The 57,671-nt window shown below is 36.7% G+C and carries 57 protein-coding genes and 1 tRNA gene (1 of these 58 running past the window's edge); 30 read left to right on the top strand and 28 right to left on the bottom strand.

Features of this window, described 5'->3' with window-relative positions; genetic code table 11:
* Positions 1 to 331: 331 nt before the first annotated feature.
* A complete protein-coding gene (locus PXG98_RS00005) occupies positions 332 to 2,308 on the bottom strand; it encodes a putative porin (protein WP_276388214.1) in 1,977 nt (658 codons plus the stop codon).
* Between the two features lie 392 nt (positions 2,309 to 2,700).
* Here PXG98_RS00005 and PXG98_RS00010 point away from each other — a divergent pair, with 392 nt between their 5' ends.
* From PXG98_RS00010 to PXG98_RS00025, 4 genes are all read left to right on the top strand, one after another.
* On the top strand, positions 2,701 to 3,300 hold the full coding sequence (locus tag PXG98_RS00010; protein ID WP_276388215.1) for a ribonuclease HII: 600 nt from the start codon (positions 2,701 to 2,703) through the stop codon (positions 3,298 to 3,300).
* A gap of 100 nt (positions 3,301 to 3,400) precedes the next feature.
* Positions 3,401 to 5,854, top strand: coding sequence for a ribonuclease HII (locus PXG98_RS00015; RefSeq protein ID WP_276388217.1), 2,454 nt, complete (start codon positions 3,401 to 3,403; stop codon positions 5,852 to 5,854).
* A gap of 198 nt (positions 5,855 to 6,052) precedes the next feature.
* A complete protein-coding gene (locus PXG98_RS00020; RefSeq protein WP_276388218.1) occupies positions 6,053 to 7,396 on the top strand; it encodes an OmpA family protein in 1,344 nt (447 codons plus the stop codon).
* Between the two features lie 3 nt (positions 7,397 to 7,399).
* Positions 7,400 to 8,086, top strand: a complete 687-nt coding sequence (locus PXG98_RS00025) for a TapB family protein (RefSeq protein WP_276388219.1) — start codon at positions 7,400 to 7,402, stop codon at positions 8,084 to 8,086.
* 34 nt (positions 8,087 to 8,120) lie between these two features.
* Here the strand turns inward: PXG98_RS00025 and lipB are convergent, their stop codons facing one another.
* Together lipB and PXG98_RS00035 are read right to left on the bottom strand one after the other, a co-directional pair.
* Positions 8,121 to 8,822 (bottom strand): lipoyl(octanoyl) transferase LipB, encoded by a 702-nt coding sequence (lipB, locus tag PXG98_RS00030; protein ID WP_276388220.1) that lies wholly within the window; start codon positions 8,820 to 8,822, stop codon positions 8,121 to 8,123.
* Between the two features lie 21 nt (positions 8,823 to 8,843).
* Entirely contained in the window at positions 8,844 to 8,999 is a 156-nt protein-coding gene (locus PXG98_RS00035) for a YqaE/Pmp3 family membrane protein (protein ID WP_276388222.1), read from the bottom strand.
* 117 nt (positions 9,000 to 9,116) lie between these two features.
* On the opposite strand from PXG98_RS00035, the gene PXG98_RS00040 reads away from it, so the two are divergent.
* From PXG98_RS00040 to PXG98_RS00060, 5 genes are all read left to right on the top strand, one after another.
* The gene (locus PXG98_RS00040; protein WP_276388224.1) at positions 9,117 to 10,163 is read left to right on the top strand and encodes a helix-turn-helix domain-containing protein; all 1,047 of its coding nucleotides are present in this window, start codon (positions 9,117 to 9,119) and stop codon (positions 10,161 to 10,163) included.
* Positions 10,164 to 10,265: 102 nt separating this feature from the next.
* Entirely contained in the window at positions 10,266 to 10,826 is a 561-nt protein-coding gene (locus PXG98_RS00045) for a thioredoxin family protein (RefSeq protein ID WP_276388225.1), read from the top strand.
* 84 nt (positions 10,827 to 10,910) lie between these two features.
* Positions 10,911 to 12,602: a lysine--tRNA ligase gene (gene lysS / locus PXG98_RS00050; RefSeq protein ID WP_276389246.1), complete on the top strand. Its 1,692-nt coding sequence runs from the start codon at positions 10,911 to 10,913 to the stop codon at positions 12,600 to 12,602.
* A 130-nt stretch (positions 12,603 to 12,732) separates the two neighbouring features.
* Positions 12,733 to 14,133, top strand: a complete 1,401-nt coding sequence (locus PXG98_RS00055) for a PKD domain-containing protein (protein WP_276388226.1) — start codon at positions 12,733 to 12,735, stop codon at positions 14,131 to 14,133.
* Positions 14,134 to 14,221: 88 nt separating this feature from the next.
* A complete protein-coding gene (locus PXG98_RS00060) occupies positions 14,222 to 15,655 on the top strand; it encodes an SLC13 family permease (protein ID WP_276388227.1) in 1,434 nt (477 codons plus the stop codon).
* Positions 15,656 to 15,761: 106 nt separating this feature from the next.
* Here the strand turns inward: PXG98_RS00060 and PXG98_RS00065 are convergent, their stop codons facing one another.
* On the bottom strand, positions 15,762 to 16,391 hold the full coding sequence (locus tag PXG98_RS00065; RefSeq protein ID WP_276388228.1) for a hypothetical protein: 630 nt from the start codon (positions 16,389 to 16,391) through the stop codon (positions 15,762 to 15,764).
* Between the two features lie 567 nt (positions 16,392 to 16,958).
* On the opposite strand from PXG98_RS00065, the gene PXG98_RS00070 reads away from it, so the two are divergent.
* Both PXG98_RS00070 and PXG98_RS00075 read left to right on the top strand, forming a co-directional pair.
* Complete coding sequence (locus PXG98_RS00070) at positions 16,959 to 17,138, top strand: hypothetical protein (protein WP_276388229.1); 180 nt, start codon at positions 16,959 to 16,961, stop codon at positions 17,136 to 17,138.
* Between the two features lie 204 nt (positions 17,139 to 17,342).
* Positions 17,343 to 17,795 (top strand): hypothetical protein, encoded by a 453-nt coding sequence (locus PXG98_RS00075; protein WP_276388231.1) that lies wholly within the window; start codon positions 17,343 to 17,345, stop codon positions 17,793 to 17,795.
* Positions 17,796 to 17,844: 49 nt separating this feature from the next.
* On the opposite strand, the gene hemL is transcribed toward PXG98_RS00075, so the two are convergent.
* Genes hemL through PXG98_RS00095 form a run of 4 tightly spaced genes read right to left on the bottom strand, consistent with a single transcriptional unit; the run spans position 17,845 to position 21,222 of the window.
* Positions 17,845 to 19,146 (bottom strand): glutamate-1-semialdehyde 2,1-aminomutase, encoded by a 1,302-nt coding sequence (gene hemL / locus PXG98_RS00080; protein ID WP_276388232.1) that lies wholly within the window; start codon positions 19,144 to 19,146, stop codon positions 17,845 to 17,847.
* 5 nt (positions 19,147 to 19,151) lie between these two features.
* Positions 19,152 to 19,976 carry a glucosaminidase domain-containing protein gene (locus PXG98_RS00085; protein ID WP_276388233.1) on the bottom strand — a complete coding sequence of 275 codons (825 nt, stop codon included), beginning with the start codon at positions 19,974 to 19,976 and terminating at the stop codon, positions 19,152 to 19,154.
* Positions 19,973 to 20,875, bottom strand: a complete 903-nt coding sequence (locus PXG98_RS00090) for a 1-aminocyclopropane-1-carboxylate deaminase/D-cysteine desulfhydrase (RefSeq protein ID WP_276388234.1) — start codon at positions 20,873 to 20,875, stop codon at positions 19,973 to 19,975. Before PXG98_RS00090 ends, PXG98_RS00085 begins: the two co-directional genes overlap by 4 nt.
* Before the next feature lie 14 nt (positions 20,876 to 20,889).
* A complete protein-coding gene (locus PXG98_RS00095; RefSeq protein WP_276388235.1) occupies positions 20,890 to 21,222 on the bottom strand; it encodes a hypothetical protein in 333 nt (110 codons plus the stop codon).
* Positions 21,223 to 21,398: 176 nt separating this feature from the next.
* On the opposite strand from PXG98_RS00095, the gene PXG98_RS00100 reads away from it, so the two are divergent.
* From PXG98_RS00100 to PXG98_RS00115, 4 genes are all read left to right on the top strand, one after another.
* The gene (locus PXG98_RS00100; RefSeq protein ID WP_276388236.1) at positions 21,399 to 21,557 is read left to right on the top strand and encodes a C1orf53 family protein; all 159 of its coding nucleotides are present in this window, start codon (positions 21,399 to 21,401) and stop codon (positions 21,555 to 21,557) included.
* Positions 21,558 to 21,626: 69 nt separating this feature from the next.
* Complete coding sequence (locus PXG98_RS00105; protein WP_276388237.1) at positions 21,627 to 22,208, top strand: DUF4136 domain-containing protein; 582 nt, start codon at positions 21,627 to 21,629, stop codon at positions 22,206 to 22,208.
* Between the two features lie 60 nt (positions 22,209 to 22,268).
* Positions 22,269 to 24,023: an aromatic amino acid hydroxylase gene (locus tag PXG98_RS00110; RefSeq protein ID WP_276388238.1), complete on the top strand. Its 1,755-nt coding sequence runs from the start codon at positions 22,269 to 22,271 to the stop codon at positions 24,021 to 24,023.
* Positions 24,024 to 24,075: 52 nt separating this feature from the next.
* On the top strand, positions 24,076 to 25,296 hold the full coding sequence (locus tag PXG98_RS00115) for a dienelactone hydrolase family protein (RefSeq protein ID WP_276388239.1): 1,221 nt from the start codon (positions 24,076 to 24,078) through the stop codon (positions 25,294 to 25,296).
* Between the two features lie 16 nt (positions 25,297 to 25,312).
* On the opposite strand, the gene PXG98_RS00120 is transcribed toward PXG98_RS00115, so the two are convergent.
* Genes PXG98_RS00120 through alaS form a run of 4 tightly spaced genes read right to left on the bottom strand, consistent with a single transcriptional unit; the run spans position 25,313 to position 30,177 of the window.
* Complete coding sequence (locus PXG98_RS00120; protein WP_276388240.1) at positions 25,313 to 25,927, bottom strand: DUF4230 domain-containing protein; 615 nt, start codon at positions 25,925 to 25,927, stop codon at positions 25,313 to 25,315.
* A complete protein-coding gene (locus PXG98_RS00125; RefSeq protein WP_276388241.1) occupies positions 25,924 to 26,883 on the bottom strand; it encodes a GSCFA domain-containing protein in 960 nt (319 codons plus the stop codon). Before PXG98_RS00125 ends, PXG98_RS00120 begins: the two co-directional genes overlap by 4 nt.
* Positions 26,884 to 26,896: 13 nt before the next feature.
* Positions 26,897 to 27,556, bottom strand: a complete 660-nt coding sequence (locus PXG98_RS00130; RefSeq protein ID WP_276388243.1) for a hypothetical protein — start codon at positions 27,554 to 27,556, stop codon at positions 26,897 to 26,899.
* Between the two features lie 5 nt (positions 27,557 to 27,561).
* Entirely contained in the window at positions 27,562 to 30,177 is a 2,616-nt protein-coding gene (gene alaS, locus PXG98_RS00135) for an alanine--tRNA ligase (protein WP_276388244.1), read from the bottom strand.
* A 104-nt stretch (positions 30,178 to 30,281) separates the two neighbouring features.
* On the opposite strand from alaS, the gene PXG98_RS00140 reads away from it, so the two are divergent.
* The 5 genes from PXG98_RS00140 to PXG98_RS00160 are packed head-to-tail and all read left to right on the top strand — an operon-like array spanning position 30,282 to position 33,431.
* Positions 30,282 to 31,259 (top strand): M23 family metallopeptidase, encoded by a 978-nt coding sequence (locus PXG98_RS00140; protein WP_276388245.1) that lies wholly within the window; start codon positions 30,282 to 30,284, stop codon positions 31,257 to 31,259.
* A complete protein-coding gene (locus tag PXG98_RS00145; RefSeq protein ID WP_276388246.1) occupies positions 31,259 to 31,588 on the top strand; it encodes a MerR family transcriptional regulator in 330 nt (109 codons plus the stop codon). The genes PXG98_RS00140 and PXG98_RS00145 overlap by 1 nt, the downstream gene beginning before the upstream one ends.
* A gap of 22 nt (positions 31,589 to 31,610) precedes the next feature.
* Positions 31,611 to 32,210, top strand: a complete 600-nt coding sequence (locus PXG98_RS00150; RefSeq protein WP_276388247.1) for a LemA family protein — start codon at positions 31,611 to 31,613, stop codon at positions 32,208 to 32,210.
* Positions 32,211 to 32,218: 8 nt separating this feature from the next.
* On the top strand, positions 32,219 to 32,656 hold the full coding sequence (locus tag PXG98_RS00155) for a TPM domain-containing protein (protein WP_276388248.1): 438 nt from the start codon (positions 32,219 to 32,221) through the stop codon (positions 32,654 to 32,656).
* On the top strand, positions 32,637 to 33,431 hold the full coding sequence (locus tag PXG98_RS00160) for a TPM domain-containing protein (protein ID WP_276388249.1): 795 nt from the start codon (positions 32,637 to 32,639) through the stop codon (positions 33,429 to 33,431). Before PXG98_RS00155 ends, PXG98_RS00160 begins: the two co-directional genes overlap by 20 nt.
* A 16-nt stretch (positions 33,432 to 33,447) precedes the next feature.
* On the opposite strand, the gene der is transcribed toward PXG98_RS00160, so the two are convergent.
* Together der and PXG98_RS00170 are read right to left on the bottom strand one after the other, a co-directional pair.
* On the bottom strand, positions 33,448 to 34,749 hold the full coding sequence (gene der, locus PXG98_RS00165; RefSeq protein WP_276388251.1) for a ribosome biogenesis GTPase Der: 1,302 nt from the start codon (positions 34,747 to 34,749) through the stop codon (positions 33,448 to 33,450).
* Between the two features lie 97 nt (positions 34,750 to 34,846).
* On the bottom strand, positions 34,847 to 35,557 hold the full coding sequence (locus PXG98_RS00170; protein ID WP_276388253.1) for an acetyltransferase: 711 nt from the start codon (positions 35,555 to 35,557) through the stop codon (positions 34,847 to 34,849).
* 208 nt (positions 35,558 to 35,765) lie between these two features.
* Here PXG98_RS00170 and PXG98_RS00175 point away from each other — a divergent pair, with 208 nt between their 5' ends.
* Positions 35,766 to 36,260, top strand: coding sequence for a GTP-binding protein (locus tag PXG98_RS00175; protein ID WP_276388254.1), 495 nt, complete (start codon positions 35,766 to 35,768; stop codon positions 36,258 to 36,260).
* A 4-nt stretch (positions 36,261 to 36,264) separates the two neighbouring features.
* On the opposite strand, the gene era is transcribed toward PXG98_RS00175, so the two are convergent.
* Together era and PXG98_RS00185 are read right to left on the bottom strand one after the other, a co-directional pair.
* The gene (gene era / locus PXG98_RS00180) at positions 36,265 to 37,146 is read right to left on the bottom strand and encodes a GTPase Era (protein WP_276388255.1); all 882 of its coding nucleotides are present in this window, start codon (positions 37,144 to 37,146) and stop codon (positions 36,265 to 36,267) included.
* A complete protein-coding gene (locus PXG98_RS00185; RefSeq protein WP_276388256.1) occupies positions 37,133 to 38,497 on the bottom strand; it encodes an alanine/glycine:cation symporter family protein in 1,365 nt (454 codons plus the stop codon). Before PXG98_RS00185 ends, era begins: the two co-directional genes overlap by 14 nt.
* A 119-nt stretch (positions 38,498 to 38,616) precedes the next feature.
* Between PXG98_RS00185 and PXG98_RS00190 the strand changes: the two genes are divergently transcribed.
* Positions 38,617 to 38,689, top strand: a tRNA-Met gene (locus tag PXG98_RS00190).
* A gap of 199 nt (positions 38,690 to 38,888) precedes the next feature.
* Here PXG98_RS00190 and PXG98_RS00195 read toward each other — a convergent pair.
* Positions 38,889 to 39,947: a DUF4238 domain-containing protein gene (locus tag PXG98_RS00195; protein ID WP_276388258.1), complete on the bottom strand. Its 1,059-nt coding sequence runs from the start codon at positions 39,945 to 39,947 to the stop codon at positions 38,889 to 38,891.
* A gap of 797 nt (positions 39,948 to 40,744) precedes the next feature.
* Between PXG98_RS00195 and PXG98_RS00200 the strand changes: the two genes are divergently transcribed.
* From PXG98_RS00200 to PXG98_RS00225, 6 genes are all read left to right on the top strand, one after another.
* A complete protein-coding gene (locus PXG98_RS00200; protein ID WP_118505067.1) occupies positions 40,745 to 41,089 on the top strand; it encodes a single-stranded DNA-binding protein in 345 nt (114 codons plus the stop codon).
* A 74-nt stretch (positions 41,090 to 41,163) separates the two neighbouring features.
* Complete coding sequence (locus tag PXG98_RS00205) at positions 41,164 to 41,613, top strand: JAB domain-containing protein (protein ID WP_276388261.1); 450 nt, start codon at positions 41,164 to 41,166, stop codon at positions 41,611 to 41,613.
* An 11-nt stretch (positions 41,614 to 41,624) separates the two neighbouring features.
* Complete coding sequence (locus PXG98_RS00210; protein ID WP_215932700.1) at positions 41,625 to 41,822, top strand: hypothetical protein; 198 nt, start codon at positions 41,625 to 41,627, stop codon at positions 41,820 to 41,822.
* A gap of 443 nt (positions 41,823 to 42,265) precedes the next feature.
* Positions 42,266 to 42,646 carry a BfmA/BtgA family mobilization protein gene (locus tag PXG98_RS00215; protein WP_276388263.1) on the top strand — a complete coding sequence of 127 codons (381 nt, stop codon included), beginning with the start codon at positions 42,266 to 42,268 and terminating at the stop codon, positions 42,644 to 42,646.
* 11 nt (positions 42,647 to 42,657) lie between these two features.
* Positions 42,658 to 43,689, top strand: a complete 1,032-nt coding sequence (gene mobB, locus PXG98_RS00220) for a MobB family relaxase (RefSeq protein WP_276388264.1) — start codon at positions 42,658 to 42,660, stop codon at positions 43,687 to 43,689.
* A gap of 5 nt (positions 43,690 to 43,694) precedes the next feature.
* Positions 43,695 to 45,275, top strand: a complete 1,581-nt coding sequence (locus PXG98_RS00225) for a type IV secretory system conjugative DNA transfer family protein (RefSeq protein WP_276388265.1) — start codon at positions 43,695 to 43,697, stop codon at positions 45,273 to 45,275.
* On the opposite strand, the gene PXG98_RS00230 is transcribed toward PXG98_RS00225, so the two are convergent.
* The 11 genes from PXG98_RS00230 to PXG98_RS00280 all read right to left on the bottom strand — a co-directional run bounded on the left by PXG98_RS00230 (position 45,272) and on the right by PXG98_RS00280 (position 56,633).
* Positions 45,272 to 48,127 (bottom strand): TrlF family AAA-like ATPase, encoded by a 2,856-nt coding sequence (locus PXG98_RS00230; RefSeq protein ID WP_276388266.1) that lies wholly within the window; start codon positions 48,125 to 48,127, stop codon positions 45,272 to 45,274. The genes PXG98_RS00225 and PXG98_RS00230 overlap by 4 nt on opposite strands.
* 108 nt (positions 48,128 to 48,235) lie before the next feature.
* Positions 48,236 to 49,426, bottom strand: coding sequence for a hypothetical protein (locus tag PXG98_RS00235; RefSeq protein WP_276388268.1), 1,191 nt, complete (start codon positions 49,424 to 49,426; stop codon positions 48,236 to 48,238).
* 66 nt (positions 49,427 to 49,492) lie between these two features.
* Positions 49,493 to 49,792, bottom strand: a complete 300-nt coding sequence (locus PXG98_RS00240) for a hypothetical protein (protein WP_276388269.1) — start codon at positions 49,790 to 49,792, stop codon at positions 49,493 to 49,495.
* A gap of 70 nt (positions 49,793 to 49,862) precedes the next feature.
* A complete protein-coding gene (locus PXG98_RS00245) occupies positions 49,863 to 50,693 on the bottom strand; it encodes a DUF4138 domain-containing protein (protein WP_276388271.1) in 831 nt (276 codons plus the stop codon).
* The gene (traM, locus tag PXG98_RS00250; RefSeq protein WP_276388272.1) at positions 50,690 to 51,619 is read right to left on the bottom strand and encodes a conjugative transposon protein TraM; all 930 of its coding nucleotides are present in this window, start codon (positions 51,617 to 51,619) and stop codon (positions 50,690 to 50,692) included. The genes PXG98_RS00245 and traM overlap by 4 nt, the downstream gene beginning before the upstream one ends.
* Positions 51,609 to 52,223, bottom strand: a complete 615-nt coding sequence (locus PXG98_RS00255; RefSeq protein ID WP_276388273.1) for a conjugal transfer protein TraK — start codon at positions 52,221 to 52,223, stop codon at positions 51,609 to 51,611. Before PXG98_RS00255 ends, traM begins: the two co-directional genes overlap by 11 nt.
* Before the next feature lie 11 nt (positions 52,224 to 52,234).
* On the bottom strand, positions 52,235 to 53,077 hold the full coding sequence (locus tag PXG98_RS00260) for a hypothetical protein (RefSeq protein ID WP_276388274.1): 843 nt from the start codon (positions 53,075 to 53,077) through the stop codon (positions 52,235 to 52,237).
* A 2-nt stretch (positions 53,078 to 53,079) separates the two neighbouring features.
* Positions 53,080 to 53,667 (bottom strand): TrbJ/VirB5 family protein, encoded by a 588-nt coding sequence (locus PXG98_RS00265; RefSeq protein ID WP_276388275.1) that lies wholly within the window; start codon positions 53,665 to 53,667, stop codon positions 53,080 to 53,082.
* A 4-nt stretch (positions 53,668 to 53,671) separates the two neighbouring features.
* Positions 53,672 to 56,074, bottom strand: a complete 2,403-nt coding sequence (locus PXG98_RS00270; RefSeq protein ID WP_276388276.1) for a TraG family conjugative transposon ATPase — start codon at positions 56,072 to 56,074, stop codon at positions 53,672 to 53,674.
* Positions 56,061 to 56,345 carry a hypothetical protein gene (locus PXG98_RS00275; protein WP_276388278.1) on the bottom strand — a complete coding sequence of 95 codons (285 nt, stop codon included), beginning with the start codon at positions 56,343 to 56,345 and terminating at the stop codon, positions 56,061 to 56,063. The genes PXG98_RS00270 and PXG98_RS00275 overlap by 14 nt, the downstream gene beginning before the upstream one ends.
* On the bottom strand, positions 56,346 to 56,633 hold the full coding sequence (locus PXG98_RS00280) for a hypothetical protein (protein WP_073243663.1): 288 nt from the start codon (positions 56,631 to 56,633) through the stop codon (positions 56,346 to 56,348). It abuts the gene before it with no gap.
* Between the two features lie 189 nt (positions 56,634 to 56,822).
* On the opposite strand from PXG98_RS00280, the gene PXG98_RS00285 reads away from it, so the two are divergent.
* Positions 56,823 to 57,449, top strand: a complete 627-nt coding sequence (locus tag PXG98_RS00285; RefSeq protein ID WP_276388279.1) for an N-acetylmuramoyl-L-alanine amidase family protein — start codon at positions 56,823 to 56,825, stop codon at positions 57,447 to 57,449.
* Between the two features lie 174 nt (positions 57,450 to 57,623).
* On the top strand, positions 57,624 to 57,671 hold the 5' end (the start) of the coding sequence (locus tag PXG98_RS00290; RefSeq protein WP_276388280.1) for a hypothetical protein. The gene runs 1,275 nt beyond the window's last position; only the first 48 of its 1,323 coding nucleotides appear in the window; its start codon is at positions 57,624 to 57,626; its stop codon lies beyond the right edge, outside the window.

Raw genomic sequence — 57,671 nt, forward strand, 5'->3', positions numbered from 1 at the left:
TAACTATATAAGAAACGCTGTCTGTCAATATGTCAATGAACTTCCTTTAACGCTCAAACTCTACCCCATCTATACATCACATCCCTGCCTAAGCGGCTGCAAATATAAACACCTTTTTTTCCCTGCACAACCCTAAGTGAAAAAAAAATTCAACTTCTTTTAATTTTTATAATAACTATTTGATTATCAATATTTTAAATATTAAAAAATATTGAGATTCTTTCATAAAACAAACCTTAACTACTTAATATCTATTTGCGCCTCGAGAGGAAATCAGCTCTAAAACGCTGACAATCAAATATTATCTAATAAAAAGTTAGTATAAAACCGATTATGAGAAGAAATTCCACACTAATCCAAACCGAATTACGAAATCCCGATAAGGATAGTTTGGAGCAGCATAAAAGTTATTTTCCATGAAGGAAGAATTGAAGTGTTCGGCTTTAAGATAGATACGTGCAGATTTCACCCTAGCATTGATAAAGAAGTCTAGCATTGGAAAGCCGCCTAACTCCTCTCTGTTTTGTGTATAAAACTCCGCTAAAAGGGGATTGTAGGCATCCATATTATATTTACTAAAATACTTAAAGGTAATACCAGTCTGCAAAAACATCGCCCTTTTAAAAACGTCCGTTGAAAAATACAAGGTATTTCTGGTAACAAACTCAGGCACATTTAAGACTTGATTTGTCTGGCTTACATTCTGATACATTAAAGTATTTGCCAGTGCCCATTTCTTGTAACGAAACTCCTTGGTGTATTTAAGTTTTAGGTAATTAACACTATTATCTTCCTGTAGCGGGGTAATAAACGCATTTTCTTGGGAGTTCTCAAATTCAGTGTCTGAGGCTAAAGAAGTAAAATAAGTGTAATTATTAGTAGTGGTATACTTTGCACTTAGCAGACCCCAGAATTGGGAATCAAAGCTGACACCAAGACTACTTATTTGTTCCTTGTCAAAGCGGTTGGTATTTAACCAATTATAATTGACGTAAGAAGATTGATAAAGCAGGTAATTAAAATCTGGCATCCTTGAGGAAGAGTTAAGACTAGCGCTCAAAACATTCTTTTCGTTAATACGGTAGCGAGCTGTGGCATCAAAAATATTTCCCGTAAGTGCTCCACTCAGCGCATATGTAACCCCCCCATCTAATGCAAAGCCTCCTATTTGTTTCGTATAACGTGCACCAAAAGCAATTTCTTCGCCTTGAAGTTTATTAGGGATCTCTCCTTCCTCACTTATGACTATGCTATTAAAAAAATAATTATAGTTATACAAACCCAGTAAAGCCTTTAACACACCTAAAGTCTCATTAGAGAACTCCGCATTGAGTTCATTGTACATAGTTTTTAGATTGGCTCTATCACTTATTGGAGTAAGGAAAGCTTCTCCAAAATATTCATTTTCATTTGTCTGCCCAAACTGATAATTCTTGGATTCGTAGGCAAAGACATGTCCAAGTGCTAAATAGTTATCTGTTAAAGACAAAGAATCAGTAGCCTTATTAAAGAGTCTGTACTGATGATCGAGGTAATATCTTTTCCCAATAAGTTTGTTTTCCGCATCTGTAAAAAATACATCAAGTCTGGATCTATCCGAAAATTCGGGATCTTTAGATTCAAACTGTAATTCCTTATTAGATATTCCACCATTCTCTTCGCCTTCTATCTCCTGGGAAGTCCAGTGTGCCCTAATTCTATATTTACCGTTTTCTGTGACATAGTTTAAAGTAGACCTAAAGTTACCAGACTTAACCTGCGACCACTGGTACTTACCTAAAGACCTAAATCCCTTGTAAGCAATAGAGAAATTAAACCTACGAGAAGTATTAAAAGTCAACATAGCGTCTAAAAGCTGACCCTGTTCAAAAGTTGTCTTAAAAAATAGATCCGTCATGGGCGTCGCAACATTGTAATAGGTCATATCATGACTCTCTAAATAATTAAAGTGCCTTGCTGTTGCGCCAAGAGATGGATACAAATTAATTCTATCAAATTCATGTCCCAGACTATTATAAGGCTGCCCAACATTTGAGAATGGCATTAATTCAAAATTATCCTTTCGCAAATAGTTATATTTATACTCCTTTTGAATAGACAAGGTTGTGTCTAAATAAGTGGTATCTCTGGCATGTGAAATAATTTTGTAATCCTCTATGGTTATTCCAACGCTATCTAATTCTTTGGGTTTGGGTTTTTTTTTAGGAGCTCGAAACACGGTATCCTGCCCAACTGGGGGAATAGAATCTACCTGTGAAAAGCCATAGGTAAAACAAACAAGGGATAGCCCTAATAAAATACACCTCATTTTATACACTTGTTTTTCACATCGATGGATTCAAAACTTAGGGCCAAATTGGGTGTTTTTATGAATTGATGAATAGTTTGGTTTATAATTGTCAAAATAAACTCTTCTTGTTTGTTCTCTTGGGACAAAGTTAATTTTTTTGTTGCTAAGTAAATGTGAAAATTTTTTCTAGAACAAAAACGCAATAAATTTCGAGTTAAAAGTAAATGGTTTTGAACAAATGCATCTTAATTAGTTCATCAAAAAAACTAAATGTTTAAGAAAGCTACTTTACTTCATATTGTATGATATCTTCGTATACATAGATTTCAACTTTTAGGAAGGCTGTTTACTAAAGTCGCCTTATCAAGCATTTTCTCTATATTTAGAATTGTTTAATTCAAATACCTATCATGCTGAAGTATTACAAGAATTCTATTGGAGAGGTTGGGACAGATGAAGCCGGGCGTGGTTGTTTGGCCGGCCCTGTGACTGCGGCTGCCGTAATTCTCTCAGACAATTTTCATCATCCCTTACTTAACGATTCCAAAGTACTTACAGAAAAAAAAAGACAACTACTAAGGCCAATTATTGAAACTAATGCTATCAGTTATGCAATTTCTTTTGTAGACCAAACTGAAATTGATAAAATCAATATACTAAATGCATCCATCCAGGCAATGCAATTAGCGATTAATGGTCTTAACGAAACTCCGTCTTTTATAATAGTGGATGGTAATAGATTTAAGCCCTACAAAAACATCCCTTACAAATGTATCGTTAAAGGAGATAGTATTTATGAAAGCATAGCCGCTGCATCCGTACTGGCCAAGACCTACCGAGATCAGTATATGGATACCATTCATGAAGAGTACCCTGTTTATAATTGGAAAAAAAACAAGGGATATCCCACCAAGGAACACAGGGCTGCAATACTAAAATACGGAATAACAAAATACCATCGTAAGAGTTTTAAACTTCTGCCACAACAGCTTCACCTAGACTTTAAATAACAAAGGGTTTTTAGCTTAAGAATTCAGGAAACAAACTTTATTCTGTCCTGAACTCTTACATAACTTTTTAAAGTTTTAAATTTGCTGTAAAGAATCACCAATGCGCAACAGAATACCATGGTTTCTTCTTATTTTCTGTCTATGGGCCTGTGAAAAGAAGAAGGAAAAACCAGCATCTTTTTTTAATTTTTTACCCCAAGACCCTTCCCTACTTATTAAAGTAAACCATATTAATGACTACAATGCGGCTTGGGAAAACAGCCCATTCTCCACTAGTGTAAAACTCAACCTACCTGATTCTTTATTTACAAAGCTTTCTGATTTACAAGAAGTAGAAACAAACAAAGGCGCCCTTCTCAGTATTTATCCCAAAGATTCTTCCCTAATTAACTTGCTTTTAATCATAGAAAAACCTTTTACTTTTCAGACAAAGGATAGTATGGTTGTAAAAGAGTCCGTCAGCTTTGGAGCTTCAACCTATCAGAAAATAGAACTCAATACATCTACCTATTATCTAGCCGAAAGTAAGCGTTTCACCATATTAAGTACAGATGTCTCCCTATTAAACGAAGCAATGTCTGAGCGAGAAGAAGTCTTTTTATCGCCTAGCTTATTGAAAATCTACGGCAGTAATAGCTCTAAAAAGTTAGCTTCATTTTACATCAATCTAAAACAATCATCTTGGCTAGCAAGCTATGCCTTTAGCGGAGAGGCTAATAAAAAATTGTTGAGCATAGGAGATTGGGTCACTTTTGATTTTGATAGTTCTGAAAATTTTGTTCATTTCAGGGGTATTTCTATGTCGCAAGATAGCCTGCCAAAGACTATAGACTTATTTAGAAATTCGAAACCCATACCTTTAAGTAATTCTGCCACGGCACCATTTGATACGGACGCATTTTTGAGTTTTTCCATAGACGACCACGAAACATTTTCCTTAAACCAACAAGAACACCTTAAGTTAGAGAATCCAATAGAAGGCATTTTTCATACGGTAGACGAACTGTCCTTATTGCGAATAAAAGGCAAAAAAGCTGTTTTCTTGCATACCTATGGAACAGAGGAAATTAATCCGTTTTTAGAAGGTCGTCGAAGAAATGAGATTAGTTATCAGGGCCACGAGGTATATCAATTAACGGAGGGATCTTTTCTAGTCTCCTATTTCCGGCCTTTGCTCACCGATTTTATTCCCAAGTATTATGCAATTCTGGAAAACACTTATCTTTTTTCTGAGGACTTAAAGACCATAAAGACCATAATAGATGATAACTCCAGAGCAAATACCTTCGATAAAAATCCATTGTTTAAGAGTGCCATGTCGGTTCTGTCAGATGAGTCTAACGTGATATTTATTAGTAATAGTCAAGGAATAAAGGAAATACTAACCGAATTTGGTTCTTTACAGTTAAACAGAGATTTAGGCAAAAGTATGGATAAAGACTATGTTTATGCCGGACAAATAATTACAGATAAAGGATTTTATCATACCAATTTGGTAATGCAAAAAAAGCAAATTGAAGAGACATCTTTATCTACCTCCATAGCCTTACGAGTTGAATTAGAAAGTGACTTGGCTACGAACCCGCAGTTTGTATTGAATCACAGAAATGGTGAAAAAGAAATAGTAGTTCAGGATATAGACAACAACCTTTACTTAATCAATAATAAGGGAGAAATTCTATGGAAAAAAACACTGCAAGGTAGAATACAAGGAGATATAAGTCAGGTAGACCTTTATAAAAACAAGCGACTTCAACTGGCTTTCACCACGAATGACCAGTTTCTTATACTGGATAGAAATGGTAAAGAAGTGGAGCCCTTTGACATGAAATTTCCAGGAGGAAATCTAAATGGTCTTGCAGTATTTGATTACGACAACAAAAAGAATTACCGCTTTGTTATTTCTCAGGGCACAAATATTAGCATGTTTAACAACAAAGGGAAAAAAGTCACTGGATTTAAATACAACAAAGCCGACAGCCAGGTTCTAATGCCTCCCAAACACATCAGGATAGGCAGAAAAGACTATATCGTTTTTATGCTGGAAGATGGAAGCCTAAAGATTTTAAATCGTACGGGAAGAACAAGGGTAAACGTAAAAGAAAAAATCGACTTTTCTGGGAACGAGACGTATCTCTTTAAAGGTAATTTCGTGACCACCAATAAAAAAGGTACTTTAATCGCGATAAGTCCAAAAGGAAAGATCACAAAGTCTAAACTCGCTACCAATTCAGACCACGGAATTATAACTACAAATAAAACCTTTGTATTACAAAATGAAAATATACTTCAGATTAGGGGACATGAGGTAAACCTAGAATTGGGGGTATATAGCAAACCCCAGCTTTTTTATGTCAACAACAAAATATATATCAGTGTAACAGATATTCAAAGTCGAAAAGTCTACTTATTTGACAGTGCTGGTAAATCCATTTCAGATTTTCCAGTATTTGGCAACTACAAGATAGATTTACACGATATCGATAAGGATAATAAAATTGAAATTGTCACCAAAGAACAGGACAATGCCCTTATAGTTTATAAAATAAATTGATTTAATTCTTCCTCCATTCATACATATTTAATTACCAAGCATACATTATATATTGACTGATATGTAAATTTGGCTACTTTTCTATCTTAAAGCATTAATTATTAGCTATTTGTAAGTCTTTTAGCACAAATAATATCCAAGATAATTCCCTATCTTTAGTTGAGAATATTTCTTGAAAACTTTAATACCATTAAGAAAATGAAAAAATCGTCTCAAGTGCATCGCTTTGGCTTTATACTTCTCTTAAGTCTTTTTTGTACTCCAGAAATGAACGCACAATTATTAAAAAAATTAGGTAAGGCCGCAGAGCGTGCGGCAGAAAGAACTGTACAAAGGCGTGTTGAAAAAGAAACGGCCAAGAGAACAGATCAGGTCTTGGATAGTATATTAGAACCAGGCAAGAAGGGCAGCCAAAATAAAAAGGGTGAAACGGGTATGCAAAGTGGTAATTCGGGTGTGCAAAATGGAAATGATATGGCTGCAATGGGAGCCTCTGAGGTAGATAATAATGAGGAAAATCCGGCCTCCATGAAGGTATATAGCAAATTCGATTTTGTGCCCGGGGATAAACCGTTATTCTTCGATGCTTTTGAAAAAGAATTTATTGGGGACTTCCCCTCCAAATGGAATACAAACGGCAGTGGAGAAATAATTACCTTAAATGATTCCCCAGAAAAATGGTTAGAACTACTTCCTGGCTACAAGGTCTTATATATTCCGGATGTACCAAGTCTACCAGAGGAATACACTATTGAGTTCGACTTAATGGCCTACGGCCTTGACAACAAAACCTCTTCCACTGCACAATTACAGGTAATTTTAAGTGATGACGCTAATTTTGAACAAGGCTCTAATTATGCCCACGCTTGGATACCTTTTGGACAGTATGCTGCCTTTGGTATCCGGGTCGCCAATGTTATCAATAAAAGTTCCGGAGGGATTAAAAATACGGTGACAGCGGATATACGGGAAGCTGTTTTAAACAGACCCCACATCTCTATTGCCGTGAATAAGCAGCGCTATCGCCTGTGGGTGAACGAAAAAAAATATGTGGATATTCCGAGAATGATTCCCAATGGAGGAGTGTTAAGTACCTTAAAGTTTCATGTAGATAATTTTAAAGATGGGAAAGAACGTTTATTTATAACCAATGTCAAAGTCAATGAAGGTGGTTTGGATTTAAGAAGAACCCTTATTTCTGAAGGAAAAGTTTCCACCAATGGTATTTTGTTTGATTCCGGTTCTACCAATATAAAGCCGCAATCGATGGGCATTATTCGACAAATTTCCCAGGTATTAAACCAGGAAGGCGATATGAATTTAAAGATAATCGGACACACAGACGCCGATGGAGACGAGGCTTCTAATCTCAGTTTGTCCGAAAAACGCGCTCAAGCAGTAGTGGATGCCTTAGTTAGTTTATATGGCATATCATCCGAAAGATTAGTTGCAGAAGGCAAGGGAGAATCGGAACCTCTGCATGACAATAAAACGGAAGATGGTAAAGCCCAAAATAGAAGAGTAGAATTCATTAAAATATAAACTATGTTTAAAAATTTATTACTTGGATTATGTCTTTTTAGTCTAGTTCCAATAAGCGCGCAGAATTGTAGTCAATACTATCCCATGCAAGAGGGAGTTACCATGGAATACACCTCCTATAATGGCAAAGGCAAAGTAGATGGAACTGTGGCCTACACGATTATAGAAGTAAAAAATGACACTAACACAAGTACGGCACAAATGCAAATGCATTATAGGGATGAAAAAGGCAAGGAATTATTTACTTCTGGCTATTCCTATTCTTGCAGTGGCAATATTGTTACCATAGATTATGAGTCTCTCTTATCGAGCCAGATGTTGGAACAATTTGGGGAGATGGATATGGAAATAAGTGGAACAGATATTGAATTACCAAATGATCTAGGTGTTGGTCAGGAATTAGAAGATGCCAATATTACCATAAAAATTAATATGAGTGGAATGAGTATGAACTCATCTGTAGACATGATCAATAGGAAGGTTGAAAAAAAAGAGACTATTACTACTCCTGCCGGCACATTTGACTGCTTTGTACTTTTTAGTGAGAACAAAACCAAAATGATGGTTTCTACTCAGAGTTTAAGCTCTAGACTTTGGTTAGCGGAAGATATTGGCATGGTGAAACAAGAAAGTTATAATAAAAATGGCAAGCTTATGGCGAGCAGTGTTTTAACCGCGAGGACAGATTAATACACCTCACTCCGATCCTATTGATTCTATCTTATTACCCCTTAAATTCTACCTCAAATAGATTTTGAAAATGACGTAGTAACTTTTGTTTTACCTCTTCCAAAGGTATGTCTTCTTTTCCCAATTCTTGATGTAAGGAGGTTACGGCCTTGTCTTTAATACCACAGGGAATCATATAGTCGAAATAGGCTAGATCCGTATTTACATTCAAGGCAAACCCATGCATTGTAACCCATCTGCTTGCTCTCACTCCGAGGGCACAAATTTTTCGGGCGAAGGGAGTTCCTACGTCTAGCCAAACCCCTGTTTCACCCTCAGATCGCTCCCCTACCAAACCGTATTCTGCCAGGGTCAAAATCACCATTTCTTCTAAAAAGCGAAGGTATTTGTGAATATCCGTAAAAAAATTATCCAGATCTAAAATAGGATATCCTACGATCTGTCCTGGGCCGTGGTAGGTTATATCTCCACCTCTATTAACCTTGTAAAAGTCGATATTCCTGGCCTTAAGTTCTGCCTGACCCAAAAGCAAATTACTAAAATCTCCGCTTTTACCAAGGGTATAAACATGGGGATGTTCTACAAATAACAAATGATTCGGAGTTTCTAAGCCCGCACTTTCACGTCGATTTTTAATCTTAATATCAACTATATCCTGGAATACAGATTCTTGATAGTCCCAAGTTTCCTGATAGTCCTTTATTCCTAAATCTTTAAATGCAACTAGTTTATTCATCTTGTGCAAAGATAAGACGAATCAATTAGGATTATTAAGAATAATTAAGGCTGCAATTACTCCCGGCACCCAGCCGCAGAGTGTGAGTAAAAAAACAATGAAAATGGAGCCACAACCTTTACCGATTACAGAAAGAGGAGGAAAAAGTATCGCTAATAATACTCTAAAAAAGCTCATAATAATTTAATTTGATTGATGTAACACCAATTACTATTGTGGTGTAATTATATGTCGTTAAAATAAGTAATTTGTTACAAATTCACTTACTTTTGAAAGAGTCTAAGATTCCTTGGAATGCACAGAAAAATAATTCTTGTAACTCTTCTATCGATTTGCCTTAACGGCAATTCACAGTACTTATTCGAAGGTCAAATTGTAGAAAGTGTTTCTGATAAAACTATTTATTTATCTCTTATTGAAGATTATAGAAAGTTTTCAAGACCTTATTTTGAGCAAATTATTAAAAGAACAAAAATTGATTCTTCAGGGTTTTTTTATTTTAAAGGAAATGATTTGCCCACAGACAATCGTGTCTATAGAATTCATATCGATGGATGTAAAAAGACCGATTTAGAACCCAACCATCTTTTTAAGAGTTGTGAAAGTACCCAAAGCATCTTATTTATAGCGAACAATAAGGATACGATTAGTTTCCCTATGACTTTTGAAAATGAAGTTTTATGCGACTTAGCCTCAACCAACGACAAGTCTTCGGCTTTCCTCGAAATAGATGTTCTAAAAGAGGAAATGGCCCTAGACTTCTATGATTTTCCTACAGAAGCCAGCCGCAATTTAAATACGAAGAAATGGTATGCTAATTTACAGGAATTTGGAAAAAAAACAGAAGAGCCACTAGCGGAGCTCTATATATTTGATTTTTTATCGGATAAACGAAATGAAACCTATTCCTACTATCTAAAAGATATTTCTCAAAACAATTATTACCAAGAATTAGGAGAGCGATTACAAAGCAAGTACGAAAAAGCTGTATTCACAGAATTCTACCTGAAAGAAATTAAGGCAGACCAGAATCTTATTTCATTCCAAAAACCTATTCCCTGGGTATGGATCTTACTTATTCTTCTTATGTTATCCTTCCTTTTAAATATTTACTTTCTCCGGCAGAAAAGTAATACATTAATAAATCGTAAAAGTCTTGCTCTTGAGCAACTTACTTCGCAAGAAAAGAACATTGTTAATCAAATTCTGTTAGACAAGACAAACAAAGAAATCGCATCTGAATTGTTTATAAGCCTCAGTACTGTTAAAACACATATAAACAATCTATACAAGAAATTAAACATTAGCTCAAGAGAAGAAATAAGAAAACTCTTCTCATAGACTCAAAATCCACCGTGGGTCTAGTACTCATTTCCACCCTGCATCCAGTAGTTTACTTATTTTATTAAAGAACTTTAGGCTTCATTATAAAACACATAACATATGAATCCTACGACTTTTTTATATCTATTCTTTCTCATTATAAATTTGACATATTCCCAAGAGTTTAATCGAGAAATCACTTTAAATAATGAGACTCCGTATCTCGTTGGACGGATTACTCCAGAAGGGTTAACTACAGAGAATTACAAAGCTTGGTACAATCCTAATTACAATAACTATGGGGTTGATACCGAAATGATAAATTCCGTTAAAGAAGAACTTGCAGAATACAAAATATTAATCTTTATGGGAACCTGGTGCGGCGATAGCAAAAGGGAAATACCTCGTTTTCTCAAAGTTTTAAAGGCTGCAGAATTTCCAGAGAAAAATATCAAGATTATTGGAGTAGACAGAAGAAGAACGAATTACAAGAAGAGTCCAAATGGAGAAGAATGGGGTTTAATGATTCAAAGGGTTCCTACCATAATATTTTTAAAAAATGGAAAAGAAACTAACAGAATAATTGAAAGTCCTGTTATCTCACTAGAGGCTGATACAAAAGTCATAATCCAAGGTGGTAAATACGTTCCAAACTATTCCAAATCCCTCCATTTCGATTAAAAGAGCTTCTTAGTTTAAGTAAACAGCTCCCAGCTTGTAAATGTTAAGAACAAAAGTGTAATTTTGCGAATTAATAGAGAAATTATGCAACTTTCGGAGCAAGAAATCGTAAGAAGAGAAAAACTAGAGAAACTGCGTGCCTTAGGCATTAATCCCTATCCGGCGCCTTTATATCCTGTAGATACTACATCTAAACAAGTAGCTGAAACCTATGTGGAAGGAAAACAGGTAATTCTAGCAGGAAGACTTATGTCTAGAAGGATACAAGGAAAAGCTTCGTTTGCGGAGTTACAGGATTCTGAAGGAAGAATTCAAATATATTTTAACAGGGATGAAATATGTCCTGATGAAGATAAGACTAAATACAACGAAGTATATAAGAAGTTATTAGACATAGGAGATTTCATTGGAATTGAAGGGACTCTCTTTACTACCCAAGTAGGTGAAAAAACCGTTTTGGTAAAAGACTTTAAACTTCTAAGTAAAGCTTTACGGCCTTTGCCCCTGCCTAAAAAAGACGCCGAGGGTAATTTATACGACGAGTTTAACGATGCCGAACAGCGCTATAGACAGCGGTATGTAGACCTGGTAGTGAACCCGAGTGTAAAAAATACCTTTATAAAAAGGACTAAAATCACCAATAGCATTAGGGAGTTTTTAAATGAAAAAGGGTATCTGGAGGTTGAAACACCAATCTTACAGCCCATCCCAGGCGGTGCGGCGGCAAGGCCTTTTATTACCCATCACAATGCTTTGGATATTCCCTTGTATTTGAGAATTGCAAATGAACTATACCTAAAAAGACTCATTGTAGGTGGCTTCGACGGCGTATACGAGTTTGCCAAGGACTTTAGAAATGAAGGTATGGATAGAACGCACAATCCAGAATTCACCATCATGGAACTATATGTAGCTTACAAAGACTACAATTGGATGATGGAAATGACCGAACAACTCCTTGAAAAAGTTGCCTTAGACAGTATCCAAACTACCAAAGCCCAGGTTGGAGATAGAATTATCGATTTTAAAGCACCCTATCCTAAAATTCCAATTTTAGATGCCATAAAACAACATACGGGCTATGACGTAGCTGGATTAAACGAAGTGGAACTACGAAAAGTAGCCAAGGAGCTTAAAATGGAAGTGGATGATTCTATGGGCGTTGGGAAGCTTATTGACGAACTATTTGGGGAATTTTGTGAGCCTCATTATATACAGCCCACCTTTATTACGGATTATCCGAAAGAAATGAGTCCTCTTACTAAGGAACACAGAGACAATCCAAGTCTTACAGAACGTTTCGAATTAATGATTAATGGGAAGGAAATCGCCAACGCATATTCGGAGTTAAACGATCCGATTGATCAAAAAGAACGTTTTGAAGAACAACTAAAGTTATCTGAAAAAGGTGATGATGAAGCAATGTTTATAGATCAAGACTTTATAAGGGCTCTGGAATACGGTATGCCGCCAACTTCAGGGATAGGCATAGGAATAGACAGATTAGTAATGTTATTAACCAATAATGTATCCATACAAGAAGTCTTGTTCTTTCCTCAAATGCGACCAGAAAAAAAAGCCATTAGTTTAAGTGAGAATGAAAAAATTATTTTTGATATTCTTAAACCAAAAGGGGAACTTCCTCTACAAGAATTGAAAGAACTTGCGGGCCTGAGCAACAAGGCTTGGGACAAAGGAATTAAAAATCTCGGCAAACTAGGTCTTACAAAAGTACATAAGACAGAAAACAACCTCCTTTGCAAACTTATAGAATAAGCTTATTGTTTTTTCTCAAGTGCTTAATTTTCAATAATTTAATGTTTTTTTAAGCCCTTTTCAGACACATTTTACCTATACTAAATTGGTGTTTTTTTCGTTATAAGTAGTAGATCCCAAATCTGCTGTTATGAAGAAACTATACCCTTATGCCTTTTTTTTAGTACTACTCTTCTCTTGTTCTAAAGAGGGCGGACAAACGGATAATGGAGAAGACCCATTAGTTACTAATGTTAAGGCCTGTTTTTCTCTTACAAAAAACAACCTATTAGTCGGAGAGAGTTTAGAGATCACAAATTGCTCTTCTGGGGCTACAACCTATAGCTACAATCTGGGTAATGGTGAGACCAGAACGGAGGCTAACCCAACCGTAGTTTATGGCAAGGCAGGAGATTATTCAATCTCTCTCACAGCTTCTAATGAACAAGAAGAAACAGACATTTTTAGCCAACAAATAGAGGTCATTGAGGCTGTAGCAGAAGATTTTTTCTTTTACCCCGAAATCGCCTCCGGATTTCAGATAATTCCATTAGAAATAGGAATTAATCCAAACAGCAATGCGCTTTATGGCATTTTCTTAGAGGAAGACCTGGAAGGCTCCGGTGGTAAAAAATTCTACTATCATGAAATAGATGAAAATTTTAATAGCACAAAACAGTACCTGGCAGACAAACCTTTTGAATCTGGAAGCGCATTTGTGGAGTATTATAGCAATTCAAAGAACTTTGTGTTTACCAGAACTTTAGATGGTCTATACGGATCACAGGAGGTTACTTACAATGAAGGGTGGGCCTTTATGAATGGTGTAAGTCCGGCTGACAAACTTTCTTACGGATCTATTTCGGAAGGAGTAAACTACTTGTATTACGGAACACAGGAAGATGGTGGGATATACAAGACCGCTGTAGAGACTAGAAATAGTTCGGGGGATGCTTTTCAAGTTAGTCTAAATGCGTTTGGCCCGGCAGATTCCATGCTAGGAGATTTACTGCCATATGGTACGGGATATATTGGTTTTGGTGCAGTATTCAGCAAGAATGAAAGCAATCCTAAAATCACCTCTTATAAGCCACTGCTTGTATTCTTTGATTCTGATTTGCAAGTGATAAGTCATAAAATATACGAAGAATCTGTATTGTCTTCTATGGTTAATTCTTCAAACGACTTAAATGGAAGCTATCATTTAACAGTACTCAGCAATGGAAACATTGCCATGTATGCTAATGGAGAGCTTCTACTAGCAGATTCAGAAGGTAACTTACTTAAAATAGAGTATTTTGAGAATTCCAGCAACATTCAGGGACTAGTTGGACTGGGAGATTCTTTTGTATTATCTAGTTATAAAGCCCTGCGGAAATATGATAGTTCGGGTACTGCGCTTAATTCAATAAATTACCCGGGTAATTTTACGCCAGAAATTGTTGAAATAGAAGAAAACCTGTTTTTTATAGCTGGTTATGAACTTGAAGGGAAAATTGCTCTCTTGTATGGACAGGCAGATAAAAACCTCAACCTTATAAATCTAAATTAGCAGCTATGACATAAAGAAAGGGCAAAGCCTTCAGGTTTTCTTTTAAAACTAAATCAAAAAACCTAGCTTAGAGCTCAAATTTTAATACATGAGCTCTTCTCGTATACTTGGATTACTATGTGGTCCAATATTTTTTCTTTTAATTAATATACTTCCTCCCATAATTCCGGGGAACACTCTGGCAAATGGTGTAATAGCTGTGGCTGTTTGGATGATAATATGGTGGATTACAGAGGCGGTGTCTATCTCCGTAACAGCACTGCTTCCCCTTTTACTCTTCCCTCTTTTAGAAGTAATGCCTCTTACGGAAGTGGGAGCTAACTATGGCAGTCCTATAATATTCTTATTTTTTGGGGGTTTTGTCCTTGCCCTGGCTTTAGAAAAAGTAAACCTGCATAAGAGAATTGCTTTAAGTATTATTAGAATTACCGGGACCACTCCTAACAAAGTTGTCCTTGGTTTTATGATTGCTACTGCCTCTTTAAGTATGTGGATTAGTAATACTGCGAGTACCGTGGTAATGCTTCCTATAGCAATGTCCGTAATTAATCTGTTAATAGATGACGAAGATGGCTTTACAAAAAATGATAAAAATTTTGCCTTAAGTGTAATGTTAGGCATTGCGTTTTCTGCTAATGCAGGAGGTATTGCAACTGTAATCGGAACACCTCCGAACTCTATACTGATTGGACTATTAGAGAATGAGTACCAGATTGAAATTTCTTTTTTACGGTGGATGACTCTTGGCCTGCCATTTTCACTTATTTTACTCGCCATTTGCTATGTAGTTCTTGTGAAATGGATGTTTCCCAATGGAGCACTACAATTCCATGCATCTAAAGAGGTTATTGAAGGGGAGCTCAAAAAACTTGGCCCTTTAGGCAGCAAGGAGAAAATGGTTCTTAGAATTTTTGGTATTACCGTCTTTTTATGGGTCTTCCGAACCCTATTAAACAAGTTAATCCCGGGGCTCGCCCTTTCGGACACGAGCATCAGTATGTTTGCAGCAATCGCACTCTTTTCCATCCCGTTTAAACTTCGTAAAGGAGAATTTATTCTTCAATGGTCCGATACCAAAAACCTAGCCTGGGGCATACTTATTTTATTTGGTGGAGGTTTAGCTCTTGCCAAAGCAATGTCGGTAAGTGGTATTGTAGGAATGGTTTCCGAACTAATTGCTAGCAGTGATATCAGTATTTTGTTAACGGCCAGCTTATTAATACTCTTAATGTTATTTATGACAGAACTAATGAGCAATGTTGCACTGGTAGCCGTCTTAGCTCCTGTAGTGGCGGGAATAGCCATAGGTCTCGATGTTCCTATATTATATCTTCTAATTCCCGTAACTATTGCCAGTAGTTGTGCTTTTATGTTACCAATGGCAACCCCTCCTAATGCTATCGTTTTTGCCAGTGGCTATATAAAGGTCTCCCAAATGGCAAGAGTTGGCATAATACTAAATCTTATCGCTGTTGGACTTCTAATTTTACTTTTTCAGTTTGTAATTCCTCTGCTTTTCTAAAAAAAAGGTCCATGGATTTATAAATCAAAAAAGCCTTTGCTAAAGCAAAGGCTTAAGGTGACTAACCCAATAAATCGATAGAAAAAGGTTATCTTCTATCAGCTTATTATTTTGAGCTGGGTACAGCGTCTGCAGAAGGCAAATAGTACTCAGCAGCTAATTCAAAATCTATTTCTTCCTCCTCTTCAATATACTCCACAGAGTCTAAATCGAAATAAAATTCATGTGCATCGAAATGTACAGGAAGGTAAGAGGCTGTATCAAAACCTAAGGACAAATCTTCCTCTTCTATGTAGTTAAATCCACTTATATGCTCAGGATAGGCATAAGGATCAAAGTTTGCCGGCAAATACGCTGCAGAATCAAAACCTAAATCTGAGGAACTCTCTTCTAAATAAGTCACAGAATTCAAATCAAAGTAAGCAGTGTTCGGATCAAAATCCTTAGGCAAATATTCTTTAGTATCGAAGCCCAATTCAAAATCTTGCTGTTCTTCAATATATTTTATTTCATTTATATCCAATTCCGAAGAAACCGCTTCTACTCTCGTTACCAATTTTGGAGCATCCCAAACCGAATTTTCCAAATTAGCTTGCAGAGGATTTGTACTTTGTTCAACCAGCATAACATTTGTTAGCTTGGCTTCATTATCACAATTTTCAGGGATATTATTTTCTTGAGGAGTGGTAGTTATGCCCAGCATAACAAGTCCACACAAAACTACTATTTTATTCATCTTTATTATTGTTTTTTTGTTGTTGATTTTGTTTGCTTATAAGACGGACTAAAAAATAAATTGTTACAGCAAAAGTTTTGTATTAACAGAAATAAATTAAATTTTCTTAGTGATATTAGGTTGGTTTTATTATTTAAAATATTGATTTACAGCATGTTATATAATTTTAAAAAAATAGCTCAAAAAATATTCTTATGAATTAATTAACAAAGCTTTACCTATAAACCAGGCAGTTTTAACTCTTTTATGGAACTAAAATTCACCTATTGCTACGAAATCAACAGTATCTAAAGAGACCCTTCTCAACACCTTGCCCAGTACTTAGCAGATTAATTCAATCTTCAGTAGTATCTAAAGAGAAAGGCTAAAGACCAATTCCGGTTAATCATTATCGATTTAATGCGGATTTTTACGATGAAAGGAATTAAGGATTCGGCCTTTTTACATTTTAATTTATGGAAACCACATATTCAAGCTTTTTGAGGCATATAATACACGATTTCACAACAATCTGCATGTTTTTAGCATTTTGAAACATAATTTAGATACTACTAAAACCCCGAGATTATGAATTACAAAATCAAAAGTCTTCTATTCCTTTCCTGCTTCGTTCTGGCATCTTTGGTTTACCATAACTATTTTAACGAAGTTACAAATGATCAAAACTACGCCTCTTTAGAAGAGGTAAGAATTTCCCACGAAAATTTGAAAAAAGCGACAGAAGAAATATTAAAAGAACTGGAGTAGACCAAACCCTTCAACTTATATAAGCAACCTAAGGAGTACTAATTAAAAATAGTGCTCTTTTTTTTTAATACTGCCATAGACTAAAATATCTCTTGGTCCACTCTCCGGAGAAAAAACTGTTAATATATGCTTAAAAACAGCTACTGTATTAAACCCTCCAAATAAAAGTTGGTCCAAGGTGTATAAATCATAAAAATCTAAACAATGAAAAGAGTATTCTTAATTCCAATGATCCTTTTAGTATTTTCTACAAATGCCCAAGAAATGGATTTTAGAGAGAGGGTCCAAGAGAGGCATAACGAAATGACCAATGAACAAAAGGCTATTATTAAAGCAAAACAAATGACATTGGCCTTAGATCTGAGTGAGAAACAACAAGAACAGTTCCAATCATTAGAATTACAAAAAATTCAGGAAAAGGAACAATTAAAAAATGAAATGAACCTCGGAACTGGCAAGAGGGCTAAGAAGGATATGAGTACAGATGAAATCTTTGCCTTACGAAACGCGCGTCTAGATAAAATGATCGCTTTTAAACAGAAGGTAAAAACGATCTTATCCAAGGACCAATATGCAAAATGGGAAGAATTGCGATTAGAATTAGGTATAAAGAGACATCGTCAACACCAGAGAAAGGACCGTGGGAGGCGCGGCTAGTAATATTACCCAAATATAAACGGGATAAGAAAAATCCCGTTTATACTTTTTAAACAATTATATCGGCCAGCTTAGGAGCAATATTTTCTAAGGCAGCTATAGTAAAATCCAAATCATCATAGCTCAAAGCGTCATTCAAAAAATAACTTTCGAAAGCACTTGGAGGTAAGTAAACGCCTTCCGACAACATTCCATGAAAATATGCCTTAAATCTTTCATTATTCCCCTTGGCTGCTGAATCAAAGTCATAAACCTCATCCTTCGTAAAGTGAACAGATATCATAGAGCCAAAGCGATTAATCCTATGAGGAATACTATGGTTATTCAAAACCTTAGCAATTCCCATATGCAAATATTCGGTCTTTTCTGCTAGACTTTGAAAAACGCCCCTGTTGTTATTTAGTTCCGTTAACATGGCAAGTCCTGCGCTCATCGCCAAGGGATTTCCACTTAAAGTGCCCGCCTGATAGACCGGCCCATCCGGCGCCAAATATGCCATAATTTCTTCCCTGGCTGCGAAAGCCCCTACGGGTAGACCTCCTCCAATTACTTTTCCAAAAGCTATAATGTCGGCCTTTATACTCAAAACTTCCTGGGCACCTCCAGCACCGAGTCTAAATCCGGTCATTACCTCATCAAATACTAAAAGTATTCTTTCCTGTGTGCACAATTCTCTAAGGCCATTTATAAATTCCATCCTGGGTATAATACATCCCATATTACCCGCTACGGGCTCTATAATTATGGCTGCTATTTCATCCTTATTTGCATCTATAATTTCCTGAACACTTTCTAAATCATTGTATTTGGCTAAAAGAGTGTCTTTGGCAGTTCCCTTTGTTACCCCCGGGCTGTTTGGACTTCCAAAAGTTACTGCTCCACTTCCGGCCTGTATCAAAAAAGAGTCGGAATGCCCGTGGTAACATCCTGCAAACTTTATAATTTTATCTTTGCCTGTAAATCCTCGAGCCAGTCTAATTGCGCTCATACAGGCCTCCGTTCCACTATTTACAAATCTAATTTTATCAACATTGGGCACCATATTAACTGCCAAACGTGCCAAATCTGTTTCAATCTCCGTTGGAATACCAAAAGAAGTTCCCAGCTTTGCTTTTGCGGTAATAGCATCTACCACTGGTGGAAATGCGTGACCTAAAATTAATGGGCCCCAGGAAGAAATAAAGTCTATTAATTTGTTGCCATCTTCATCAATTAAATATGCCCCTTTCGCTCTCTTCACAAATAATGGATTCCCTCCAACCGCCTTGAAGGCTCGAACTGGGGAATTAACTCCTCCGGGAATATAACGTTTAGCCTCTTCAAAAAGAGCACTACTTCTTTTATAAATCATTCTTATTATTTAAGTCTACGGGATTTTATCTTCAATTTTTGTCCTACAGCGAGATTATTCGAGTTCATGTTATTGAGTTTCTTTATTTCATCTACGGACATGAAGTAAGTCCGGGAAATGGAATAGAGCGTGTCACCCTTTTTTACAACATGACTTCTGTAATCGTACTTCCTGGGTTCAGGCTTTACCACTAATCCGCCCTTTAGAACAGCTTTATCATATTGCTGAAGATTATATCTTTCAATAAAGGATATTAATTTCTGGGGATATTTATTATCTGTTGCGTAGCCTGCTTTCTTTAACCCTTTAGCCCAAGCTTTGTAGTCGTCTCTTCGCAAATCAAACAAGGAAGCATAGCGTGCTCTGCTACTGAGAAAGATGCTGTGGTCTCTGAAAGAAAGTTTAGGATGATTATATTTCCTAAAGCATTCTCCTTTTTCATCGTCATCGTGATACGCGAACTCACCTTCCCAAGAGTTATGGCATTTAATTCCAAAATGGTTGTTTGTCTTAAGCGTCAACGTACCCATTCCATAGCCACTTTCTAAGATACCCTGTGCCAGAGTAATACTCGCCGGAATACCATATTCCTTCATCTCTTGTTGCGCAATATGAGCATAGGTTTCCAAATATTCCTCAACGGAAGTAGTCTTGATAATTGTAAAAGAGACGGCCTCTTTAAACTCTTTAGTCTTCTCTCCTGGCCTTTTCGAAGGCTTTTTTGTTTTAACCAATTCTTTGGTATTATCTTTAGAATAGGTAGTTTTCTTTTTAGAAATACAACTTTGAAATAAAAATACTACCAAAAGAGGCATCCATAGTTTTTTCATATACTCAGCAAGGGTAAATTCTTTTTTTGTAAATATTGATTCATACCGTGAATACCCTGTAATCCTCCGGTGTGAATCGCCAAAATCTTTGTTTTAGGTTTAAAATAGTCTTTACCTATTAGATCTATTAACCCAAATATCATTTTTCCTGTATAAACAGGATCTAGGGGCAGTGCATGCTTTTCAGACCACTCATTAATAAAACAAACTAATTCATGATTTACTTTGGCATACCCTCCAAAATGGTATTCTCTACAGAGTTTCCAATTGCTATTCTCTACAAATTTACAAATATCTTCCATTAAAAAATCCTCCTTTAAAGCAGGAAAGCCTAAAATCATTTGTTGTGGACTTGCCGCGTTGATTAATCCGGCTATAGTTCCTCCGGTACCAACAGGGCATGAAATAATATCAAATTCGGAATCATCTTTGGTTAAAATCTCTTCACAGCCCCGTACTGCCAAAGCATTAGTACCACCTTCTGGTAAGTAATAAAAATCCCCTATTTCTTCTCTTAAGGCTTCTAAAAGTACATGGCGATGGGCCGCTTTATAGGCTTCCCTTGACACGAATCTAAACTGCATCCCATTGCTAGCAGCTTTCTCCAAAGTTGGATTCTCTTTCCAGATATATTGCAGTTCTTCCCCTCTTATTATACCAAGCGTTTTTACGCCCTTTAGATTTCCCGCGTAGGCGGTAGCAGCAATATGATTAGAATAAGCCCCGCCAAAAGTAACTAGTTGATTTTTTCCCTGGGCCTTTAGTTGTACCAGATTGTATTTTAGTTTTCGGAATTTATTACCAGAAATCAAGGGATGGATTAGATCTTCTCTTTTAATATAGAGACTTACATCCTTTTTGTTGAGAATTGGAAGATCTATCTTTTGATTTAGGATCAATGCAAAATGGGATTTTAATTATCCCAAAGGTATTTAATAAAGCTGAAAGTTTTTCTGGAGACTGGATAATCCAAGTCCCACTCATTGGCATACGCCTCTCTCTCAAAGCTAATATTCTCATAAGCCCTGTAAGAATTCAAATAATAGACTGTTTTTAGCATCCATTCAATGAAGTACAAAAAGTAGAATGGTAAGATCAGCAATTCTTTTTGTTGTTCTAAATGAATTCGCTCGTGATTTACAAGTACTGCATCATATTTAAAACTATCTTCTTTTAAAATTATAAAAGGCCATATACAAAGACCTACATAACTCTTGTAAAAAAAATGCTTAAATACTACAATCATAGGCAATTACGCTTTAGACCAATTTCCAATATAAAAATTAGAAGTTACATTCAACAAATTTTTGGCTAAAGGGTCAATAAATTGGCCCTAATTCATATTATGACTAAGGCGTTGCTTATTTTTTTATGCTCCAGAATCCATAACAGTTTATCATTTATATTCTAAATTTGCTGGATATGAAAAAGATTATCCCCCCAGAAAAAGGAGATTTTTACCTTTCTAAAGAAGGGTTTCGAGTTTTTACAGAACAATATCATCTAAAAAGAGGGTATTGCTGCGAAAGTGGTTGTAGGCACTGTCCGTATGGATATAATGAACGTAAAATTAAGTCTTAAATATTTGTGTTTTCGGCATGATAATTGAGGCTTATAAGAAAAACAATTGCTCCTATTAAAGCTCGACTTATGAAACGATTTGGCTTATTATTTCCCTTTATACTTTTATTATTAATTCTTCAAGGGTGTTCTTCTATTAGTGTTATTTCTGACTATGATCCCGAGGTTGATTTCAACAACTATAAAACCTATGCTTTTTATAAAACCGGGATAGACAAGGTGAGGATTTCAGACTTAGACAAAAAACGAATTCTACGAGCTATTGAGAAAGAAATGAGTAATAAAGGCTTTATTAAGTCGGAAGACCCAGATGTTTTAGTGAGTATTTTTACCAATGAAAGGGTAGAAGTAAATGTCTATAACGGCGGCTGGGGATACGGTTATGGCTGGGGTTGGGGCTGGCCCGGCTATTACGGGTATTACGGGCCCTATGGATGGCCTGGCTACTATGGTGGAACTGTAAGCACTAGAACAGAAGGAGCTCTTTATATAGATTTAATAGATAAAAAGAAAAGAGCTCTCATTTGGCAGGGAAAAGGTGTTGGCGATCTCTACACCGGACAAAAAATTGAAAAGAAGGAAAAAAGGATTAGAGAGATTGTGGCCAAAATAATGACCCAATATCCGCCGAAGGCCTACGTCGACAACTAATATTTAAACCACCTCACAAGGTGGTTTTTTTGTACCTTTAGAAGACTAAACTTACAAGGAATGACATTTGATAGCAATCCTGTTTTAGACAAGTTACCCAATCACCTAAAACAGTATATAAAGCCACAAAACTATAGTCTTTACACTGCCATAGACCAAGCGGTATGGCGCTATGTAATGCGAAAAAATGTAGCCTATTTAAGCGAAGTTGCACATCCGTCATATCTGGAAGGTTTAAATAAGACCGGTATTTCCGTAGACCAAATTCCAAATATGTACGGAATGAACAGAATTCTAAAAGAAATAGGCTGGGCTGCGGTAGCTGTAGACGGTTTTATACCCCCTTCAGCATTTATGGAATTCCAGGCCTACAATGTTCTGGTTATCGCTTCGGATATAAGACAATTAGAAAATATAGAATACACACCCGCCCCCGATATCATTCATGAAGGTGCCGGACATGCGCCCATTATTGCGAACCCGGAATACGCGGAATACCTGCGACGGTTCGGTGAAATTGGCTCCAAAGCAATTTCAAGCGAGAAAGATTATGAATTATATGAGGCGGTACGCTATTTATCAATAATTAAAGAGGCTTCCGGATCTACAAAAAAAGCCATAAAAGAAGCGGAAGAAAAGATAGAGGTCCTGCAGCAAAACATGGGAGAACCCTCGGAAATGGCTTTAATTCGAAATTTACACTGGTGGACGGTAGAATATGGATTGATTGGTGAAGTATCTAATCCCAAAATCTATGGAGCCGGCCTGCTTTCTTCAATTGGGGAAAGTGCCTGGTGCATGACCGATAAGGTTAGTAAAATTCCGTATTCTATTGAGGCTGCACATACAGCTTTTGACATTACACAGCCGCAACCGCAGCTTTTTGTTACCCCTGATTTTGCTTATTTAAGTCAGGTTCTGGAGGAATTTGCCAATACCATGGGGCTTAGAAAAGGGGGCTTAAAAGGACTAGAAAAGTTGATTAATGCCAAAGCGCTTGGGACCATAGAGTTAAGTACAGGCTTACAGATTTCTGGAATATTTTCCAGGATGATTACACACGAAAACAAGGCGATATATGTTCAGACAACACAGGAAACAGCTTTGGCGTATCGAGAAAGAGAATTAGTTGGCCATGGCATAGACGACCATCCAAAGGGTTTTGGATCTCCTTTGGGAAAATTAAAAGGGATTAATCTTGCTATTGAAGACATGAGTCCAAGAGATCTAAAAGCCTATAACATTTATGAAGGGGAAACAATCTCACTGGAATTTGAGGGAGATATGTTCCTAAGCGGAAAAATAGTAACCGGAACTCGAAACCTAATGGGCAAGATTATCCTTATCAGCTTTGAAAACTGCACCTTAAGACATAAAGATGAAGTACTTTTTGAACCAAGTGATGGCCTCTACCATATGGCTGTGGGGCAAAAGATAATATCTGCCTACAACGGACCAGCAGACCTCTGCAGCTTTAAAATGGTAACGCACGAAATAAGCACTGAGACAATCCAGGAAGACAGCACCAAAGAAAAGGCAAAACTTTGTGCATATTACCAGCAAATAAGAGAGTTCCGCGAAGGAGTAAATAGGACTATTTCTAGAAATAAAGTTTTTAATGTTCTCAAAGAAGAATATCCTTCGGATTGGCTCTTGCCTGTTGAATTATATGAACTGGCAATACTAAACGGCGATAAAAGCTTTTCAGAAAAAATTGTAAAACACTTAGAATCCATTAAGCTTTCAAATCCTAAACTTGGACATTTAATTGATGATGGATTAGCCTTAGTAAAGAATAATATGATCCCTAATTAGAACCATGAGAGGATGTTTAGCCTTTTTGCTTATTTTATTTTATCTGACTGATATGAGTGCACAATCCAAGGTAAATTATGAGGAATCTCAAATTCCTGATTTTGAACTTTGTGATCCTTTGGTATCTTTAAATGGTACGGCTATTAAAAATAGAAAACAATGGGAGGACCTAAGGCGATCCGAAATTTTAAGCTTTTTTGAAAGGGAGGTTTATGGAAAAATTCCTGCTGCACTAGATAACATCTCTTTTAAGTTAATTGAAGAAAAAAAACCTGCATTAAATGGTAAAGCCTATAGAAAACAGATTGAAATAAGACTTCAAAAAAATGATAAGGAATTATCCTTTACGGTTTTAATTTACCTTCCCCAAGATCAAGAAAAAGTTCCGGTATTTTTAGGATTGAACTTCCATGGCAACCATACCGTAATGGAAGACAAAAAAATACTTATCTCCAGTGCCTGGAGCCTAAATAACCAATCGCTAGGGATAGAAAACAATACCTTGGATAGCAAAAGTAGAGGCGGTAGGGCGCATCGATGGTCTATAGATAAGATTTTGGCAGCAGGTATGGGCCTGGCCACCATTTATTACGGAGAAATTGACCCAGATAAAAATGATTTAACCGATGGATTACAGGCCTTGTTTTACCAACCAAATCAAAAACAACCTGCATCCGATGAATGGGGATCTATAGGAGCCTGGGCCTATGGATTAAGCAGAGCGATGGATTATTTACAGACAGACGAGGACGTAGACCCATCCAGGGTAATTGTCTTTGGTCATTCCCGATTAGGGAAGGCAGCACTTTGGGCAGCTGCTGGCGACCCAAGATTTGCCGCAGTTATATCTAATAATTCGGGTTGCGGAGGAGCGGCTTTGTCTAAGAGACGATTTGGGGAAACTATCGCAGCCATTAACACAAACTTTCCCTATTGGTTCTGTGAAAATTATAAACAATTTAATAATGCGGAAGACCTTCTTAGCTTTGATCAACATTGCTTATTATCCCTGATCGCTCCCAGACCACTATATGTGGCCAGTGCTTCAGAAGACCAATGGGCAGATCCCAAAGGAGAATTTCTATCAGCATTTTACGCCAGTCCTGTATATAAACTATATGGCTTGGAAGGAATAACTCAAAAAACACCGCCTAATCTAAACGAACCAATTCAAAATGTAGTAGCGTATCACATTCGAAGTGGAAAACATGAGGTTACGGATTTTGATTGGGAGCAATATATACGCTGGGCGAAAAAAGTACTTCCTTACTAATTTGCCTTAATATATCTTAATTCTTTATAAGGTCTTGGCTAAAACCTTCGTTTACAATTTCATTTCTATAGGTAAGCTTCCATCCCATTGAATTAGTAAGCAGGTAAAACTTGGAAAGCTCACTTAACAATCTCTCTTCTGCATTAGCCTTTAAATTAGAGAGCATCACCTTATCTAAAACAGATTTTCGTACATTCCGCTTTATAATATTATAATCTGTTGCACTAAAAGGATTCAGGTAGTCTGCGTCTATATCGTAGAATTCTAAATCCGGGTTAATCTTAATCTCTAACTCTGGTATATTCCTTATACTCATTGTTTTTGATGCTTCATCTAATTGAAAGTCTAATTGGCGTAAGTCGTAAGCCAAAAGTACTTCGGCATTAACAACCACCAGGGCCTTTTTATCTGCTGTAAACAGAGGTCCAAATAACTCTCTCGAGTCTTTATAGGTATATACCTGAGAGAAATGACCCTCTGTTACCACTAGCTTAGATACATTTTTTATCTCTTCCTGAATTAATTCAGAGTTCTCTTCAATAGACTTCTTGTAAATTTTTCCCTCAACGCAAGACCTAAAAACCAGAACCAACATCAGGGTAATTATTACGCCAAACAGCACTCTTCTCATAGGTCAAAAGTCATAAAAGGATAGTCTTTGGTTATAGCGTTTATCTTCTCTTTTAGCACCTTTAAAAAATTCTGGTGTTTTTTTGAAGATTCGTTAAAAGGTCTATGGGATATAGATTTTTGGATATGATCAACTTCTTTCATGATTTTAGCAGTATTCTCTGCTATCCAAACGAATTTAAATTTTTCCCAGATATATTCTATCCCTAGCTCATTTAAATGTATCAAATCATTTGCATAAAACCTATAATCTCTCAGTTCATCCATAACCAATTCATAAGACGGGAAGTAAAAAATGTTTTCAGCGGCCACTTCCTCCAAAACTGCCCCCAAGGCAGTTATTAAATGCGCTTTGCTTCTCTGGTTCTCTACAAGTCCGTTTTTAATATGTCGTACTGGGGAGATAGTAAAAATAATGGAAACCTGCTTATTTACCTTTCGAATTAGGGAAATAATATGCCGCAGACTTTCTTCAATTAGCCCAGGATTAAGTAATTCTCGCTCAAAATAATTAGATGGCATTTTATGACAATTTACCACTAATTTATCGCCTTTCTTTTCTCTAAAAACCCATGAAGTTCCTAAGGTAATAACAATATGCGATGCCTTTTTTATTTGGGTATTCGTAGTTCTTAAGGCCTGATTTAATTGACCAACTATTTCCAATTTACTATCAGAACGCAGTTGGGAGTGTGCATCAAAGCAAACCCAACTCTCCCCATTAAAGACAAGGTCTTCCTCTCCGTAAAAGTTGTTTTCTAAAGCTCTTTTTATTAGATTTTCTATTCCCGGTGGATGAAAAAGAATTCCAAAAGGATTCTGAATACTTTGGTATTGATAATAGTTTAGTTTTAGCCCAATATTCTCTACAAAGCAAGATCCTAAAAGTAGAAGTTCACTTTTATAGTCTATTTTGTTTTTAGCATGCGATAGAGGCAGTTGCGTTTGTAGATTCATCTTTCCTCTAAACTTACAAACAAAAATCAATCTTAGCTAACATAGCCTTATAATCTGTTTCCAATTGTTCTTCTAGTTGCTCTAGAAAACCCAAAACTCGAAGTAAGCGATCAATTTCTTCACTTTGCAAAGCTTCGGCTGCTTTATTTAATTCCTTCTTTACCAGCCGCTGAATATTGTACATGTTTTCTAAGTCGTATAAACACTCATATCCAAATTCATTTGCAATTCCCATATTTCTTGATGTTTCCCAGGCAATTTCTGTTAAGGCAGTCAACTCCAATTGAATTTGGGTGTCGCCATTATAAAGCACCAGATCTTCTCCAATAGGCATAGAATCTAGAATTACATAAAAGTCAGGGTATTCCTTTTGAAAACTTTGCATCACTTTGCTGCTAACTTCAATATCTCCTTCTTTGTTCTTGGGAAACCCGGCATACTCGCTTATAGCTTTTGGAATCTTAAGGTTAAGATTACGTGATGTCTGCAGTTCGTTTAGATTATTCTGAATCTCTTCTTTAATCTTGGTTACCGCAATTTTCTTGTTCGCCATGGTCTTATTGCTAGCATTCCAATCATTAAACCAAATAGCAAGATTTATTCCTATAAATATCAGAAGCACTTCTCCAATGATATACTTCCAATTCATAGTTCCTGGTTTAAAAAATCTCATATAGTCTAGCTTAGATAATCCTTAAACTTTTCCAAAGCCTCCGGAATTCCACTAGGATTTTTCCCTCCCGCGGTAGCGTAAAAGGCTTGTCCGCCCCCACCGCCTTGTATTAACTTTCCTAAATCACGAACAATTTGGCCCGCGTTTAGATTGCGTTCTGCAACTAGGGGTTTAGATATATAACAACTTAACACCACCTTTCCTTCTTGCTCTGATGCTAGTAATAAAAATAAATCCTGTCTGTTTTGTCCCAGCTCAAAAGCTAAGTCTTTGAGTCCCGAAGCATTTAGGTCTACCTTTTTTGCTAAAAACCCAACACCATCAATCTCTTTTACTTCATGTGCTAAACGCTGCTTTAAATCCCCGGCTTTTTCTTTAAGTAAAGAAGTCACCTCTTTTTTTAATTTAGCATTTTCATCTTGTAAGCTAGTTAAGGCTTTAACAGGATCTTTGGCTCCTTTTAATTGATCCTGAATTTCTTGTAAAATTTTATCATTTTTCTCATACATCATTCTTACCGCATCCCCTGTAACAGCTTCAATACGCCTTATGCCAGCAGCAATAGCGCTTTCTGATACCAATTTAAAATGCCAAATTGCACTGGTATTCTTAACGTGGGTCCCGCCGCAAAGCTCAATAGATTTACCAAAACGAACTGAACGAACCGTATCGCCATATTTTTCGCCAAACAGAGCCATTGCGCCTTCTTCAAGAGCCTCACTTACAGGCACATTTCGTTTTTCTTCTAAGGGAATTTGAGATGCAATTCTTGCATTTACAAAGCCTTCAACCTCATCTAGCTCTTCGTCTGTCATTTTTGTATAATGAGAAAAATCGAACCTTAGATAATTGGCCATAACTGCAGAGCCCTTCTGTTCCACATGATTTCCCAAAACTTGCCTTAAAGCTTGGTGTAATAAGTGCGTTGCCGAATGGTTCTTAGATACTCTTTCGCGATATAAACTATCTACTACAGCGGTTAAGGTTTCTGAAGTATGTACGGGTAAATTCTTAGCAAAATGAAGAATTTCATTATTCTCTTTTTTAGTATCCAGAATATAAACTACATCTCCGTTTGGAACTTCTAGGTATCCTTTGTCTCCGGCCTGTCCGCCTCCCTCCGGATAAAAAGGAGTTAGATTAAAAACCATTTGGTAGAGCACCCCTTCCTTCTTAGAAACAACCTTTCTGTATTTCACCAATTTAACACGGGTTTTAAGCAAGTCGTAACCCACAAACTCCTGCTCCACATCGTCCATTAAAATGGTCCAGTCCTCCTTAGAAACTTCAGAAGCTGCTCTGGATCTATTTTTTTGCTCCTTCATGGCTGCCTCAAAACCTTCCCTGTCCAAGGTGAAACCTTTTTCGCTGAGAATAAGAGAGGTAAGGTCTATTGGAAATCCATAGGTATCGTATAACTCAAAAGCTTTTCTACCATCAATTACTTTTTCCGAGGCGTTATTCAACACATTGTCTAATAAGAATAAACCTTGCTCCAAGGTTTTTAAGAAGGAAGATTCTTCTTCTCTGACAACATTTTCAATACCATTTCTAAATTCAATCAACTCCGGATAAGCGTCTCCAAGTATGGAACCTAAAGATCCTATTAAACGGAACATAAAGGGCTCTTTGGTATCTAAAAAGGTAAAGCCATAACGTATAGCCCTTCTTAGAATTCGTCTTATTACATAACCAGCTCCTGTATTACTGGGCAATTGTCCATCTGCTATGGAAAAAGCTACCGCTCTTACATGATCTGCTATTACCCTAATAGCAATATCCGTTTCCTCCCTCCTGCCATAGGTCTTATCTGTTATGGTTTCTATTTCTCTAATTAAAGGAGTAAAAATATCGGTATCGTAGTTAGAGGTAACATTTTGTAAAACCATACAAAGGCGCTCAAATCCCATCCCGGTATCTACGTGTTTCTGCGGCAATGCCTCTAGAGCACCGCTCGCCTTTCTGTTATATTGAATAAATACCAAGTTCCAGATCTCTACTACCAAAGGATGATCCTGATTAACGAGACTTGCGCCATCTACCTGGGCTTTTTCTTCTTGAGATCTTAAATCAACATGAATTTCTGAAGAAGGCCCACAGGGACCTTGGTCTCCCATTTCCCAGAAGTTATCCTTTTTGTTTCCCTTTATTATCTGATTTTCCGGGAGAATATTCTTCCATAGAAGAAAGGCCTCTTCATCCATTTCCAGCTGATCCGCGTCTGTAGAACCTTCAAAAACAGTTACGTATAAACTGTTCTTATCTATTTGGCATACCTGGGTTAAGAATTCCCAGGCCCATTGAATTGCTTCTTCTTTAAAGTAGTCTCCAAAACTCCAATTACCGAGCATTTCGAACATGGTATGGTGATAGGTATCTTTACCTACTTCCTCCAAATCGTTGTGTTTTCCGCTTACCCTTAGGCACTTCTGGGTATCTGCAACTCTGGGGTTTTTGATAGGGCTGTTCCCTAAAAAAAATTCCTTGAATTGATTCATACCAGCATTGGTGAACATCAAAGTAGGGTCGTCCTTGATCACCATAGGAGCCGAAGGCACTATCTTGTGGTTCTTTTCTTTAAAAAAAGTTAAAAATTTAGCTCTTATCTCCTTGGAAGTCATGTAAAATGGCAAGGTTTTATTAATTTTATCCTATTGTACAAAACAATCTTTATATTTGTTTGTTTTGATATTTGTAATGCACAAAAATAGGATAAAATCCATACATGTCTAAGGTAAAATACTATTACGATCCAGACACGCTTTCTTACCGAAAGATAGAACCTAAGAAATCTAAGCGATACAGAAATTTATTTCTCTTTGTACTTGGTTCTTTTATCTCAGGAATATTGGGACTAATCCTGCTTCTAAATACTAATTTTCTCAATACCCCCAGAGAGCTTTCCCTTGAAAGAGAGGCCAAAAATTATGAGCTGCAGTTTGAGTTGCTCAATAGAAAAATGGAACAAATAGAATATGTTCTGGGAAATATTGAGGATAGAGACAACAATATTTACCGTTTGTATTTTGAAGCAAACCCCATCCCGGAGGAACAACGAAAAGCTGGGTTTGGTGGGGTTAACCGATATAAATCGCTGGAAGGGTTTAACAATTCAGATATGATTATTGCTACCACTAAGCGACTAGACATTATTCAGAAGCAAATGGTTGTGCAGTCCAAGTCTCTGGATGAGATTACCAAATTAGCGGAGGAAAAAGAAAAGCTTCTAGCCGCCATCCCGGCTATTCAACCAATAAACAATGAAGAAATGACTAGAATGGCATCTGGATATGGATGGCGTTCTGATCCTTTTACCAAAGCCAGGAAAATGCATTGGGGAATGGATTTTACGGCGCCAAAGGGCACCCCTATTTACGCCTCTGGAGATGGGGTGATAGCCAGGGCAGACAACCGGGCTTCCGGATTTGGCAAACATATAAGAATAGACCATGGCTATGGTTATATTAGCATTTACGCACACCTGAGCAAATACAATGTGAAAAGAAGACAAAAGGTAAAGCGCGGAGACCTAATTGGTTTTGTGGGAAGCACAGGGCGTTCAGAGGCTCCACATTTGCATTACGAAGTATGGAAAGATGGGGATAAAATCAATCCAATAAATTTCTACTACGGCAGTTTATCCGCAGAGGAATTTCAGAGTATGCTGAAATACGCAACCCAAGAAAATCAATCATTAGATTAATGTATATAGAGCTTCCAGAAAAAAGGTATTATGGCATTGGTGAAGTAGCCAAAGCTTTTAATGTAAATACTTCTCTAATCCGTTTTTGGGAAAAAGAGTTCGATGTGATTCAGCCTAAGAAAAATGCCAAGGGCAATAGAAAGTTTACCCCAAAGGACATTCAAAATCTCCAGCTAATTTATCATCTGGTAAAAGAGAGAGGATTTACCTTAGAAGGGGCCAAAACACATCTAAAGGAAGAACGGCAAAAAACACTTTCTAATTTTGACATAATTCAAAAATTGGAACGAATTAAGGTGGAACTGACTAAAATAAAGAATCAACTTTAAGTAATTTTTAAACCCAGACAAAATGAAAAAATGGTTAATCCCTGTAATAATTCTCGTAGTAATTGCCTTTGGTTTCTACCGATGGGCTGTAGGATTTAACAATACTGCTGTTGAATATGAAGCCAATGCAAAAACTGCCTGGTCTAATGTGGAAAGTTCTTATCAGAGAAGAAACGATCTAATTGGAAATTTAGTGAAAACGGTGCAGGGAGCGGCGGATTTTGAAAGAGGGACCCTAACGGATGTAATAGAAGCTAGAGCAAAAGCTACGTCTACCACAATTGATGCCAATAACTTAAGCCCAGAAAAACTAGCCGCCTTCCAGGAGGCCCAGTCAGGATTGTCCTCTGCTCTCTCCAGGTTATTAGTGACTGTAGAGCGGTATCCGGATTTAAAGGCAAATCAGAACTTTCTGGAATTACAGTCCCAACTAGAAGGAACAGAAAACAGAATTAATGTTGCACGAGATCGTTTTAACGAACAAGTAAACATCTATGACATTCATATATCCAAATTTCCAAATAGTGTTTTAGCCGGTTGGTTTGGGTTCGACGACATGGCCCGTTATTCAGCCGATCCAGGATCTGAAAACGCCCCGGATGTTGACTTCGATTTTAATTAGCCTACCCTATGTCTCAAGTAGAAGATTTTTTAACTGCCGAAGAAGAGAAGGAGATAATTAACTCTATCTTAAAAGCAGAAAGAAAAACTTCCGGGGAGATAAGAGTACATATTGAGCCAACCACTTCTTTAAATCATTTTAAAAGGGCAGAAGAGGTATTTGCACTTTTAAAAATGGAGAATACCCGAGACCGTAATGGCGTACTTATCTATGTAGCCGTAAGAGACCGAAAATTTGTGATTATTGGAGATAAAGGAATTAATGAGGTCGTACCTGAAGGATTTTGGGATAGCACCAAAGAAATTATACAACACGAGTTTAAGAAAGGGGAATATAAAAAGGGCATAATTGAAGGAGTCCTGCGAGCCGGGAGAGAATTAAAAGGGCATTTTCCCTGGAAACCGGATGATACAAATGAATTGAGCAATGAGATTTCTAAAGGTTAGCGTACTCTTTATTTTACTGGGATGTGTTAAGGTCACAGCACAGTTTACAATTCCCGATAAGCCTTCAAATCAGACCAGTGTATACGACTATATATCCCTCTTGTCGCCCGGACAAAAGTCACAGTTAGAGAATAAACTTATTCGATACTCGGATAGCACCTCAACCCAAATCGTCGTTGCCATAATTAGTTCCACCGAAGGAGAAAACATTAATTATTTAGGGGCGCAATGGGGGCAGAAATGGGGCATTGGGCAGGCCGAAGAAGACAATGGCATACTTGTACTCCTGGCTAAAAACGACAGGCGTATAGCCATTAATACTGGATATGGAGTGGAGGATCGTCTTACCGATGCATACTCTAAAAGAATCATAGAAACAGTTATTATCCCCAGGTTTAAAGAAGGAGATTATTACGCTGGATTAGACAGTGGATGTGATGCAATTTTTGCCGTTCTGAACGGGGCCTTTAAAGGGGAAAGAGAATCGGGGAATAGCGGCGATGAATTTCCTTTACGAGCCTTTTTACCAATTATTATCTTTATTATCATCATGATTATCCTCAGCAGTAAAAACCGGAATAACCGAGGAAAAGGAGGAGGTCGCAAAAGGGGTTTTGATATATGGGATGCCATCATACTAAGTAATATGGGCCGTGGAGGTTATAAAGGGTCATCGGGTGGCTTTGGTAGTGGAGGCGGCTTCGGTGGAGGCGGCTTTGGCGGTGGTTTCGGCGGAGGCGGCTTCGGTGGAGGTGGTGCCTCTGGAGGCTGGTAATATTCCTTTTACTATTCTATTTCTTTCGCATATAAATGGTTACAGGTACCCCCTGAAAGTCGAAATTCTCTCGAAGTTTATTCTCCAGGAAACGCTTATAAGGATCTCGGATATATTGCGGCAAATTACAGAAAAAAGCGAACTGAGGATAATTGGTCGGCAGCTGCGTAATAAACTTAATTTTAACATATTTTCCCTTGTAAGCTGGTGGAGGAGTATGCTCAATAATGGGTAGCAAAACATCATTAAGCTTTCTGGTAGGAATTCTTTTTGATCTATTCTCATAAACCGTTACTGCAGTTTCTATAGCCTTAAAAATTCGCTGTTTGGTTAAGGCCGAAATAAAAAGAATAGGCACATCGGTAAAAGGTTCAATTGCTTTCTTAATTCTTTGGGTATATTCTTTAACGGCATGGGTATCCTTCTCTACCAGATCCCACTTATTTACCAAAATAACCACTCCCTTATTATTTCTTTGTGCTAACCAAAAAATATTTTCAACCTGCCCATCAAATCCTCTGGTGGCATCAAAAACCAAAAGACATACATCACAGTGTTCAATAGCGCGTACCGATCGCATTACACTATAAAACTCAAGATCTTCCTTCACCTTGGCCTTTCGCCTTATTCCCGCGGTATCAACTAAATTAAACTCAAATCCAAAACGGTTGTACTTTGTGTCAATGCTATCCCTGGTGGTTCCGGCAATATCTGTAACAATATAGCGGTCTTCGCCAATCAAGGCATTAATAAAAGACGACTTACCGGCATTAGGTCGGCCAACGACTGCAAAACGAGGCAGTTCATCATCTTCCTCAACCGTATCAGGTAAAACTTCTACAAGAGCATCTAAAAGTTCCCCGGTGCCACTTCCATTAATACTGGAAAGATTATAATAATCGCCGAGGCCTAAAGCGTAAAACTCAACAGCATCTTCCGCCCGCTTTGCATTATCTACTTTATTTACAGCTAAAAATACTGGCTTTTTTGAACGGCGGAGCAACTGAGCCACATCTTCGTCCATACCGGTAATACCAGACTCAACGTCTACCATAAAAATTATAGCATCTGCTTCTTGAATTGCTAATTCTACCTGCTTATCTATCTCTTGCTCAAAAATATCATCACTTCCAACAACATAACCCCCGGTGTCTATTAAAGAAAAATCCTTGCCATTCCAGTCGCTTTTACCATAGTGCCTGTCACGGGTAACCCCGCTAACCGCATCAACAATTGCTTCGCGTCTTTGAATTAAACGATTAAAGAAAGTGGATTTACCAACATTTGGCCTACCCACAATGGCTACAATAGCACCCATAGGATATATTTAGTGGGCAAAGTTAGGTTAAAGGAACTAGATAAAAAATAAAACAAGCCTACAAGATAGTTCCACTATGAGACTTGTATTGGAGAGCTTAAAAATCACTGGTGATAAAAAGTCGTGAAGACGTATGTTTATTACCCGCCAAATAACTATCCCCAGCCACTCTTTGGGAAATGACCTGGGCCGGAGAACCATATGCGGTAACAAATTCAGGAACATCGTCTACAAGCAAAGACCCGGCCCCAATTACCGAGTGTTTTCCAATAGTAATGTTTTCTATAACTCTGGCTCCCAAAGCCAAGACAGAATGCTGTCCCATCCATAGGCTACCACCAGTAATTACCCCGGGAGAAAGGCTAGAATAGCTTTCCATATGCCCGTCATGTCCTAAGCTTGAAGAGGTATTAAGGATACAGAAATCCCTAATTACAGCATTCGCATTCACTACTACCCCAGGCATTATAACCGTACCAATTCCGATTTGCACTTCCCTGCCAATAGTTGCTGCCGGATGCACAATTGAAATAAAAGTAATATTTGGCAAAATCTTTTTAATTCTATCTACCAATATCTTACGGACCCAATTATCTCCTATCGCCACAAACACCCCTTCTATAGTAAATTTATCTGCTATAAAGGGTAAGTCTAACTCATTCCCCAAGATTTCATAACCGTTATGTTGCAGACCCTTTTTTTTATAAGAATCCATAAAACCCATCATTTTATACTTACCTTCCTTTTCTAAGCAGTCTAAGACAACACTACCATGTCCGGAGGCTCCAAAAATGAGGACGTTTTTCATAGATTTATTAAAAAATGTGTATTTCGTCGGATTTTTTATACACTTTATCGATAAAACGAAGATATAAAAAGATTTTAAATGGATGGGGATGTTTTTGAATTTGACTAAAAAAAAGTAACTTTTTAAGATTAATACAGTCGGATTTAAGGTTTTTTAGAAGGCATCTTCACAAAAAATAGGTATCTTAAGAAAACAATCTAACGTAATCATGAAGGCGCTACCCAATGATATTGTGTTGCGGCCTCGTTTCCAATTAGAACTTAAGAGAGCCAAAGAAGAAGCTCTTAATACCATGGAAGAGGCAAGCAACGATTTATATGTGGTAAAAAGAATAGACGACCACATTTTTATTAAGTTCCCAAAAAAAACAATTCATTTTTGGTCGCCTCAGCTGCATTTAGAAATAAATGAATCGGACGAAGGCCAGTGCAAAGTATACGGGCTTTTTGGCCCCAACCCTACCCTTTGGACATTTTTTATGTTTCTACATTTTGGCGTAGCCACCTTTTTTATGATTTTGGGAATCTGGGCATACTCCAGTGCCTCCTTAGGCAAACCATACGGTCTTCAACTTGGAGCAATGTTCCTTATGGTGGTACTATGGTTTGTACTTTATGGCTTCGGTAGAGCCGGGAGAAAAAAGGGGAAGCCTCAGATGATAGAATTATTTCAGTTTATGCGCGAAGTACTACAAATCAGTTAAAAAACTATTCGTATCCAAATCGACGGAGCTGTCTTGCATTGGAACGCCAATTCTTATTCACTTTTACAAAGAGTTCTATATGCACCTGTTTGTCAAAGAATTTTTCTAAATCTTTTCGTGCGGCTATACCTACTCGTTTTAATGCGTTTCCCTTATGGCCAATGATAATCCCTTTTTGCGAATCTCTCTCCACCATGATAACCGATCTTATGCGAATAATTTCCTCGTCTTCTAAAAACTCTTCCGTTTCTATTTCAACAGAATATGGAATTTCTTTTTTGTAGTGTTCTAAAATTTTCTCTCGAATAATCTCATTTACAAAAAAGCGTTCAGGTTTGTCGGTTAATTGGTCTTTAGGAAAATACGGAGGTGCAACAGGTAAAAGTTCTAATATTCTATTAAAGATTGGTTTTACATTAAACTTCGTCAATGCCGATAATGGATGGATTTCTGCTCTGGGCAATTGTTCCTGCCAGTATTGTATTTGACTTTCCAAAATCTCCTGCGTTGCAGTATCTATTTTATTGAGAAGCAGCAATACTGGAATTTTTGATTGCTGAAGACGTTCTAAAAAAGCTTCATCTTTAAGACCCTTTTCACCTATTTCTACCATGTAAAGTAATACATCCGCATCTTCGAATGCAGATTTCACAAAATTCATCATAGAATCTTGTAACTGGTAAGCCGGTTTAATTATTCCGGGAGTATCGGACAAAATCATCTGAAAATCCTCCCCGTTTACTATACCCAGGATCCTGTGCCGTGTGGTTTGCGCTTTAGCCGTTATAATCGACAATTTCTCGCCAACGAAGGCATTCATTAAGGTAGACTTTCCAACATTAGGATTTCCTATTATGTTTACGTAACCCGCTTTATGTTTTTCCATCTTGCAATTGTTTGAAGTATTTCTTGGAGGCTGCGTTTACTTTGGGTGCCAAATAGAGCACTGCTATCATATTGGGAATCACCATTAAGGCATAGGATAAATCAATTAGGTTTTTAACCAAATCTAAAGAAGCCACCGCAGCAAAAACAATCATAATCACAAAATATATATTATAATATCTGCCAATCTTTGCATTGGTTAAAAAGGACAAACTCTTTACTCCATAATACGAATACGTAAATAAGGTAGACAAGGCAAAGGCCGTTACAATGATCATCAGAAGCTCGTCACCGAAGCCAAAAAGTGTTCTTTTAAAAGCGGTTAAGGTCATTACAATACCGCTACCATCCTCCAAATATGCCCCACTTAATATAATAACTACAGCGGTAAACGTACAAACCAGAATAGTGTCTATAAAAGGCCCCAACATAGCTACAAGGCCTTCTTTTATTGGCTGCTCATTTTTAGACTGTCCGTGATACATTGGAGCACTACCCAAACCAGCTTCATTAGAAAACATTGCCCGTCTAATACCAATAATTACCAAACCCCAAAACCCACCTGTTACAATAGTCTTAAAATTCCAGGCTTCCGTAATAATCATTTTTAAAGCAGGCAGTATCTCCGAGGAATTCATTCCCATGACCACCAGGACAGCCAAGAGATAAACAAATACCATAAAGGGTACAATGGCAGAAGCAACCTTAGCAATATTCGTAAGGCCTCCAAATATGACAAAAGAAGTGATAATCGCCAGAACCAAGCCAATAAGTAATTTCCAATTAAAATCAGAGATTGCCCATAAGGTTTCCTGCGGGTTTACCACGCTCATAAAGGTCTCCGTAAATTGATTAGCCGTAAAAACACCCAAAAATCCAAAGAGGCCACAAATACAGAAAAAAACGGCGAGAGGTCTGGCCTTCTTACCCATTCCCTGGGTAATGTAATACATAGGACCTCCCTGAAGCTTTCCCTCCGAGTCTGTTCCTCTAAACATTATTGCCAAACTACAGGAATAGAATTTTATACACATCCCAATAAGGGCCGTAACCCAGATCCAGAATACCACTCCGGGACCACCGTCATGTATCGCTATGGCCACTCCCGAAATATTCCCGAGACCCACGGTAGCGGCTACAGCAGCCGATAAGGCCTGAAAAGAACTCACCTCACCTTTCGCCTTTTTATTGTCGTACTTTCCGGCAGTAATGGCAATGGCATGTCCAAAGTATCGATAGGGAAGAAAGCCGGAATAAAAAACCAGGAAAAGACCCCCGCCTATAAGTAGAATAAACATTGGCCATTCCGTAAAAGGGATAAGATTTTTAAAAAAAGTATTGAGTGTGTCCATGCTATTATTGATATCCGAAGGTAGGCATTTTAGGGAACGAAGGGAAAGACCAAACCTAAATAATTCTTTCTAGAAGTTTTGATTAAACAAATAAACCATCGTATATTTGCCGTCCACATCGCGGGGTAGAGCAGTAGGTAGCTCGTCGGGCTCATAACCCGAAGGTCACTGGTTCGAGTCCAGTTCCCGCTACTAGTAATGATAAGGCTTCACAGAAATGTGAGGCCTTTTTTTATGCGCTGGGTACAACATAGGTACAACATTTATAGGTTTTTACAACATTATTTGTATTGATACCAATTGTTTCTATTTACTCTTAACTTCTATGAATTTTCAGTTAGAATAATAAATTTCACGTAATCATAGAGACAGAATTTAACTATTCTAGCTATTAATACCTGCTTTTTCTACTACGATAACGTTCATCTCTTATTTCAGCAAAATAACCAGATAACCTATAGGATTTAGCGTGTTGTGTTTGTTTCAAAAAAGATAAATTAGGATGAAGCATAAATGGAGTTCTATGATGCTGGACTGTAATAGATTCAGTTTCATCATCATTTATTGTTGGCTTAAACTGTTTTAATTCCAACTTTTTTTGATTCTGGAATTTTTTAGACCTCTCAAGTAATTTTTCAAATTGAAAGTCCGATACATTAGATGTACCGTATAGAGCCTCATTTGCATAAAGGCACGTTAAACTATTAAAAAACTCAACATCAGTTTCATTTATTTGGATTTTACTAAACTGTTTTCTATTTCCTATCTTATATACTTTGGGGTCATACATCACCAAAATCAAGTCTGGAGCAAGAGGATAAAATATCTGTAGACCTTTGCTAGCCATACCACAATGCCCATATGGGAAGTTGCGTGATTCTAAAAACTGATTGTATTTGGAAACTGGATTGTCGCTCGTAATAATTTCCTTAGAAGTCTCATTAAAAAGAAGCTTAATTTGCATATCCATCATCATAGGTAGACTTTTGAGTAAGATGTCTAATGTTTTTTCTATAGCATCATCATATGCGAAAAAATGGGTGTCGTATTTGAAATCTTTAAATTTAGGTTCAAATTTCATTATAGCTTTCAATGATTTATCAACCATATCATTGAATTCATCAGCATTAGCTCTGGTTCTATAAGCTTGAAGCAAAATAAACATCCATATCCAGTAATATTCATCAGACTTATTTTTAGGCAAAACTTTTGTTTTAACTACCTCTTTGAGAATAACAGAAGTTTTGTCTTCAATGTTTCCAAACCATTCTTCCCTTTCTAAATCTTTTCCATAAAAATAATCCTCTTGTGCTTGATTTTGTAAATCTGCATTTTGAATAATCTTATCTGTTTTTTTTAAGCACAATTTTATTCTTTTTTGATTAGCTACGGTGCTAAAAAATTTAAGATAAAATTTAGGGACATAATGTTGCTTCTTTTTTTCTGGCATAAATTTTTTAATGTAATGACAATTTAAAAATCTTATTGTTTTTTAATCAATAAATTAGAATGTTTCTTTTGCGCTTATAACTTGAACTTATAGAATTGTCTATTGGTAAATATTAGATTTCTAATCTCATAAACCACTCAGCACATTCCCCTACATTCCGAAAAAACTACATTCCAGGAAAAGAGCTTCACTATATAAGTCTTGGACACAATCCCCAATTTCGGCTGTCCATTCCGTTAACCCTTCCCGATGCTCTGGGAAGGAACACTACATTCCCGAGCCAAAATTGTGAATTAAGTCCGCTTTTACATCGGAAAGTCATCACTTCGGTTTTCTTAACAGAATTTACGGTAAGCCCTTCTTGAGTGCTTCCTCGAAAATACTTAAAAACCGAACCGCTGCCTTACACATTTTAAGGGGTTTATAATAGATAAAGCCTTTGTTGTTTTTCGGGTCGTCGAAAAACAGGCACGACATAACCAATTCTAATTTAACCACAGCTACTTATTTCGCTTAACTGTCGGTACGCTCAAACGCAACTGCGTTTAAAAGAACTGCTAATGCCCTTATGGAACTTGTCAAGACTGTACATAGTTTTAGTGAAAAATAAGGCTTCTACTTCCTTGAAAATCCAAGGATTTTACTACGTCGCAAACACACCTGATTTGTTCCCTAAAAGTCTTGACAAAACCCACTCTATCCATTGTGCGATGCACGAAAGAAAAGAACAAACACCCCTTAAAATTTAATCAGTTTTAAATCAATAGGGGAAATATAAATCACTTAAATATTTTATTATGAGTACTATTAAAAATCACGTACAGTTAATTGGAAACGTTGGACAAGAACCAACAATTACGAACCTTGAAAGCGGAAAAAAAGTAGCCCGCTTTTCACTAGCCACAAATGAGTATTACAAAGACAGCAAAGGCGAGAAGCAAACAGATACTAATTGGCATACAATTGTTGCCTGGGGCAAGACTGCTGAAATAGTAGAAAAGTATGTTGCTAAGGGTAAAGAAGTCGGAATATCGGGAAAACTAAAAACTCGAAGCTATACAACTGATGATAACGAACAACGCTATGTTACCGAAGTCGTAGCCGATGAAATCCTTTTACTTGGAAGTAAAGGCGATAACTAAACCTAAAATTAAAGAGGGCGTAGCCGTCTAAAGATGCGCCCTCTTTTTTCATTATTCACTTAAAGAAATAAACAATGAAAGCACAAGTTAACGAAATAAAAATTAGCTACAAAGGTGGTGTCAAGTCCAAAAATTGGATTCAAGTCTCAACCTCGGCACAAGCTGCGGAAGTCCTTTTTGAAAATTGGGATAAACGTACTATGGAACTACAAGAGTCTTTTAAAATTGTTCTCTTAAATAACAGTAATAAAGTAAAGGGTATTTGCCAAATTTCCCAAGGTGGAATTGCAGGAACTTTGGTAGATATGCGTATCATATTTGCAACTGTTTTAAAGTCACTTTCTGTAGGTTTGATATTAGCACATAATCATCCGAGCGGCAAGTTAGAACCGAGTAAAGCAGATATAAAATTGACAAACAAAATAAAGAAAGCTGCATCTGTTTTCGACATCAGATTGTTAGACCATTTGATATTTGCACCTGATGGCGATTACTATAGTTTTTCTGACAATGGAATTTTGTAAAATAAAAGGCTATGGTATATCTCAATTTTACAGACTTGAGCGAAGAGGCTCAAAACCGACTTTTAGAAAATTCTAAAAAAGATGTGGAACGAAAATTTGGCGATGCTATTCGCAAATACGTAAAAGAAAATTATACCTGTTTTGAAACGATGATTGAGGAAGAAGCACTTCGGAATTTATATTCTTATAAATACGTATTCAATATATAATTTTATCAATTTTTAAATCTAACACCTCTCAATTTCTTGAGGTGTTTTTTATATACAAATAATACCAAGTCAATAAAAATACGTATCTTTATTTCGCTGAAATTCAGCACATATAAATTTATATAGCTATTCTATTTTTGACTTTCGCTGATAGCTATATCCATCTATTTTTTTACATACTGGAATTTGAAAAATTCCGAAAAAGGCAATCAGCTTTTGAGCTGGATTGTATGGATTTTTGTCCCGCGCGCGGGACGAAAAGGAATAGCAAGAGGGTAACGGGCAGAGCCGCGTTACATATTCCATTTTTGTTTTAATCCATTGATTTTCAATATTTTAAAAATTATCGGATTTTAAAAATTTCAGCAATTTGCGTCAAATGGCTTCGAAACGCCTGTAAATAGGGATGGATTTACGTCAAATCTTTAAAAAAGCGAAAGAAAATGGATTCATTCATCACCATCCGGTTCAAACGGAAAACCGCCAAACGGTTTCAGGAATTTTCAAAAACACACTTCAAGACCCATACTGAAGCGATGGAAAATATACTCGATTTTTTCTTCTACAACGAAATATCGCCAAAAGAAAAACTAGGTCCTACGGGAAGAACTATCGAAGCCAAATTACTCAAAAGAATCAATGCGGTCATCGCTATTATGAGGGATGTGGAAAAGACACAGACCAAACCTACGGTAGCGATGATACAGTCACTCTTTCAAACGGAAGAACCGAACAAAAAACCGCTGATTGTGGAAAAGAAATATGCCAAAGAAAATAGGGAAGTACGCTTTCGTGAAAAGCAAAATCCCAGTAACCAACTCTAAATATTTGAGCTATGTACATCACCATCACACCTCAAAAACTGGGCGGTAACTATTCTAAAAGTTCGGCAGATTTCGTTGGCTATTTAGAGAAAGAAAACCAAGGACTGGAACAACGCGATATCGAACATTTTTTTAACCAGTATGGCAATGAGATTTCCGCCAAGGAAGTCATCCGGGAAATCGATGGCAATACCGCAAAACTGGAAAAACACGAACCAAGATTCTATTCTATTACTGTGAGTCCGTCGAAATATGAATTACGAAAACTTCAGAACAGTAGCGAAGATTTGAAGAAATACACCCGTGAGCTGATGAAGGATTATGTAGTTTCATTCAATAGGGAAATCAAAGGGCGACCTATCGGCATCGATGACATAAAGTACTATGCAAAAATAGAACATCAGCGCACTTTCAAGGGAACAGATTTTCAGGTAAAGGAAAACCAACCCTTTGCCACAAAAATACTTCAGCTGAAAACTGAAATCCGAAATATTCAAGAAGGACGAGCTAAAGGGAATATTAAAAGGATGAAAAAGGAAATTGCCAAGCTGGAACGCCAAGCACCACATCAACAAAATGGAAAACGAATTGTTCAGGGAATGGCGAAAGATGGAAACCAAAGTCATATCCATATCATAGTGAGCCGCAAGGATGCGTCCAACAGATTCAGTTTATCACCTGGAAGCAAATACAAAGCTTCCGATGTTAAGTTGAACGGGGAAACCATAAAACGGGGTTTTGACCGAGATAAATTTTTTGGGAAAGTAGAAAAGACCTTTGACAACACTTTTGGATATAAACGAAACTTTGCTGAAACCTATAAGGCAAGAAAGGATTTTGTAAAAAACCCCAAGCTCTACTTTGCTGCTTTGATGAAATTGCCAGCCAACGAAAGAGCATTGGCTTTCAAAATGATGACGAAAACGGGATTGCCAATCGTTCCAAGTATTCCTGTTACTCAGGCGCAAATTGCACTTCGTGTTTTCAAACGATTGAGACGTGGCGCAGAAATAGCAATTAAATCAAGTTCCATTGGAATCTAATAGGTATGCAGATAGATAATGTCATAACAATACTTTCAATTATTGGCCTTACCAGTACTGTTTTCTATGGGATTTTTCGAGTAAGCAAATATGCGTTTTTATTAAATATCACTATGCTCTCATTTCTCGTATTCTATACTTCTGAAGGAAATGAATTAGTATCGATATTATTGTATTTGGTTTGTCCTCTTATGCTAATTAATACAGGACTGTATGTTTTTCTTCATAAAACTGAAAGTTCTCAAAACGGTAGTGCTAAATACCAAGTCAATTTTGCTACCAACAAAGGAAATTTCAAATTAGATAATATTAAACGTGGCGCATCCGTCATCGGATCCGCCGGAAGCGGAAAAACCGAAAGTGTTGTTTACGGATTTCTAAAACATTTCCAGAAAGAGAGTTTTTGCGGAATCATTCACGACTATAAGGACTTTGAGCTGACCGAAATGGCATATCCACTTTTTAAGGATAGTGATATTCCGTTTAAGGTCATTTCCTTCGATAAAATTATCCATCGGGTAAACCCTATTGCACCTCAATACTTAGAGAACGAGGAAAGTGTAAATGAAGTTTCTAGGGTGCTTATTGAAAACCTTTTGGAACAAAGAGAAAGCGGAACTACGGGAACAACAAAATTCTTTAACGATGCCGCTGAAGGTTTAATTGGTGGTTTGATTTGGAAACTGAAAACCGACTATCCTAAATACTGTACGCTTCCACATTTAATAGCCATTTATCAGATGCTCGATACCGATAGCCTAATTCAATTTTTGGAAACCAATACCACATCGCGGGCAATGGCAGATGCTTTTATTAGTGGCAAAGATTCCGATAGGCAGACAGCGGGAGTGAAAAGCACATTGGCAAATGCCCTGAAACGAATTAGCACACAGCGCATATTTATGGCATTATCCGCAGACGAAGTGCCATTGAATATCAATAATGAGGAAAACCCAGCCATAATTTCAGTAGTAAATAACCCAAAATATGAAACATCCTATTCGCCTGTAATCGCAACTATTATCCATACCATCACCAAGCAGATGAGTGTGCGAAACTCAAAATCCTCGTTTCTTTTGATGGAAGAAGCACCAACCATAAGGCTATTGAATATGCATCGTATTCCAGCAACATTACGTAGCTATGATATAGCTACAATTTATGTGATGCAAGACAAGATTCAAAACGATATGATGTATGGGGACAAGGCAAGCAAGGCGATACTGAGTAATCTATCATACCAGTTCTTTGGCAAGGTCAACGACCCAGACACCGCTAAATATTACGAACGTTTTTTTGAAATCATCAAAGACCCAACTAAAAGTATAAGTCGTGGACATAACCTTGATTTTGATACACGTATTACGACTGGAGAAAAAGAAATGCCCAAAATTCGGGCAGATGTTTTCTTTCGGTTAAAGCAAGGCGAGTTTATTACCTATGCTGATGGAAAGGATAAAAAAGTACAATTTAAATTGGCTAATATTCAACGAGAGTTACCGAATGAATCAAAACAGTTTTCGCAGGCTGATTTAGCGGCAAACTTTGAGCAGGTTTATGATGAGGCGAGGTCAATATTTAGCTAAAAACCATACTTATCCTTTCTAAGTCTAAATGCTTTTTCACCACCTTCCATAACTGACGTAATTTCGTTTTTTATTTCTTTTGCATCAATAGCGCCTTCAGCTTTAATGACACCTCTTGTTTGCGAACTGGCATCCTTATAATCACAGCAAATCACTAATTCGGCGTCGCCGTTAACAACAAGGTTTGCATTATGACTTGTGAATACTAGCTGCCTTTTCTTCTTGGCATTCCAAATATTTTGAATTATTGCATCAATTGCACGATTGTCGATGTCGTCCTCTGGTTGGTCGATTAGCAACGGTATTCCTGGTTGATTAAGCAGAACTGTAAGAAGTGCGGTTGCTTGTTGTCCAGCAGAAGCATCCCGAAAAGGAATTTCATCACCGAGCTCGTTATTTGTAGTGTAAAAGAATTCTGGGTCGAATTCTAATTCTGTTGCCGATAATTGCAACCAATCATCAGTAGTGATTTTAGACTGAATCTTAAACTTGTGGTCTTCAGTAAACCCTGTGTTATCTAGTATTGGCGTCGAAGGTAAATCTTGAGGATTATCCTCGTCTAATTTAAACTCGGCAAGCAATCTTAATTCTTCGGAAACCGATATAAATTCGGAAATCGGGTCTGATTTGCTACGAATGGCTTCCAATAAAGCATCGATTCGTTCTTCTCTAATTCTAGTACCTTCGAGTATTGAACGTAATTTTTCTTTAAAATTAGTGAGATTGATATTCTTAGTAACTATTGCTTTAATCAGGTTATTTGACAAATCTGAAAAATTTGTGGCTTGTTCGTTAAGAACTTGCACTTTTTCAATATGAAAGCTTTTCCATTCTTCTTTCTGGGCATTATAATCTAGCTCAGGATTCCCAAGCTCTTTAATTACGGATTTCCTATCAGCAATTAGACTATTGATTTCGGCGAGGCGGTCTTCAAGTCGTTTAATGTTCGCCAACTGTTCTTGACTGGATAACGATTTTCCTTTAGCTGCCTCATATTGAGAATTAAATAAGGTTTGCTTTTTTTCCCATTCTTCTACAATTTCATTATAGGCTCGCAATCCATTTTCGCTAAAAATGTCTTTTAGCTTTTCAACCGCATCGTGGATATTTTGGAATTTTGATTTCATCTCGGTATCGAGTTTTCTAATCAGTTCCTTATTTTCAACATTATCTATGCTGGGTTCAATGGGTTCTGGATATAGTTTTAAAAGTTCAAGAAGTTCATCAGTTTTCGTATCAAAAAGTGTGAATTCCGAATCTGTATTTTCGATAATAGTCTTTTCTAACTCAAATTTTGATTTCTTATCAATTGTTTTTTGGTCAGCTTCAGAAATACCTTTTAGCGATTCACGAATACCCTTAACCTGACCACTTATAGAACTACCTTCTATATTAAAATTGGTTATTTCATTCTGTACTTTTTTCTTACGCACCAGTTGGCTGTATGCGTTTTTCAATTTAAGGTTTGTTTCATCTAAATTGTATGAAATGCGCTCTAAGCTACTTTTAATAGGTTGTTCAATAAATCGTTTTAGTTCTTCTGTTTTAACACCAACATCGCTCAGCTGTTTTTGACTATAGGATTGAATTGGCAACACCTTACGGATATCCTCTTCACTAACTTTTTGAAATTCAGCATCGCCAATTTTCAAAAGTATTTCACGGCTTTCAGAATTTCTCTTAACTATATGGCGCACATCATTTTTGACCATTGTTATTCGTACCTCACCTGCAACAGCAGTCAAAGTTTTTCTTATTAGAGTATCTCTGCGATTTTGAATTATATCTAACTCTTGATAGTTTCCTATTTTAACGGTTTGGTCACAAAGTCCCCATCTTATATATTCTAAAATAGTCGATTTACCAGTTCCTCTTCCGCCTATTAAAGCGTTGTACTGTTGGTTGAAGTTTATATTGAAACTTCCTAAAAACTTTGAATTTGTAACATCTAATGACTCAATAAATATTTGCGGCATCTCTGGTTCGTCCTGGGATATTCTGGATTCTTTGGCCAAACAGGCTTGCCTTATGGCTTCTGCTGTTGGCTCTGCCCATTTTACCCAAGTGGAATATTTTCCTAATTCACGACCATCCTCGAACCTATTGTCTGATGTAGATACAAGACCTATACTTTTGTTCCCGTAGTTAACATCCCCGCCATTGATTTTATTTTGATAACCAGATTCTTGCGATATTTCTTTATCAACATAACCGCCAACACAGGGCATCTTTATATAGTGCTCTTGGAAACCTTGCCGTATAATAGAATGCTGCCCACCTTTACCAACATTGGGAAGAACAATGTATCTGCCCTTACAGTAGTTTACTTCATCTAAAATTTTATGAAGTTGAGCAAGATTATTAATTACCTCTTGAGAAATTCTTTGAGTTTGAATGGTATGTCTGTCGTACTTGTCCGTAGGTTGTATCCCAATAAAATTTAAGACAGAATTAAGGTGTAAATCTTCGAAATCTGAATCAAAAACAATTATGACTTGACTTGCAGGATTGGAAAGACTAAGTTCTATACCAGGAAAAACAGTTACCTTTTTTTCTGGTTCGCCCATAATATCGTGTATATCATTCTGTGCTTTGGCGACTTTTCTTAGATGTTGGACAAACACGACATCGTGATGGTCGGTAATAGCAATGGCATCGATTCCTGCATTGCTAATTTTATCCAAGTATTCCTTGCAAAATTGCTCTCGGTCATCATCAATTTTTTGCTTTTCAGTTTGAGTTAGACCTGCTACTTGCTCAGTATTTACACCAAAACGAGCACCTGTCCAACTTATATCTCTTGGGCTGTGTACTTGGAAATCACATCTATAAAATTTTGCGCCTTTGTCCATAAAATATTTGCTTCTTAAAACAGTTAAAGGTAATTAACATTTTATAGATTTTAACATTTCAGAGCGGCTTATATTAACATATATTTTCCTGCTTTTTATGAGTACAGACTAATAAAGTCCAAATCCTTTAAAATCTTCTTTCCTGTATTCTTTACTGTGTGAGATAGTTGGATTTTTGAAATAGCCTAATTCGTCTTGTACTTCTTTGGCTTGGGATATAAATTCTTCACACATTTCTGGAATATAGTGAGCACAAATATCATAAACTTCTTGTCCGCTGCCATTGTTCCCAAAACCTAGTCCGATAACTCTTTCTACACTTGGGTTTTCCATTCTTGCAACAATACAACGAAGCTCTAGTTCTTTTTCTTTGCCTTCCCAGTTCCCGGAAGTCAAAGGCATAAAAACATAACAATGTTTGGCACCCTTCAAAGGCCTTAACATTCTTGCACTTGATTTTCTTTGAATAGCATTATCCAAAATGCCGCCTAATTCTATTCTATTTATACGAGGTTCTTGATTGATAACTCTGATGGCATCCTCTAATTCATTTCTTCTTTCGTCAGTTGTTTCTTTAGAAATGTGATAGTTATGTAATTGGTTAATCATATAATCCCAAATATGGCTTTGAGGCAAGAGATTTTGCCATTCTGCATATTCTTCAGATTCTACATAAGAATCCCATAAGCCACCATCAGATACTATCGAATCAACTTTTTCATCAATATCTAGACCGGTTTGAATGTAGAAAGCCAGAAAATCGGATTCTTTGGGCATTGAAAAATGTTTCCTTTTTAAGAATTGAACCTTATCTGTAAGGTATCTTGTAAAATCGGTTATAGTGTCCAATTCGGTTAAAAGAATAGAAGTAATTTCTTCATCAAAAACGTGAACATAGCCTTGACCAAAATCCCCATACGGTAATGGGAATGTTTTGTCACTTCCAAAAGCAATTGCAATTTTGTGTATTATCCTGTCATTTATTGGTGGTAAGGAAATTTTGTTTGCTCTGTTTTTAGCATAAATTTCATCGACAGTTTTAAGATAGCGCTCAGCACCGTAGATTTGCTTTGCGGAGTCTTCAATAGCTTTTTTTACCCAACGCTCATATCTAATGTTTTCATCAGCGTGGTTTGACATTCTTATGTCCTTTACGGAAATGATTAAAACATAATTGCCGCAAACAACCAAAACGTCACATAGCTCTTTATTCTTTTTGCCTATAGGATTTGGAAAATTCCAAAAAGGAAGAAATGATTGTTGGCAAAGGTTTGCCACATATTTTTCAGATGGCGTCATTCAGGAAAATAGAGATGTAAATTTATATCTGCAATGTAAGTTTAATTCTGATAAGAATATTATCACTCAAAAAGGTCCTTTTTCCCTCGGACCTTTGCTAGTCACTTTCCATTGGTCATTTTCTTTAACGAGTTTAAAGATACCAGGCTTATTATCATAATTAGAACTGTATTTGACCCACGCGATATCAGTCTCGATAACTTCATCCGATATTGTAACGCTTGCATCGTTATCTGCATCTGGCACTAGACCCTGAATCATTATTAAACTATCATAGCCGTCTGAAGTTGTATGTTTTTTTAAAGTGTTATTATCTTTAGCATAAAAGCTTTCTACCACAATTTTAGCGGTTTCTGATGGCGACATATTCTTGGTTTCAGAACAAGAAATAAATAGAAGTACGATTGAGCAAATGAGTAATCTTTTCATAATATTATTAATTTGGGTTATTGATATATCTATGTGATATATTCAGTTTTATATTGCGTTCGCCATCATTCTCATTCAATTCCAAAATTGCCCTACGGTCATCTGATAATGAAAATTTGGGCATTACATAAACAAACCGTACCATTTTACCCTCTGCAATTTTTGAAGGCAGATGGTGCTTGCAAATAGGTTCTTGATACAAACTCTGTAAAGATTTCTTTTTCCCTTTTTGTCGAGTTTCAATGGAGAGATTCAAGAAATTCAAATCGTAATCCATCGTAGAATTATTCTCAATCTGGATAACAAAGTAGAGTTCTTCTTTATCAAAAACAACATTTTCAACGTTCAAGACAATGCCTTGCGTTCGCTTCTTAATCCGACCAATACGTTGGTTTCTGTTAAGAAGATAGGAGCAGAATTTTTGATAATAGTAGGTTCTGTTATCTATATTTTTTTCAGAAGTTACAACCTGAATCGAATCGGTTACAATTGGTTTTTCATTTCCAATGCTATTTGATAATGGAATGAAATAATTGAGCTTTGATAGCTGCTTTTTATATCTTACAATATACGAAAAAATTGCACCATTTCTATTGACTACCAGTAGATTACTTTCTTTCCCAGGCTTCGCCTGAAGTAATCCGAAATACTGTTCTTTTTCACGATTGTAGGTAAAGACAAAATTATCTGAACCGGTTATGCCCTGTCTTATGGGTTCTGGGAAAAATAGCGCAACATTTTTAGTGTCGTTCGCATAAATTGTGTCTAGTACTGTGTCTGTTTGTGCTTTTGTAAAAGCAGAAATCAATGCTATCAATATTAAAAATAGGGTTCTCATAATTTTGGTTTTAGTATTAGTCTATAATTGTTCAATACGGTCACTTTAACTTTCCTGTTAGTACGCCGAAATACTTGGGTAAGTCCACCCACTTGTGGAACAGTTGGAATGTTGATATCGCCTATAACATCATCCAGTACTTCCGTAGTAGCTTCTGCCCTGAAATTGTTCTGTACATAGATGCCTTCGCTACCATCCAATAAATCGAAAGCTTTAAGTTTGGTGGGATGATGTTGTATGTTTTCAATCTCGATTAAAGCACGATTGGGCTGAAAACTGATAAACCCAAAAACAGGTGTGTTCTTTGGCATCAGCTTACCGTTGATAGTTGCTGATTTAGTAAGGCGCATTCGTAATCGGGTAGTTGCTTTGACAACCTGGTCGCCATCTACAACTACATAAATAGTTGCATCTGTATTGCCTATAATCGAAATTTCATTGGGTTTAGGCGAAGCGGCAAAGAACAGTTGGTGTTCCAGCCCCAATTCTTTAGCCTCAATTTTTTGTTCTCGCCTTATTTCGGCAGAATCTGTTTGCTGGACATTGTTTTTAGCAACTTTCTTTTGCCCAAGGTTTTGATACTTCTTTTCAGAGTATTGAATTTTACCAGCATCGTAAATACTATCTACAATGCGTTCTTTTTCCCGTTCCGGAAGGTCTGGGTCATAAAAACCCAAGGAATCAATCAGTTTTTCGTCATAGATGCTGGGTGCATTATTTTCGCGCACTTCCTTTAAATCATTTATGGCATCCAATTTTGAATCATACTCTTTTTGGTTCTCATCTAAATCAGGTATCAAGGTCTGTTCAAGATTTTCATTATCACTTTCGTCATCGCCCATTACCATCATAGAATAGGATATCAGGAATATGAAAATCACAACCAATACGGCTGCAAATACAATTTTATTTTTTTCAACTTTCATCGTTTAGTTTTTTTAATGTGTTCTCGAAATAGTTTGTAAGCAACAATCCGTGCGGATTGTTTGGAAAGTTTCTGTCAACTGGAATTAAGTTCCCGCTAGAAACAAGTTCGTAAGTATCGATTATTGAACCTCTATTGATTTCAAAAATGGTAACGGTTCTAAAGATGTATGTTCCGTTTTGTTCTTCGATTTGTGAATCAATACTCAGTACTTTCTGAACTAGCGAATATTGCAGCAATCGGTTATAGACACCATCCGCTTTTTTCTGTCGATATAGATTATCCACGGAACTATTGCCCAACCAAAGTGCCTTTTCTAAATTACGCTCATAATTACTGGCGTCGATATTATAGAAGTAGTTGTGGAACAAGTCTAAATGAGCTAATGCTTCTACCTTGAAATTTTCTTTTTGGGTTACGAGTTTTAGGGGAATAATACTACCATCAGTATTAATGGCAAAAGCACTATTAAGAGCTTCTTTATTCGTCTTAAATGCCATCCAAAGTGAAAAGGTGCTGGATAGCATTGCAAAAATGACAACTGCCAACACGATAAATCTGTTCAACTTTAAGACTGCATAGATATTTTTGTAAGGTGTTTTCATTTTCATTGGAATTAACTGGTAAACAATCTGAGGGTAAATGATGTGGCACGTTTGTATAATTTGAATTTTAGAAAAACAATGAAACCAACTGACCCAAGTTGAACCACGGGTGCAAAAAAGCCTTGGCCAACATCTGTCCCGAAAAGGTTTGTCCAGAAGTTCGTATTGATTTCAGTATAGAGGGCATTTACAAATACATTGACCAAAAAGAAGGCAGGCACTAACATATAAACAGCAGCGTACAATTTGAAAAATGTATAAGCAAGAGAACGGAATTTTTCAAAAACTGCCAGACTAATAACCAGCGGAAAAAAAGCTTGCATTATACCCAATAAAAAATAACGTTCTGCAAGGAATAGCGGGTAGATGAACAAATCCAAAATCCAGAGGATAAGGCTGATGATAAATGCAAATATTTTGAATCCGAAAAGTGGTGTAACTAGAGCCTCATATAATAAGGCCATTGCCGCTTGAGCGGCCTCTAAAAAATTTATTTCTTCTTCTATGGGGATATCCTGCATTTGTAATGGCAATAAAGCGGGTGCTGTGCCACGATATTGCGCTTCAATGGAAACCAAGATGCTATCGAAAAAGCCCAAGACCTGTGTTGAAAATATGACCAGAAGAACGACTGCAAAGTTCTTGGTCAATTCCCCTGGGCTCAATCCCCAAGTATACCCGTCTTTATCCGCAATGCCCTCATTGTATTTTTTTAGGATATTGACCAGAAAGAACAAAACGGCAAGCGTTTTCATTCCTGCAATAGTATATTGCGAGAAACTGCTATTCTGTATGGTTTGAAACACCGCATCGACGTATTCCAGTCCAATCCCTAAAAGTATGGTTGCGGTCATTTTTAATATTCCGTTTCTCTGTTATTAACTTTATCCTGCATTTTTCTAAAGGAAATTATATCACGATACCGCTTCGTTCTGGTCTGGATATTGGAAACCATTTCCTTGGATTCCTTTTCTTTCTGTTTTAACACTTCAGCACGTTCAGCATCGGACATCTTTAAGTTATCACTAGATAAGATTTCACCCATAAAATCAACCGTGTCCAGAGAGTTTTGGACAATGGCATCAAATGATTCCGCAACCCTTGTAACTTCCTCTGGCTTGATGTAAGGCGAGTTTAAAATATCCTGTAAATCGTTTTGCATTACATTGATAAGGCGTTGGTTGTTCTGTGCAATTTCCTGAACCGCCCTGAGTTGCTGTACCACACTCGATACTTTCTCGATACTTTCTTTCGCATCTTTCAAAAACTGTACAGATTTAATAAGTTGGCTCGTCTGTTTTGCAGATTCTACAAGAGACTTTACCAAACTTACAAAGTTGGTATTGTCATAAACTGGCATTCCCTGAGCAGTAGCACCGCTAGGTAATAAAAGGGCAACTGTTAAGCATAGCCCGAACAAGATTATTTTGATTTTTGTTTTCATAATATTATGTTTTAGATGTGAATTCTTTTATTGCCAATTCCATATCATTGGTCTTTTTATAAATGGCCATTATGGTCTCATTTTCCTGTCCATCGGTTAGGTAGGCTGCATATACTTCCTTTGGAACTTCTAGCCTAAAAATGTTGCTTTCCTTTCCTATTTTGATGAACATTTCGGTGTACTTCCGTGGACCGGAAAGATTGTTTTTGATGGACTTTAATTGGTTTAAATCGTGGCTGGATAAATTGAGCCTTTTGACCAATTCGTCATAGCCTTTTTCATTATTCAGACTATAAATGACCTGCGTATTTTCAAGAATACTTGCTGAAGTTGAATTGTTGGGAAGCTGATTTATAGATTGAAGAATAATGCCTATCGCACCATTCTGTTTTCGGATGGCTTGATAGTAAAATTCAACACTTTCCAGTACGTTTTCAAACTTCAGTTGCTTTGCAAACTCATCGAAAAGGATAATGCCTTTCTCAGCTCTGTTTTTCCAAATAGTTCTTTGGATGGCAGACTTAATCAGCTTGAGCATAACTGATAAGATTTCCTTGTTATCCTTTACTTCATCCAGCTCAAAAACAATCAATCGTTTGTCTTCGATTTTATAGGTCTGGTCTTCGCTTACTTCAAAAAGGAAGCTGTATAGACCATCGCCGACGTATTCAGACATTACGTGCAAAAAGCTTGTAATATTGAAGTAGTCGGGATGGATTTTCAAGGTGTCCAGAAGGTCTTTCTGATTCCTTTCTATAAAGTTGTAGAAACCATCTAAAGAATGATTTTCCGAAGTATTATTGTAATAGTGGCGCAATATCTTTTTGACCGAAACCGATTGTGCTTTCGTCACTTTTAAATCAGAAGCAAACAATTCAAACAGGAAGACGGACAAGTCTTCCAAACGTTCAGGTGCCAAGTCATTTGTATCACTTATATAAAAAGGATTGATACCCAGGTTCTTTCCACTTTCATAGCGAAGTACTGTGTATTTTTCAGGGTAGAGTTTTGCAAATTTGGTATAAGAACCACCCAAATCGATGATGACCAAACGAATGCCACTTTCAAAATACTGGCGTAGAATGTTATTGGCTAAAAAGGACTTGCCTTCGCCAGTAGGCGCAAAAATGGCAAAGTTTCTTGCCTTAATGCGCTTCTTGCGTTCGTCCCAAACATCTTTAAGAACAGGCACATTATGTTCTCTATCATTAAAGATGATTCCGGTAGTATCAGAATTATAATTGGTGTTATTGATGAACAGGCATAAAGCGTGTTTTAAATCGGTAACATATAAATCGTTGTTTGAAAAGTTTGAAGAAAAGCAGCAGTAACTATTCAAGATATAATTCTTTCGTTCCTCACCTCTAGGATAGTATGGGATAATGTCTAGTTCCTTAAACTCGGTCTTTATTTTTGAACCAATTCGACTTAAATTTTCTGGGTTCTTGTCCCAATAAATTATATTCAAATGACCACGAATAATGCGTGCATTATCATCAGCGTTAATTTGGTCAAGGATATGCTGAATTTTACCGAGGACTACTTTATTCTGCGAACCGAAGTTGGAACTTTTATTAAGTTCTTCAACTTTCTTATCCAGTAGCTTGCGCCACTTCTGTTTGTCATCCAAATAAAGGATTTGGTTGACAATATGATTTTCGTTAAGCGTAAGCCCTAAGCCATCAATAAACCCTTGATGAAATACAAAATCGTCAGAAGTGAATTTCTCATTAGTCTTGCTACTCTGTACACTTTCGCCAAAGCACAGTTCGCTATTGATAGCCAGGGCATCAAAATGGTTTTCGCCAATATTGACGCTTTTTTTATCTAGTATGATATCCGTATCAAACCCATCATTAAAGCCATTGAAATAACCATTGGTTAACTGCTGTATATCTTTCGCTTTAAGCGAAATAAACTTCATTTTTCGACTATTGTTTATGAAGGAAACGGAATCACTAACAGCCCCGATGAAGCTCTTAACATTGTCATCTAATTGTTGAGCAATCCCCTTAGAAACTTTACGGAAAGGGTTGACATATTTTGAATTATTCAGCGCTTTGTTCTTAGTGAGTGTAAAGAACAAAAAGCAACGATGTTCCATATAGCCACGTCCTTTGAAGTGGTCGTGTGTCGCTTTTTCTAAAAACGTTGTATTCGGAAGTGCTTCTGAAGTGTACGTCTTTTTAAGATAGATATCCTGTTTTTGCACCACAGTACCAATTGGCAATGATTTTAAAGCTTGAAACCAAGCACCATGTATATCTTCAAACTCTTTTTCGGATAGTGAATATATCTCTGGCAACTTACCTTCATAGCACAAGACGACATTGCCATTATTGGCAAATATGATATTGTCTTGAATATCTACAATAGGTTGATATGCAGAAAGATTAATCTTGTTCATAATCAAAGCCTGAGTTTCTTTTGTTACTTATTATCTTCGGAAAAGCCTTAGCCATCTGAAAAATTTGCGGGTTATGTGTTATTCTCGTTAAGGCTACGTATAAGGCAGCATTGAAAACGAGTATTCCAATTATTATCCCGAAGCTGAAAGAGAAGATTATGATGAGCAGCGAAGCCAAAATAGAAACCATCATCAGAGCAAACAGGGAAATAGGCAGTCCAAAAATGACCGCCCTTTTCCTAATGTTTTTATAGACCTCGAAGCGTTTCATTTAAACTACGATTCCTATTAAGTATGTGAAGATGCCAACAACTGCGCCAGCAATCAAAACAAACACAAGCACTCTAGTAATTCCTTTTTTAAGGTCTGCGTTTTCCCCAAAGAAATGACCTGCATTAAATAAGAAGCCAACTAAAAAAATGACACCAAGTAAGATTGGAAAAATGGTACGTATGGTATCGCCCACATCGTTAACGGAATCTTCAATGCCACCAATTTGTGCAAAAAGTGATGTTGAGAGCAACGATAAAAAAGTTGCCAAGTAGATTGATTTTTTCATAATAAAACTGTTTAGATTTTTTATTCATTTTCTCTTTCTGAAATTTACATATATTTGTACATAAATAACTGAAAATCAAATATTTGTGAATAAAATATTATTTGAAATCAATTGATTTTAATTGCTATTATTTGGCATCAAATTCTATGAGTTTTTGAAGGAAAGCTGTTGATAACCCGAAAATTGAAAATGAAAAAAGTGCTCAAAAACGTCAGTTTTGTGATTTTGGTTCTAAAAATGTGTATCGTTTTTGGACAGGAAACTGCGTCTCAAAAAAGAATAATTATTGACGTTGGTCACGGTGGAAAAGATTCTGGTGCAATTGGCATAAATGGCATCCAAGAAAAGGATATTGTATTGAATATTGCGAATGCCATTTTGAAGCTAAATAATGAATTGGATAAGCCTCTGGACATTTATTTAACCAGATATAATGATACACTCATTTCGCTATCTGACAGAACGAAGCTGGCCAAGGCACTGAATGCCGATTTGTTTTTGTCTTTGCATTGTAATCATTCGGATAATGCTAATGCAAGAGGAATTGAAGTATATGTGGCTAACACTATTACACGGCATTCTGATGATTCTACTTGGCTTGCTTTTCAATTACAAACAGGCCTTAATAAGAGAGTAGGTTTTGAAAGTAGGGGCGTGAAGTTTGCGAACTTTCAAGTGCTGAAGGAAACGATTGGTTATTGCTCTTCTTTGCTTTTGGAATTGGGGTTTTTGAGTAATACAGATGAAAATGCATACTTATCAAATTTGAAAAGAACTAAAATTCTTGCACGTACAATATATAAATCAATAAAATAGAAAAAATGAAAGAACTATTTAAAGAAGTAATTCTATGCATTAAATCAACAGTAAGCTGTTTGTTTTCAGAAATAAAGCTATTGTTTATTAGAAATGTGGATAACCGTAAATAAAGGAAAAATCATTTAATTATCTTTATGAGATTTTTCCCTTAAAATGGATGAAGTATAAGAATTGAACGAGAATAATAAAATAAATTTTGATTTTGTAAAAGAGATTAAG

The organism is Eudoraea chungangensis, from assembly GCF_029360665.1.
Lineage (GTDB): Bacteria > Bacteroidota > Bacteroidia > Flavobacteriales > Flavobacteriaceae > Eudoraea > Eudoraea chungangensis.

Excerpts from the sequence above, each read along its gene's own strand:
- PXG98_RS00005 (WP_276388214.1), bottom strand. The coding sequence starts at position 2,308 with ATGAGGTGTATTTTATTAGGGCTATCCCTTGTTTGTTTTACCTATGGC.
- PXG98_RS00010 (WP_276388215.1), top strand. The coding sequence starts at position 2,701 with ATGCTGAAGTATTACAAGAATTCTATTGGAGAGGTTGGGACAGATGAA.
- PXG98_RS00015 (WP_276388217.1), top strand. The coding sequence starts at position 3,401 with ATGCGCAACAGAATACCATGGTTTCTTCTTATTTTCTGTCTATGGGCC.
- PXG98_RS00020 (WP_276388218.1), top strand. The coding sequence starts at position 6,053 with ATGAAAAAATCGTCTCAAGTGCATCGCTTTGGCTTTATACTTCTCTTA.
- PXG98_RS00025 (WP_276388219.1), top strand. The coding sequence starts at position 7,400 with ATGTTTAAAAATTTATTACTTGGATTATGTCTTTTTAGTCTAGTTCCA.
- lipB (WP_276388220.1), bottom strand. The coding sequence starts at position 8,822 with ATGAATAAACTAGTTGCATTTAAAGATTTAGGAATAAAGGACTATCAG.
- PXG98_RS00035 (WP_276388222.1), bottom strand. The coding sequence starts at position 8,999 with ATGAGCTTTTTTAGAGTATTATTAGCGATACTTTTTCCTCCTCTTTCT.
- PXG98_RS00040 (WP_276388224.1), top strand. The coding sequence starts at position 9,117 with ATGCACAGAAAAATAATTCTTGTAACTCTTCTATCGATTTGCCTTAAC.
- PXG98_RS00045 (WP_276388225.1), top strand. The coding sequence starts at position 10,266 with ATGAATCCTACGACTTTTTTATATCTATTCTTTCTCATTATAAATTTG.
- lysS (WP_276389246.1), top strand. The coding sequence starts at position 10,911 with ATGCAACTTTCGGAGCAAGAAATCGTAAGAAGAGAAAAACTAGAGAAA.
- PXG98_RS00055 (WP_276388226.1), top strand. The coding sequence starts at position 12,733 with ATGAAGAAACTATACCCTTATGCCTTTTTTTTAGTACTACTCTTCTCT.
- PXG98_RS00060 (WP_276388227.1), top strand. The coding sequence starts at position 14,222 with ATGAGCTCTTCTCGTATACTTGGATTACTATGTGGTCCAATATTTTTT.
- PXG98_RS00065 (WP_276388228.1), bottom strand. The coding sequence starts at position 16,391 with ATGAATAAAATAGTAGTTTTGTGTGGACTTGTTATGCTGGGCATAACT.
- PXG98_RS00070 (WP_276388229.1), top strand. The coding sequence starts at position 16,959 with ATGAATTACAAAATCAAAAGTCTTCTATTCCTTTCCTGCTTCGTTCTG.
- PXG98_RS00075 (WP_276388231.1), top strand. The coding sequence starts at position 17,343 with ATGAAAAGAGTATTCTTAATTCCAATGATCCTTTTAGTATTTTCTACA.
- hemL (WP_276388232.1), bottom strand. The coding sequence starts at position 19,146 with ATGATTTATAAAAGAAGTAGTGCTCTTTTTGAAGAGGCTAAACGTTAT.
- PXG98_RS00085 (WP_276388233.1), bottom strand. The coding sequence starts at position 19,976 with ATGAAAAAACTATGGATGCCTCTTTTGGTAGTATTTTTATTTCAAAGT.
- PXG98_RS00095 (WP_276388235.1), bottom strand. The coding sequence starts at position 21,222 with ATGATTGTAGTATTTAAGCATTTTTTTTACAAGAGTTATGTAGGTCTT.
- PXG98_RS00100 (WP_276388236.1), top strand. The coding sequence starts at position 21,399 with ATGAAAAAGATTATCCCCCCAGAAAAAGGAGATTTTTACCTTTCTAAA.
- PXG98_RS00105 (WP_276388237.1), top strand. The coding sequence starts at position 21,627 with ATGAAACGATTTGGCTTATTATTTCCCTTTATACTTTTATTATTAATT.
- PXG98_RS00110 (WP_276388238.1), top strand. The coding sequence starts at position 22,269 with ATGACATTTGATAGCAATCCTGTTTTAGACAAGTTACCCAATCACCTA.
- PXG98_RS00115 (WP_276388239.1), top strand. The coding sequence starts at position 24,076 with ATGAGTGCACAATCCAAGGTAAATTATGAGGAATCTCAAATTCCTGAT.
- PXG98_RS00120 (WP_276388240.1), bottom strand. The coding sequence starts at position 25,927 with ATGAGAAGAGTGCTGTTTGGCGTAATAATTACCCTGATGTTGGTTCTG.
- PXG98_RS00125 (WP_276388241.1), bottom strand. The coding sequence starts at position 26,883 with ATGAATCTACAAACGCAACTGCCTCTATCGCATGCTAAAAACAAAATA.
- PXG98_RS00130 (WP_276388243.1), bottom strand. The coding sequence starts at position 27,556 with ATGAGATTTTTTAAACCAGGAACTATGAATTGGAAGTATATCATTGGA.
- alaS (WP_276388244.1), bottom strand. The coding sequence starts at position 30,177 with ATGACTTCCAAGGAGATAAGAGCTAAATTTTTAACTTTTTTTAAAGAA.
- PXG98_RS00140 (WP_276388245.1), top strand. The coding sequence starts at position 30,282 with ATGTCTAAGGTAAAATACTATTACGATCCAGACACGCTTTCTTACCGA.
- PXG98_RS00145 (WP_276388246.1), top strand. The coding sequence starts at position 31,259 with ATGTATATAGAGCTTCCAGAAAAAAGGTATTATGGCATTGGTGAAGTA.
- PXG98_RS00150 (WP_276388247.1), top strand. The coding sequence starts at position 31,611 with ATGAAAAAATGGTTAATCCCTGTAATAATTCTCGTAGTAATTGCCTTT.
- PXG98_RS00155 (WP_276388248.1), top strand. The coding sequence starts at position 32,219 with ATGTCTCAAGTAGAAGATTTTTTAACTGCCGAAGAAGAGAAGGAGATA.
- PXG98_RS00160 (WP_276388249.1), top strand. The coding sequence starts at position 32,637 with ATGAGATTTCTAAAGGTTAGCGTACTCTTTATTTTACTGGGATGTGTT.
- der (WP_276388251.1), bottom strand. The coding sequence starts at position 34,749 with ATGGGTGCTATTGTAGCCATTGTGGGTAGGCCAAATGTTGGTAAATCC.
- PXG98_RS00170 (WP_276388253.1), bottom strand. The coding sequence starts at position 35,557 with ATGAAAAACGTCCTCATTTTTGGAGCCTCCGGACATGGTAGTGTTGTC.
- PXG98_RS00175 (WP_276388254.1), top strand. The coding sequence starts at position 35,766 with ATGAAGGCGCTACCCAATGATATTGTGTTGCGGCCTCGTTTCCAATTA.
- era (WP_276388255.1), bottom strand. The coding sequence starts at position 37,146 with ATGGAAAAACATAAAGCGGGTTACGTAAACATAATAGGAAATCCTAAT.
- PXG98_RS00185 (WP_276388256.1), bottom strand. The coding sequence starts at position 38,497 with ATGGACACACTCAATACTTTTTTTAAAAATCTTATCCCTTTTACGGAA.
- PXG98_RS00195 (WP_276388258.1), bottom strand. The coding sequence starts at position 39,947 with ATGCCAGAAAAAAAGAAGCAACATTATGTCCCTAAATTTTATCTTAAA.
- PXG98_RS00200 (WP_118505067.1), top strand. The coding sequence starts at position 40,745 with ATGAGTACTATTAAAAATCACGTACAGTTAATTGGAAACGTTGGACAA.
- PXG98_RS00205 (WP_276388261.1), top strand. The coding sequence starts at position 41,164 with ATGAAAGCACAAGTTAACGAAATAAAAATTAGCTACAAAGGTGGTGTC.
- PXG98_RS00210 (WP_215932700.1), top strand. The coding sequence starts at position 41,625 with ATGGTATATCTCAATTTTACAGACTTGAGCGAAGAGGCTCAAAACCGA.
- PXG98_RS00215 (WP_276388263.1), top strand. The coding sequence starts at position 42,266 with ATGGATTCATTCATCACCATCCGGTTCAAACGGAAAACCGCCAAACGG.
- mobB (WP_276388264.1), top strand. The coding sequence starts at position 42,658 with ATGTACATCACCATCACACCTCAAAAACTGGGCGGTAACTATTCTAAA.
- PXG98_RS00225 (WP_276388265.1), top strand. The coding sequence starts at position 43,695 with ATGCAGATAGATAATGTCATAACAATACTTTCAATTATTGGCCTTACC.
- PXG98_RS00230 (WP_276388266.1), bottom strand. The coding sequence starts at position 48,127 with ATGGACAAAGGCGCAAAATTTTATAGATGTGATTTCCAAGTACACAGC.
- PXG98_RS00235 (WP_276388268.1), bottom strand. The coding sequence starts at position 49,426 with ATGACGCCATCTGAAAAATATGTGGCAAACCTTTGCCAACAATCATTT.
- PXG98_RS00240 (WP_276388269.1), bottom strand. The coding sequence starts at position 49,792 with ATGTCGCCATCAGAAACCGCTAAAATTGTGGTAGAAAGCTTTTATGCT.
- PXG98_RS00245 (WP_276388271.1), bottom strand. The coding sequence starts at position 50,693 with ATGAGAACCCTATTTTTAATATTGATAGCATTGATTTCTGCTTTTACA.
- traM (WP_276388272.1), bottom strand. The coding sequence starts at position 51,619 with ATGAAAGTTGAAAAAAATAAAATTGTATTTGCAGCCGTATTGGTTGTG.
- PXG98_RS00255 (WP_276388273.1), bottom strand. The coding sequence starts at position 52,223 with ATGAAAACACCTTACAAAAATATCTATGCAGTCTTAAAGTTGAACAGA.
- PXG98_RS00260 (WP_276388274.1), bottom strand. The coding sequence starts at position 53,077 with ATGACCGCAACCATACTTTTAGGGATTGGACTGGAATACGTCGATGCG.
- PXG98_RS00265 (WP_276388275.1), bottom strand. The coding sequence starts at position 53,667 with ATGAAAACAAAAATCAAAATAATCTTGTTCGGGCTATGCTTAACAGTT.
- PXG98_RS00270 (WP_276388276.1), bottom strand. The coding sequence starts at position 56,074 with ATGAACAAGATTAATCTTTCTGCATATCAACCTATTGTAGATATTCAA.
- PXG98_RS00275 (WP_276388278.1), bottom strand. The coding sequence starts at position 56,345 with ATGAAACGCTTCGAGGTCTATAAAAACATTAGGAAAAGGGCGGTCATT.
- PXG98_RS00280 (WP_073243663.1), bottom strand. The coding sequence starts at position 56,633 with ATGAAAAAATCAATCTACTTGGCAACTTTTTTATCGTTGCTCTCAACA.
- PXG98_RS00285 (WP_276388279.1), top strand. The coding sequence starts at position 56,823 with ATGAAAAAAGTGCTCAAAAACGTCAGTTTTGTGATTTTGGTTCTAAAA.